Below are 57,671 nucleotides of genomic sequence, written 5' to 3'. Positions count from 1 at the left end.
GCTGTATGCCATGATTGAAAATATGGAGGGCGGTCAGCCGGTTCGAATTGAATCACTGATGCAGATGGGAAACGGAGAATTGCCCGAGTTTGATATTTTTCTGAACAGCTGGATTTCATTTCTTGGAAAACAGACGGGACGGCGGGCAGAACGTCTTCTGAACGAAGCACAGTCGTTGCTGTCTGATGATACTGCAATGCTGGAAAATGCCAGAACATATGCAAGGGAACATCCGTCCCTTTTCCTTCAGTATCTGGAATGCAAGGGAAAGACTGGAAATAATGGGAAATCGGACAGGGCAGATAAAAATGGGCAGGAACAAGCCAGAACCATGATAACAATTGGCCTGGAGGCACTGAAGCAGATTCCATCTGACTATAAGATCAGGAGTCAAATTGCGCTTCGGACTGCAGATTATGCCAATCGCCTGCAAAATGTGGAAACAGCAGAACAGTGCTGGCTGGAGGCCTTTCAATCGGATTCTTCCATTGTTAATTATATGCGGCTTCGATTTGAAGTCCGGGATTGGAGGCGATATCAGAACAAGGTTCGAACAACCATCGAAGAGCAGTTTCAGAAATCAAAACAGAAAAGAACAGAATTTATCGCGGGGGAGTGTCAGCGCAACGCGCTTTCATGGTATGATTACTGCGTACTGATGTTCTTTGAGCAGGACTTTGAACAGATGAGAAAAAACGGAATGGCTACCAGTGCAGCGCTTGGCTGGTCAGCAACCTTTATGAAACAAGGCATTGCGCTGATGCTGCTTTTATTATATCGTGGAAATGCGCTTCCGGTGGGTCTGCAGGAGATGCAGGACAGGGTAATTGCGAACTGTCAGTTCCGGGCGGAGGAGTATGTGCAGGGACTTGAAATGACGGAAGGGGATAATCAGCAATTGTTTTTCCTGTTGTTTTCAGACTGGAAGCAGCAGGTGTCCCTGACAGAAACGCAACAAAAACAATGGCTGAAACGGATTGATGTCTGGCTGGCAAAACGTGTGGAAGGAATTATGCAGGCCAATCGCAGAAACTATTATGAGGAGTGTGCCGCATTTCTGGCCGCATTATGTGAAGTATTGCAATCCAATGGAGAACAGAGGGCAAAAGAAAAATATTACGAGAGATACAGAAAACTGTATCCGAGACGTCGCTCTTTCCTGGAGGCCATGCGCAGTTATGGGATGCAATAGTGGCGCTTAAAAAGCAAAAGACTAAATAGATGAGGAGAACTTATGGAGAAAAATACAGTTGCGAACAGAACCGACAGCTTTGCGGAAACCTGTTCTTCTATTATCAGTGGAGTGATCAGTGTGTTTCTGGTATTTGCCGTGATTGCGGTGCCGTTGATTTATGACAAGTCTTATTTCAATATACTGGAAACAAAATACAAATGTTTTTACATGAATGCGCTGGTGATGCTGACCGTGCTTTTGCTTCTGGGCATTGTGATGCTGGTGATTGATTGGAAGGAGTTTCAGGGAGAACACGTGAAAAAGCTTTTCGCATCATTGAAACCGGCGAACTGGAAGCAGACATTCCGGTTTGCGGATACGGCAGTATTGATCTTCTGGCTGGCGTCGGCTATATCTACATTGCAGTCCGAATATCTCTACGAGTCGTTCTGGGGGAATGAGGGACGCTACAGCGGTCTGTTCCTTATGACACTCTATGTTGTGATGTATTTTGTAGTAAGCAGGCTTTGGCGCGGCAATAAACTTGTAATGCAGGCATTTTTTGCTGCAGGACTTATTGTCTGCTATGTTGGTATTACAGATTACTTCCAGCTTGATATCCTGCATTTCCGAGGGAAGATAAAGCCAGAGCAATCTACAATCTTTACTTCCACGATTGGCAATATTAACACCTATACGGCATATGTAGCACTGGTCATGGGCGCGGCCGCAGCAATGTTTGCCACTGCAAAGGGCTGGTTGAAAACATGCTGGTATTATCTGTGCATGGTGGTTGCATTTTTTGCGATTATTATGGGCTGCAGTGACAATGCTTATCTGGCCCTGGGTGCCCTGTTTGCGCTGCTTCCGCTGTTGGTATTTCGCAGCAGAAAGGGCGTGGTCCGGTATCTGGTTATGGCAGCAACATTCGCAACCGTGATCCAGTGCATTGATTTTATCAATCAGGCCTATGCGGATATGGTGATCGGGTTGGACAGCTTATTCCAGATTCTGGTTAATCTTCCCGGACTTCTTGCCATTGTGGTGTTATTGTGGTGTCTGACAGCAGCGGTTGCGCTTTACTTCCGCAAGCAGGAAAAGGCAGATGTAGCAGCATTGCTTGCCGGAAAAACACAGGAACAGAAAGAAAAATCCAAAGTTACACTGATTCGGATCTGGCTTGGCCTGATCCTTCTGGGGACAATCGTGCTTGTTATCATGCTGCTGGATGCAAATGCGCTCGGTAATGGCTCACGCTATGGAAGTCTCGGCAATTATCTGGTGTTTAATGATAACTGGGGAACCATGCGCGGATATATCTGGCGCAAGTCACTGGAACTGTATGCAGCATTCCCGTTTATGCATAAGCTGTTTGGTTTTGGACCGGATACTTTTGGAATCATGACAACCCAGTCCTTTATGAAGGATATGGTCGGAACGACCGGGCAGGTGTTTGATACTGCACATAATGAGTATCTGCAGTTCCTTCTGACAATCGGCCCAATTGGGCTGGCTGCATATCTGTGCTTCCTGTTTGGAAATGGCTGGAAGATGGCAAAGTACTGGATTCATCAGAATGCACACGGTCCGAAAATGACCGGAGCGGCAGGCCTGGCTGCTGAGAAGAGTGCCTGCGTAATAGGCTGCCTGTTTGCGGTGATCTGCTACTGCGCCCAAGCTCTGGTTAATTTAAACCTTCCGATTGCAACGCCAGTGATGTGGGTGCTTATGAGTGTAGGTGTGGCAAGCAGCAGGGATAAATGAAAAGTCTAATCCCCCAGCTATGCTGGAGAGAATGGAATAAGTGGAAACGGTGAGGATAACAAAACAAAGCCTCCTGTGATATGATGAGAATGGTGTCGCAAGCCAAACTCAAAATCAAAGGAGGCAGTCTAAACGGACAATAGAAGTTTATCACATACTCGATGGAAATGCCAGTATCACATAGTATTTATACCAAAATACAGAAAAACGGTATTGTATGAAAACAGTTTCCTTACTTCCTCTTCAGAATAAAAGGAAAGTATCCGGTCGCGTTTGTTTGTTACGATAACAGAAAAAAGTTCCTTGCCAGAATAAAGGATTGCTTTTCTGGCAGCAGCTTTTTTGATTATAGCATTTCTGGTGGTTGCTGCGAATGTTCTGGGACATGGGGAGTGCAGCGGTACGATCCAGCAGTACAGAAAAATAAAATTTTTAGCAGTTGTAATGTAAATATATCATAAAAACGATAATTCTGGATAAAAACGCCGGAAATTATCGTTTTTTTCTTTGAAAAACAAAAATAAATAGTGAAATAAAGTGAACGATTAAAAAGATCTCTTGAATTCCAGAAACTGGTATGATATAGTAATGATAGTATTCGAAAGAGAACGGATGTGATCAGGTGGGAGAATATACCGTGTTTAATTTACTGGCAGATATTATTTCATTGCTGCTGGCGGCGCAGGAAGGAATGCCGGGGCAAAAACTGATGAGCCCTGGATCAGGGCAGCTTTCGGCAGATATGGAACGGTTTGGTGGATATTTGCGAAAACTGGCAGAAGCGCTGAGCAGAGGGATTCAGTTACCGCCTCAGTTATACTGCCGTATTTGTGCAGATGCAGAACAGTGCATTCATCAGGGGGATTATGAAGGCGCTCGGATACTGGTGAAAGTACTGGAAACCGAGATTGGAGATTTCCGAAATTACTATAACAGAATGAAGTACAGTGGAGGTGCCTGGAAGAGTGTTATACAGATTCCACCACTGAATACAAATTATGAAAAAGTCAACATAAAAATATATCCGGCAGCGGCGGTTGACTGGCTGAGATGTTCTGGGAGGGAAACACTGCTGGAACGGTATGTGGCAGTAACGCCGGATATGGAAACCATGGAAAGTATTCGCTGTATTTATGTGAGAAAAGGAAGCATTCAAAACGTGTTGGAAGAGAAAAATGGACTGGACATAGCAGTATCACCTGTTTGTTCTTCCAGCACGATCAATGTTGTGGCAGATGCAGCCACAGAGATGACCTGGGCAGCAGATGAACAGAATGTTATGGAAAAGCGGATTGTGCGGATTGCAGAAGCAGCGTTGAAGCATGGATGTGACATTATCGCGTTTCCTCTGGCAACTGTGGAACCGAGGACGGTTATACAGCTTCAAAATCTATTAGAATCCTATGCGGAGAAGGCTGTTCTGCTGCTTTCACCGATGTATTATGAAGACTGTAGAAAGAAGGTTAAGGTTTTGGGAAAAAGTGGCCGCGTTCTCTACGAATCCGGACAGTATGGAGATGCGGGTGAACAGGCATTGCTGCTGGTTGACCGGTTATGTGGCCTGTTGGTGCCTGTACAGACACAAAAGCGCCAGTGCATGTGTTTAAACACTGGCGCTGGTGAATTTCTGGCAGAACTGTTTTCCAGACCGGAGGAATGGAAAAACTGTCCACAGGAGGCAGCGTGCAGCGGCATTTGTGAAGCATGTACCAGAGATCTTTGCTATTATGAGATTTCTGTGTTAAAAACGGAGGACAGTTTTCGGTATGAGTGTAACTACAGAACTGCATAGACGAGGACAAATGAGATGAGAAAAGAATATGAAATTACAAGATCAGCGTATCTGAATATAGACTGGGTGGAAAATAAGCGGGAGGAGATAAGCCACATCCTTTTGGAACAGGTTGGAAAATCGGATCTTGCAAGTTTAAAAAAGAGCCTGGAACAGAAAGAACAGTTTGATCAGGTCCTCCAGGCTTTTATGGAAAGCCTGGAGCCAGCCATGGAAGAACTGGCAAATCAAATCTTTGAATTAGGAACACTTTTTGAAATCTGGGAACAGTGTGAAGCCGTTTATAATATGCTTTTAAAGCTTCAAAAACTGGAAGCAGAATCATATGAAAATCAAACTCAGTACAAAGACCGTATTTTAAAAATTCTATGGGAAAAAGAGCCGATTCTTCACAGAGATTTGGCGGCAGAACTGCAAATGTCAGTCAGTAACCTGAGCAATGTTATGAAGCGAATGAGGAATATGGCAACCCCGCTGGTGGAGGAAAATGTAGTCGGCAGGAACAAGTTTTACCAGCTTAATCGGGACGGAAGGCGTTATATATTGGAAAGCTTGGGCGCGGGAGATGAGGAAGAAACTCTGATATATACACCACCGAAGAATTATGAAAATCTGGAGAAGCTTTGTTACGAAATAAAAGGAGAATACATAAAATTCGCAGAGTTATTTTCAATGGCGGAACGCGAAAAACAGTCGGAAGAAATTTGTTTATCTTATCAAACTGGTGGCAGCCAGAAGAAAAATACTTATTTACATAGAAAACAGAAAAGTTTATCAAAACGACAAAAAAATGATACGTTATATAGACAGATGAATCAAATCAAAAGAAAGGAAAGCTTACAAAGCCTGGGTGATCAGAATGAAAAAAATATTGAACGAGATGGATTCTTTTATAAAGGCAGCGGGAAAGAACTGGAAGATTATCATGTTGAAATGTATTCAGGAAGATGCCGGAGAGGTGGATTATGATGGGAATCTGTCGGATGAGATTGCAGAGAATTTTCTTAACGTTTGTGACTTTTTAAGAGATGTTTTGCCACAGGAAAAATTCGATGAAGTAGAGAAAGTTCGTTCTTATTTTGGAAGAGACGATGCAGTTTTTGAGGAATTGCTTGGTTATGTAAAGGAAAAAATGACTGGATATTATCGCATGACAGCAATCCGAAAACTGGAGACAACATCACCTGATAAGGTATTGTTTGCATTGGAACAGATTCTGGAGAACTTTGTATTTCGTTATCACCCTGAGTTCTGTAGAAAAAAATATAAGGAATTGGGTTTTGCTGAATTGCAGGATTTATATGATGTGGCAATTACGCTGGACAGTCTGGTTACGTTTATGGTGAAATGCAATTATACAAAGGAAGCAATTAAGGATGCATTTGCAGCAATCACTTATCTAAGTGATACAACCTGCAAGTATCTGGCAGATGAAATAGATCAGAATTTTGAACAGCAAAGGATGGTAGTCATTCTTAACCAGCTGGAGAAGAAATAAGCCGGTTCTATTGGCAATACGGAAACCTGGGGCGGCGTAAAAAGGAAGTGCAGGAATGGGCAAGCAAAAAAATCAGGCCGCCCGGGGAAGAAGCGGGAAGACACAGAATAATTCACAGCCGCAGGGCTTTCTGGAAGTTTTATCTGGATTGGTTGCTATTGTTAAAAATCTGATTTTAGATATTAAGTTCATTATAGGAACATTTATGGGCGCAATAGCCTATTTTAGAAAATCTCCATCCGTGGTGATTTCTCTGTTTTTTACCCTGCTTGTGATAGTTTGCTGTATATTTGTCAAAAAACATAAGAAGAATGGGGTTGTTCGTTTGGCATTTGTGGCGTGTGGAGGAATCTGTTTTGCAGGGGCGGGAATCTCTGCATTTGCAGCTACAGGTCTAATAGAAATTCGTCCTACGTTCATCGAAAAAGATGCAAAGGAAGGAGCAGAAAACAACAGGGATCTATCTTCTGGTCAATCCCTGTACACCTCTGCAGAGGAACGCGCTCTTCGTTCTACGGAAGCTCCGGATGCTGCATATGAGCCCATGGGGAATGAGGTACAGCCGAATGTGATGTCCTGCCGGGAACAGCTTCTGGAAGCAGGAAAAACAGCCGGATTAACTGGAAGCAGAGAAAGCTTCGCAAGCTTTCAGGGCCAAATCCTGCGTATGGCAGATCTTTGCGGTCAGGAGTCGAATTATGCGGCAAAAAATTCGAAAGACAGTTCCAGGGCTGCAAAAAATGCAGATGAGGCAGACCGGCTGACAAACGAGTCCTATTATAATACTGAGGAAGGCTTTGCATATGCAGTCCAAATATGTGAGCTTCGCAGGAAAAATTATGAAATGGCGCCGGCACTCAATACGGCTGGCCTGATGGGACATGCAGCCCTGGATTGCCTGTATTTTATGGGAATGGTCCGAGAGGATAATAAGAATTCCCATATGATGGATACTTCCATTTTCAATAAAGAAAATGCGATTTTGTATGGGGACATTGCTGTGGAAGGCTTTTTACAGGCAAGATCAAAAGCAATCCGGGCGCAAAATTATAGAAGCATGGAAGATGCCAATTATGGCCTGGCACAGCTGTTTCATCGTCTGGGCGATGCCAGCGAATTTTTTTCAGTGGAGGAGACTGTTGTTTGCCTTGGTATTGCGGCAGTGTTTTATAGCGAATGTGCTGTGGATGATGAGGAAAGTTACGAAGATGGTTCTATTTCCAGCGAACAGTACAGTGCTGCAGAATACGCTGCAATTGTATTTGAAAAAATGGATGCAAAGTTGAAACCGCAGGATTGTTTCTTTTTGGAGGAGGCCGAAAAATATTATACTTACGCACTGCGTAATGAAAGCCTGGGCGAGGCTGGCCGAAAACGGCTTGAGGGTTATATCAGGACCGTACAGGAGAAAAAGAAACAGAAGGGCTTGTAAAGCATGGATCATTAAGCACTAATTAAGGTTTTATGCAGGAAATACAAGTTGAAACAAATACCCGTCTTTGACAGTGATATTTGGAAAAACACCGCAGAAAGGCTTGTTCTATATAGCTTTTCTGGCGGTGCTTTTTCGTTTTACAATATAGTCTTTTTTGATGTGAATTAAGAATTGTGTTTTTTTTATTATTTTTTAAAGATATTAAAAAGTTCTCAGGTAGAGAATATGCAGAATTGGTGGATTCTGTGTACTTTCAGAACAATCGTCATAAAATAAGCTAGTATCAGTTGGATTTTGTCGCATTTGTATTAATAATTGCATTTTTGGTTATAGCATAGGATTTCCAGCACTTCCAGCGCTTTTCTCACCGCAAAAGTTGCGAAAAAAGCCCATAGGTGTTATACTGTACAAAGGCTAATTCTGCGTAAGTGTGCGCCATAGACCGATCCGGAAAGGAGAACCCTACGATGGACAAACGTTATTCCGTGCTGATGTCTGTATACAAGAAGGAACGTCCGGAATATCTGCATGCGGCCCTCAAAAGCATGAAAGGGCAGTCGTGGAGGCCTTCGGAAATTGTTCTGGTCTGTGATGGTCCTTTGACAACAGAGTTGGAAGCAGTTTTGAAAGATACAGAATTCCGTTCTCTTTTAAAAACGGTAAGGCTGGAGCAAAATGCTGGTCTTGGAGCAGCATTGGCGAAGGGACTGCCGGAGTGTACCTGTGAATGGGTAGCCCGCATGGACAGCGATGACATAGCAGCATCGGACCGCTGTGAAAAGCAGCTATGCTATCTGGAGACATATCCGGAAACGGATGTCCTGAGCGGCACCATAGCCGAATTTCAGGGAGAGGCTCAGACAGAGCGGGAAGCGAAGCAAAGCATTGTCTCCAGAAAATGTGTGCCTCGGACCCAGACAGAGGTTGCATCCTATATAAAAATGCGCAATCCAGTCAACCATCCCTGCGTGATGTTTCGCAAGTCAAAAGTACTGGCTGCAGGTGGATATCAGCCGTGTCCATTGTTTGAGGATTATGACCTCTGGGTGCGGATGTACCAGAATGGATGCCGGTTCGCGAATCTTCCGGATACGCTTCTTTATATGCGTGTAAACGATATGCACCGGCGGCGCGGCGGGATATCCTATATAAAACCACTGATTTATTTTTGGACAGGCATGTACCGCAGGCAAATGCTCAGTTTTTCGCAGTATATATTTGTGCTGCTATCCAGAGTGTTAGTCAGCCTGTTGCCAAATGGTATACGGAAAATGATTTACGACAAGAAATTAAGGAATCACAATGGCAATGAAAGATAAAAAGACAAACAACAGTTTTGAGCAGTACAAGCGCATGGTGAAATTTACCGGATCAGCTGTCATCGTACTTTTGGAACTGGCCATCTACTATTATGTGTGGATGAATTATTACAACAAAAATATGACAGTAGCCTTCTGGAGACGCGGAAACTGGCTGATCGCGGGAGAATACCTGGCACTATCGCTGGTGCTGCACAGGCTGTATGGAGGTCTGAAAGTAGGTATCTATAAGTACTGGACACTGGTATATTCCCATATGATCTCCATTGTGGGAGTCAATGCCTTTTCTTATGTACAGGTTGTTTTGTTTGATAAAAAGATGCATAACCCGGCAGCATTGCTGGCTTTGACAGCAGCAGATTTTGTACTGGTTTTAATCTGGGCACTTGCTTTTAAAAAGCTGTATGCAGTGATGTTCCCAAAACGGAAGCTTCTTCTGGTCTATGGAAGAACGCCGATGTTCCATCTGGTGAACCGCATTGATACGCGTGATGACAAATACGAAATTGCGGAAAACGTGTCGATCGATATGGGACTGGAACGAATCATCAAACAGGCAGAAGATTATGATGGTGTCATCATCGGCGATATCCCGGCAAGAGCCAGAAACCAGCTGATGAAGCTCTGCTATGCGAAGAATATCCGGAGTTATACCGTGCCGAAGATCAGCGACATTCTTCTGCGTACATCGGTAGAACTGAATATCTTCGATTCTCCACTTTATCTGTCGCGAAACGATGGCGGTCTGGCATGGGATCAGGCTGTGGTGAAGCGAATTGAGGATTTGGTTGTTGCCGGTCTGATGCTGCTTGTTACCAGTCCGTTTTTCTTGATCATCGCATTTCTGATCTGGAATACTGATAAGGGACCGGTGTTCTACACACAGGAACGTCTGACCCTGGACGGAAAGGTGTTCCGCATTTATAAATTCCGGACCATGATTGTGGATGCGGAGAAGAAAAGCGGTCCGGTAAAAGCCGGAGAAAAAGATCCTCGTATTCTTCCGGTTGGACGTTTCCTGCGTGCAACCCGTATGGACGAGCTTCCACAGCTGCTGAACATTATCAAAGGTGACATGAGCCTGGTGGGACCAAGACCAGAACGCCCGGAGCTTGCACGCATCATCACAAAAAATATCCCGGAATTCGAGTATCGGCTGAAAGTGAAAGCAGGACTCACGGGATATGCGCAGGTGCACGGACGTTACTGCACAACCAGTTATGATAAATTAAAGCTTGATCTGACTTATATACGGAATTATTCCATCTGGATGGACTTAAAGCTGATCCTTATGACACCCAAGGTGCTGCTCATGAAGGAATCGACAGATGGTTTTGAGGAAGGACTGTGGGAAGACCCGGCTTTAAAGGAATAGAATGGATGAAGTTATGGGAAAAATATTAACGATAGTCGTACCGACATACAATGCGGAAAAATACCTGCGGGACAATCTGGAATCCTTTGATATTCCGGAACTGTTGCAGGATATCGAAGTCCTGATCATCAACGATGGCTCGACGGATCATTCGGTGGATATCGCCAGGGAATACGAGGCGCGTTACCCGGATACTTACCGGGTCATCACTAAGGGAAACGGCGGTCATGGATCCGGCATCAACTGCGGGATCGCCCATGCACGCGGAACTTATTTTAAGGTGGTCGATGCCGATGACTGGGTAGGCAAAGATGCTTTTGTCAGTCTGGTTAAGACATTAAAGGCAACGGATGCAGATGTTGTATATTCCGGTTTCCTGTGGACTTACGACCATGGGGAAGCCGATAAAGCTGCATTTCAGACAAAAGCAGAGATTGCAATTCCGTTTGAGGGGGTAGCGTATCAGAAAATCTATCCGTTTGATGAGATTGCAGACAAGCTGTATATGAAGATGCACAACATGACCATCAAAACCGAGATTCTCCGCGGTCACCAGATCCAGATCGACGAGCATTGCTATTATGTAGATACGGAATACATTACCTATCCGATCCCCTATGTCAATACCATTTGTTTTGTAGACGCGTTTGTTTATTATTACCGTCTCGGGCGGGAAGGACAGAGCGTAGGAATGGATAAGATGCAGAAGAATGAGCAGAACTACGATAAAGTCCTGGCATCGCTTCTGCACTTCTATCAGCAGCTTGGACAGGAAATACCTTGCACACAGGCCAGAAAGCAGTATATTGCAAGAATAATCGCGCGTGTGATTGCCGGAAAATTCAAGATCATGTTGAGTTTTCCGCCGTCTGCAGAGAAAAAACAGCAGATGAAGCAATATGACAAACACTTAAAAGAGCAATACCGCGATATTTATGACAGCAATATCAACAAGGCGGTATTGCTTCTCAGAAAGACGCAATACCATACATATTATCTGGCAAACATGCTGGTCAGAAGAACGTATTGGTAGAGAAAAGAACAGAGAGGTTTTTATGGACAAGATCGTATCGTTTATCATCCCGTCCTACAATGTAGAAAAATATCTGAATAAGTGTCTTACCTCTTTCCTGAATCTGGAGGTACTGGATTTGATCGAGGTGATCGTTGTGGATGATGGATCAAAAGACCAGACGGCGCAGATTGCCCGAAACTATATAGAACAGTATCCGAATGTGTTCCGCCTGATTTCAAAAGAAAACGGCGGACACGGCTCGACCATCAATGTGGGAACAGCAGCGGCAGCAGGACGTTATCTGAAGGTGATTGATGCGGATGACTGGGTAATTACTGAGAATCTGAAAGAATTTGTGGACAAGCTGGCAGTATGCACGGCAGATGTTGTTTTAAATCCATATCACCAGGTAGATATGATGACCGGTGAAAAGACTGTCTGGAAGATGTTTCTGGATCAATATGAAACCATCTATACCCTGGAAGATGTCGTGCGAAACTGGAAGAATTTTGACCGCTGTTTTGCCTTTCACGGAATCTGTTACAACCGGGAATTCTACCAGAAACACCGCTATGAACTTCCGGAAAAGATCTTTTACGAAGACCACGAATACACCACAATTCCGTGCTCCTATGCAGCAAGTATTTATCCGATGGATTTATACTTGTATCAATATCTGGTTGGAAATGCAGAACAGAGCGTATCGGTGACAAACCGGCTGAAACGCATGAGTCATGTAGAAAAGGTGACCGAAGATCTGATTCGGCATTACAACGCACATCCAGAGTTTTCGGGCGCAGCCAAAGAATATATTTACAAAAAAACAGAGGGAGTCATCCTGAGCTATTATGTAGCAGGCTGTATTATGAATCCAGATAAAAAGGCGGGTCGTAGAGACTGCGTGCGCTACAATGAGATGATCCGTAGCCTGAATCCGGAAATTTTCTCCAGAGTCAGAAAAAAATATCAGATTTACGAATGGATGAACCGATTCCATGTTTCACTACACTTATATGAGCAGCTTCTGCATTCTGGATTATACAATAAAATAAGAAATAATCAAAAGATTGAAACAGATAGTTAAGAAAAACGAATAGCTCGAGAGGAGTAAAAACAGAGCAATGACAAAAATGAAGGAGCGTCTGGAAGTGTTTCAGCACTACCGGCCATTATTAGAGCAGCTGGTTGTAAAAGATATTAAATTAAAGTACCGGAGAAGTTTTCTTGGATATTTGTGGAGCATCCTTAATCCGCTGATGATCATGGGAATTATGGTATTGGTATTTTCGAATATGTTCCGGTTTGATATAGAAAATTATCCGGTATACTTGATCATTGGACAGACAATTTTCAACTTTGTTTCAGATGCAACCAATCAGGCTATGTGGTCAATTACAGGAAATGCAGCCTTGATGAAAAAGACGTATGTTCCCAAATATATTTTCACATTATCCAGAGTAACCAGTTCTTTTGTAAATATGGTTTTTGCCCTTGGAGCGATGCTTCTGGTTTTTGTTATATGCAGAATCCGGTTTAACTGGAATATGTTGTTTATACCGGTGATTCTTGTGCAGGTATACGTATTTGCGTTAGGACTTGGACTTTTCCTGGCTTCCGGCACTGTGTTTTTTCGTGATATTCAATATATCTACGGAGCTTTCCTGACAGCATGGACTTATGCAACACCGTTATTTTATCCGATCGGTCAGCTGCCGCTGAAACTGCAGTGGCTCATCAAACATTTCAACCCGCTGTATTCCTTTATTGCGCAGTTTAGAACCATTGTGCTGAATGGGATGCTTCCAGATGTACGCCTGATCATTTACGGCTTTTTTGTGTCCTTGCTGATGATGGGAATCGGTACTCTGGTCTTCTTAAAGAGCCAGGACAAGTTTATTTTGTATATTTAATGCGATGAAAGGAAAGAAACAATGGATCAGGAATACGCTGTGCGTGTAGATCACGCAGTGGTACGATTTAATATGGCCTCTGAGCGAATCGATAACCTGAAAGAATATTTTGTCAAGTTAGTCCGGAGAGAACTCATGTTTAAAGAATTCCTGGCACTGAAAGATGTCAGTTTTCAGGTAGGAAAAGGTGAAGCATGGGGAATCATTGGAACAAATGGTTCAGGAAAGTCAACGTTGTTAAAACTAATCTGTGGAATTCTCAAGCCATATAAGGGCTCCGTAAAGATTAATGGCTCCATTGCCCCGCTGATCGAGCTTGGAGCAGGATTTGACGGCGATCTGACAGCTAGAGAGAATATTTTCCTGAATGGAGCAGTTCTGGGTTATGACAAGCACTTTATGCAGGCGCACTTTGATGAGATTGTAGACTTCGCTGAATTATGGAACTTCCTTGATATGCCGATCAAAAATTACTCATCTGGTATGGCCGCCCGTCTGGGGTTTGCAATTGCCACTATCGTGCGACCGGATATTCTGATCTGCGATGAGGTCCTGGCTGTTGGAGATTTTGCTTTCCAGCAAAAATGCGAACGCCGTATGACAGAAATGCGGGAAAATGGAACGACATTACTTTATGTATCGCACTCTATTGATTCTGTGAAGAGCGTGTGTGATCATGCGTTGTGGTTGGATCATGGGAATGTGAAGATGCAGGGGGATGTAGAGACGGTAGGGAATGCTTATATGGAAGCATTGCGATGAAGGAATGATGAACACATACGAAAATACTCTCAAAACAAAATATGAAAATAAAACTGGGAATGTCAAAACAGAAATCCCTGTAGAAGCAATTGTTCCTACTGTGTTAGATAATTTCAACCGGAATGAGAAATATACGTTTTATTACGATGAGACGAATTATTTTGGTAAATTTTGGGTTGAAGAAAGACAGAATATCCAGCCTTGCTTTAATTTCGATATAGATAAGGATTTTGTTTTGGCGGGCATTGTGACAAGGAATGAACACCGGCCTGTGGACAAGGAACAGCTTTGGCAGCGTCTCCATTTATCACCACAAGTAAAAGAATTAAAATTTAAAAAACAGTTTTCTATGCCGGATTTTGTGCAAACATTGGGAAAAGGAAGGGTGAATCAGTTCCTTCATTACATTGACGAACAAGGATATTATATCCATGTCGCACATGTAAATGCTTTTTATTATTCTATCGTAGATATTGTGGACTCTGTTTTGAGTTTGGAGGATATTGAAGAATATAAAGGAACAAATAAGTTGGATTTCCAGTATGAATTAAACCGAATCAAGGCACAGCTGTTTGAATTATTATATCCTCAGCGCGCAGCAGTTGCAGCATTGTTTTCTGCATATGGATATCCAGACCTCAAAAAGGAGAATATGGATGAGTTTAGTCATAAACTCGTAAAATTATTTGGATTACGAAGAGAATTGAGTATGGATCTGAAATTTTTGTCTGGGATGATTCAGAAAGCCGGGAAACAGAAAGATCTGGTGTTTTTGGAGAAAAATATACCAAATGTATTAGTGGAGGATTTGGCATTTTTATATTTTCATTTTATAGCATTATTTCCGAATTCCAAACACATTTTTGACGATCAAAAAGAGATACGACGTAAACTGGATAACTATGTGATTGTGGATAGGGAAAAGAATAAACTGGAAAACTATGAATATGTTGATTCTAAGGATGAGATTATGATTCAGATTTCAGATGTAATATCTGGAATTTGGGGCATGTTGTATTCATTTCTGAATGGGCATGATAATAATGGAATACGAAAAATGGTGAGTGAATTAAATAAGGAACAGTTAGATAGCTTGTGGATGATGTGGAAATTGATGCGTGATGCGGAACAAGAGAATAAAGGTTTTATCTTTTCGTTTGCTTCAATTCAGTGTAGAGAAAAGTTACAGTTGTTGGGATGGTTGACGTGTGAACGAAAAATACAAAAGGAAAAAGAATATGGAAATAAAACCAATTAAAAAACAATTTGATATTGAGATACTATTGGAATTTATGTATCTGTTTATTCTGGCATTGTATCTAATTCGCCAGTTTTTTGATACAACCATGTTCAGTATTCCCTGGCCTTGGTACTATGAAAAATTGATCAGAGTTCTGGCTTTTTGCGTTGTCTTCTTGAAAACAGGGTATGGAGAACGTTGTAAAGATTGTCAGTGGTTCCTTTGTGTACTTACGGGAGTTGTATTCGCATTTTCCTGGATATCCACAGGATATGAGTTCTTGCTTGATATAGGAATATTAGTTATCGGAGCAAAAGATATTCCATATAAGAAAATTCTTAAGGTTTATATCTGGTGTGGAAGTGTAATATTGACAGTTGCAATACTGGGAGCACTTACCGGCTGCATTGAGGATTTGTTATATGAGGAATCGCCTGGGAAATACCGGCATGCGTTTGGAATTATTTATCCCACTGATTTTGCAGCACACATTGTATACTTGCTTTTGGCAGTTTGGGTTACTTATGAGCAGATCCCGACATGGGGCATGGCGCTAGCAGGAAGTGTGTTGACTGCTTTTCTTTATCGATATACTTATGCGAAATGTTCTACAATTGTGATGGCAATAGCAATTGTGGGATTAGTGTATGAATTTTTGGAAAGTAAAATGCGAAAAAGCAAGACTGCAGACTGCATAAGGAAAGCGTTAAATTGGTGCTTCGTGAGTGCTTTTTCGATTTTGGCGGCTGTGACATGCTGGGGGATGATTTGCTATAATGAGCAAAGTTCGACTCTTGAAAGAATCAATCGTGTATTAACAGGAAGGTTGGAATTGGCAAATCGAGCTTTCAATTCGTATGGAATTAAAATATTCGGAACGCCGTTTGATATGATTGGAGCAGGTGGAATTACTGTCTTTCGCCAGGGATATAATTTTGTGGATATCTCTTATTGTATGATTTTGCTTCGTTATGGATTGCTGTTGTTACTTGCGGTTATTGTTCTTCATACTGGAATTGCTATTAAGGCTCAAAAAGCGAAAAATGAAAAACTGTTAATTGCACTTGCACTTGTTGCATTGCACAGTGCGATTGAACATCATCTGACAGAGCTTGGATATAATATATTTTTGCTGTTAGCGTTTTCCTGTGTTGATGCGCCTGCTATGGTAAACGTTACAGAGCATCAACTAAAAGAAAAAAGAATCTGCGAAGGATATTATAGTGGACTGTTCTTATTGGGGACCTTTGTGTTCCCGTATGTAATATCGTATGGAAGAACTGTGGTTTCTATATTGGGTTTATATGAAAATTGGCGGCATAAATATTTTATAATTGCTGCGCTAATTGGAATCATAGGTGTGTTACTTGTAATCCAAACAATAAAATGCAGTATACTGACATGGGGACAAAAACAGAAATTGTCATTGAGAATAAAAAATCTTCTAGTGCTGGAAGTGATACTGTTGGCTGCGAGCATAAGTTCTGGGATGTATCTGGTCTCCAGATGCAAGAATAGAATTATGCACAGACTTGATGCTGGAATACGATTGATTACAGAATTAAAAAACACAGAATCTTTCCAAGGGGAAATTTACGTGGATGATTACCCTGAGATTTACATTCAAGAATCAGAAAACGTGAGCAGACGTATTTTACCTGGAGAAAGTGCATGGAATGAGGATAACGTAGTATTAATCACGCGCAGGGAACAGGAACTGCAGCATCTGATTCGGGAGGGCTATCAGTTTGCGGAGTTATCTGATACGGAAAGCGTTTATACTAACAGCGAAGAAGCTATACAGTTACTTAGGCAAAACGGTGCAGCGGTGAATGATTGCTACAGTGTAAAAACATCAGTTGACTTGCAGAATATAGCAAATGCAAATGGATTGCAGTATGAGCAAAATGAAGGTGTATTGATAGAAGGAGCCTCTCATTCTTTGCTCCATGGACCATGGATTACGCTGCATCAGGGAAGACTCAGAGTGACTTATCGGTTGCGTCTGCTAAGCAGTTCTATAGAACAAGGACCGGTAGCGACGGTTAGAATTTCGGCAAATTCAGGAAAAACTATATACAAAGAAGAAACGATTGATCGTTCTCTTTTTGATGAAAATGGAATTTGTGACTATAGTATCGAACAAGGTATTGGAGATGCGGAAGGATACGAATTTCTGCTGTTTGCGGAGAACGATACAACACTTTGGCTAGAGGACATTCTTTATGGAAAAGTGCCAGCGCAGTCGAATTGATGAGAAAAGCCTGTGTGCAGATTATTCCCTGGTCTGTATGCAGGCTACGGTTTTAGTTGCACAATGAAACAAAGAAGAATTGTGAGTGGTTAAAGAAAAGATAAGTAAATGGAGCATAACATGAAAATTGCAATGTTTGGCCAAAAAAGACTGAGTCGTGAAGGCGGAATAGAAGTTGTTGTAAAAGAACTCTGTATTAGGATGGCACAGAGGGGACATCAAGTCACCTGCTATAACAGGTCGGGACATCATACCAATGCTGCAGCGAATGGCATGGGACTTGAATATAAGGGAGTCTGCCAGAAATCCGTACCGACCATTGAAAGAAAAGGATTAGCGGCCGTGAGTTCTTCTGCTTTTGCTGCGCTCTACAGTGCATTTGGAAAATACGATGTAGTACATATCCATGCGGAAGGACCAGCTTTTTTTGCGTGGCTGCCAAAGTTGTTTGGGAAAAGAGTCATAGTTACGGTTCATGGGGAGTGTGAAATAATATGGACAACCAGAGAAAAGCCTGATTTCATGCGGGTTTGCGCGGCTTGACCTTTTCACCTCAACTTGTTTCTGCTTGTCATGGTGCGTTACGGCCAGCGTGCTTTCAGGGGTTAATGGCTTCTGGTTGCGCTCTATACTTAACCCACTACAGCGAAAGCTGATAGAGCAGAAAACAAAATAAGGAGGTACGAGGACAAGCCTGCGTATAGATTGTTACCACAATCTGTATACAGGCTTGTTGTTGTGCTTTGAAGTAAGTAAGGTGACTAGAGAAAGAACGAGCACGATAAACTAGGACAAGAATAGAAAGTATGGAATGACGGTTGGAGAGAAGTAATGGAAGAAAAAATCAGACTTGCGGTTTTTGGACAGAAACGTCTTTCTCGTGAAGGTGGAATAGAGATTGTTGTAAAAGAATTATGCACCCGAATGGCACAGAAGGGCTGTGATGTAACTTGCTACAATAGAGCAGGCCATCATGTGAGTGGTGCAGAGTATGACAAAACAATTGAATATGATGGTATCCGTCAAAAGGTTGTTCCGACTATTGAGAAGAAGGGATTTGCGGCGGTAAGCTCTTCCTTTTTCGCAACACTTTATAGTGCATTTGGAAGATACGATGTGGTGCATATCCATGCCGAAGGTCCGGCCTTTTTCTGCTGGATACCAAAACTTTTTGGCAAGCGTGTGATCAGCACTATTCACGGTTTGGACTGGGCTCGCGAGAAGTGGCGCGGAAGTGTTGCATCCAAGTTCATTCGTGGCGGTGAAAAAAACGCCGTGAAATATGCGGATGAAATCATCGTTCTAAGCAAAGGCGTTCAGAAGTACTTCATGGATACGTACGGGAGGGAGACGCATTTTATCCCTAATGGTGTCAATCGGCCAGAAGTTCGGGAAGCAAAGTTGATTACGGATAATTTTGGACTAGAAAAAGATTCCTACATATTGTTCCTCGGTCGTCTGGTACCGGAAAAGGGCATTCGATATCTGGTTGAGGCCTTCAAAAATGTCAAGACGGATAAAAAGCTGGTCATCGCAGGCGGTGCCAGTGATACGGATTCCTTTATGGAGGAATTGAAAGAACTGGCGAAGGGTGATGATCGGATTCTCTTTACCGGGTTTGTACAGGGAGCAATGCTGGATGAACTGTACAGTAACGCTTACATCTACACGCTGCCGTCAGATCTGGAAGGAATGCCATTAAGTCTTCTGGAGGCAATGAGCTATGGCAATTGCTGTCTGGTTTCCGATATTCCAGAGTGCGCAGAGGTTGTGGAAGATAAGGCGTTAATTTTCCAAAAGACGAATGTAGAGGATTTACAAGAAAAATTGCAAGATGCCTGTGACCATCCTGAAATGGTTATGAAGATGAAGAATCAGGCAGCCGACTTTATCTGTGCAAAATACAACTGGGATGAAGTGGTGGATAAGACACTTGCATTGTATGGGGAGAAGAGCCGATGAGAGTATTAATAATAAATAAATTTCTGCACCGAAACGGCGGATCAGAGACGTACATATTTAAATTGGGTGAGGCGATGGAGCAGCACGGACACGAGGTTCAGTACTTCGGAATGGAGCACGAAGGCCGCTGCGTTGGCAACCGGGTCAATGCTTATACGTCCGATATGGATTTCCACGGCGGGAGCAAGCTGTCGAAGCTGACCTACCCAATCAAGACGATTTACAGCAAAGAAGCAAGAGTGCAGCTGAGAAAAGTTCTGGACGACTTCAAGCCGGATGTCTGTCACCTGAACAACTTTAACTACCAGCTGACACCTTCCATCATTCTGGAAATCGTGAAGTGGCGTAAGGAGACCGGGAAGGATTGTAAGATCATCTTCACGGCGCATGACTACCAGCTTGTCTGTCCGAACCACATGCTGAACAATCCGAACACCCACCAGAACTGTGAGAAGTGCCTCGGCGGCCATTTCGTGAACTGCATGAAAGGCAAGTGCATCCACGGTTCCACGGCGAAGTCGGTCATCGGTATGATGGAGGCTGAGTTCTGGAAGTGGAAGGGAACCTATAAGTACATTGACACTATGATCTGCTGCTCTGAGTTTATGAAGAGAAAAATGGACAGCAATCCGCTGTTTGCTACCAAAACAGTAGCAATGCACAACTTCATCGACAAGGTGGAGTGGAAAGAGACTCCGAAGAAGGATTATGTCCTCTACTTTGGCCGCTTCTCGGAAGAAAAGGGCATCGGCACGCTCATCAAGGTCTGCAAGGAGCTGCCGAATGTGCAGTTTATCTTCGCTGGTACCGGTCCGCTGGAAGAGAGTATCAAGGGTGTAAGCAACATCAAGAACGTTGGATTCCAGAAAGGTGAAGCACTGGAAAAGCTGATCCGTGAGGCACGGTTCTCCATCTACCCGTCTGAGTGGTATGAGAACTGCCCGTTCTCCGTGATGGAATCCCAGATGTATGGCACACCGGTGCTGGGTGCTGATATTGGCGGCATCCCGGAACTGATCCAAGTCGGTAAGACCGGTGAGCTGTTTGAGAGCGGTAGTTCGGAAGAACTGAAGAGCAAGATTCAGAAGCTCTGGGGCAATAAGGAGCTGTGCGAGGAGTATAGCAAGAACTGCAAGGGCATCAGCTTCGATACCATCGATGAGTATTACGAGAAAATTATGAGAGTTTATCAGTGAGAGATTAACTGCTGATAACACATGAAGAGGAACAAATATGACGATTACAGTATTAACCCCCACATTTAATCGGGGGGGCACTGAATAGCTTATATGAATCATTACAGAAGCAAACTGTAAAAGATTTTGAGTGGCTTCTGGTTGATGATGGAAGTACAGATAATACAAAAAGCACCGTTGAGAAAATGAAACAAACAGCAGAATTTCCGATACGGTACATATATAAAGAAAACGGTGGCAAGCACACAGCACTTAATGTCGGTGTGCAGCAGATAATTTCAGAACTCACATTTATTGTTGATTCAGATGATGCTCTTGTGCCAAATGCAATTGAGACGGTCCTTGAATACCATAGAAAATATGGAATGCAGGATAGGCTGTGTGGATATTCTTTCCTTAGACAATATCCGGATGGAAAAATCAATGGAAAGCTATTTGTTCCGGATGAAAAGGTAGGAACTTATATTGAGTGCCGAATCAATGCAAATGATACACAGGCGGACAAGGCAGAGGTTTTCTACACGAGATGCTTAAAAGAGTTTCCGTTTCCAGAGTACAAAAATGAAAAGTTTCTGGGAGAAGACCTTGTGTGGATTCGGATGGCATTGAAGTATCAGATGGTACATATTAACAAAGCAATTTATGTGGGAAATTATTTAGATGACGGTCTGACAAAGAACAGGCGAAAGAACAATATCAAGTCTCCATACAGTTGTATGGAGCGAGCAAAAGAGTTCATGAGACCGGAGCTTAATTTGAAATATCGGCTGAAGGGCGCAATGCAATATCTTGTTTATGGAAGATTTGCAGGGGAAGAACATCTGATTGCAAAGGCTCCCAATAAAGGGCTGGCATTATGTGCAGTATTGCCAAGTATGATCCTTTACCAGAGATGGTCAAAGAACATTTGACAGCATGAGATGATAACAGGTCATGTCGTTTTCTTTTGAGAAAGAGGAACGATATGGCAATTTATATGTTATTTGATAATCCGGCAGATAAGCGGAATATGACATTTCTGGGTGAATATGAAACAGCATCAATTCAGCAAGTATATCCTGAGCATAAATGCAATTCCACCAAAGAAATGATGCAAGCCTGTAAAGAAATAATTAAACAGTCGGCAGATGGTGATACGATCATCTGCTGGTACGACTTTATGGCGGTCTTATGCTGGTGGCTGTGCAAGGTGCAATTCAAAAAACGCAAAATTATCGCTGTGAATATCCTGCTTAAGGATAAGAACACCGCCAAAAACAAGATGGCAAAAATGTTGTATAAGCCAATGTTGAAGTCAAAAGATGTCCAGGCAACAGTGACTTCCCGGAAATACGGTGAGCATCTGAATGAAATGCTTGGAATCCAGAAAAAGTATGATTTACTGCATGATATTTACCATGGTGGATATAGCATTGATTATAAAGGCAATGTGATTCCGAACACAGTGTTTTGCGGTGGATGGAATGGACGCGACTGGGATTTTCTGATTGAGATTGCAAAAGCAATGCCAGAGGTTACTTTCAACTGCGTTATGCCAAAGAACAAATGGGAGCAGCACAAGGATAGTTTCAGCGACAACATGGTTGTAAAATCAGACATTCCTGAAAAGGAGTTCCTTGAATTTATGTGCCAGTCACAGTTGGTTGTGATGCCATTGGATACAAAGGCTCCGGCCGGGCTGATTGCTTTTTATCAAGCTACTGCAAACGGCAAGATGTCGATTACATCAGATACGGTAACTACACAGGAGTATTTTGCAGACGGTAGAGGAGCTTTGTGTGGAGGAAATGTGGATGACTGGAAGAGCAAAATTCAGTTTTATCTGCAACATTCTGCTGATGCCGATGCTTGTGCGGTGAAATTTAAGAATTATCTTGAGAGTGAGTGCTCAGAAGAAAAGTATGCAAAAACACTATGGAGGATGCTTGCGGAATGAAAGAGAGATATGAGGGAATCGATGGATTAAAAGCATATGCCATTATCGGCATTGCTTTGATGCACATTCTCTCGAATGGAAACTATGAACTGGGAGGCTTTGTGTTTGGGAGACTTATTCCGAATTTCACAAACCTCGTGTTCCTTTTTATGATGGTCAGCGGTTTTGGTATGTGCTGTGGCTACTACCAGAAATTCAAGGATAAACAAATCAGCGTAGGAGATTTCTACGCAAAACGATATAGCAAAATCTGGCCATATTTTGCCTTGCTGTGTGCATTGGATTTTGCGATGTCTCCAAGCAAAAATGCGCTATATGAGGTCTTTGCAAATTTGACTCTGTGTCAGGGCCTTTTGCCGAATATGAATATTTCGGTTATTGGTGTGAGTTGGACATTAGCGGTGATTTTTGTTTTTTATCTACTATTCCCGTTTTTTTGCTTCCTTTTGGAAAACAAAAAAAGGGCGTGGATCTCACTTGGGTGTGCACTGATTTACAACTTTGTATGTGTCAGCTATTTCTTTGATGAGACTCATATTGCAGATAGAGCTTTGGTCAATTTTAGCGCACGAACAAATATTTTGTATTGCGCTGTTTACTTTGTCGCCGGCGGCTTGATATTTCTTTATAGGAAAGAGCTTGCTGAATTCGCACAGAAACACAAGGTAATTGCCGGTGCGATTCTGCTGGTCGCCACAATTGCTTATTTTGTGTTAGGTGGTTCCACGCTTACAATGTTGATCTTCTGCGTGGCAGCACTAGTCTATACCCTTGGTTGCAAAGTAGGGGGGGGACTGGTCAATCCAGTCGCCAAATTCCTCGGTGGAATCTGCTTCGAGATTTACCTGTGCCACATGGTAATTTATCGTATGCTTGAAAAATTGCACCTTGTTCATTTGTTTGGTAATGGCTTACTTGCATATATCTTCACAGCGGTTGCGGTCATCTGTGGATCGGCTGTGTTCTCGGTATGTGCGAAGTGGTTTTTGAATAAAATTGAAACTTTGATTGTTAATAGGAGAGTTAATCATGTCTGAAGAAAAGAAATTGAATGGTACGGTTATCGTCACTTACCGCTGCAACGCTCGTTGCTCCATGTGTAACCGTTATAAGGCACCTTCCAAGCCGGAAGAAGAAATCAGCATTGAGACCATCAAGAAGCTGCCGAAGATGTACTTCACGAATATCACGGGCGGCGAACCTTTTATCCGTACCGACCTGAAAGATATCGTGCGTGAACTGTACAAGAAGTCTGACCGTATCGTTATTTCGACGAACGGTTTCTTCACAGACCGCATTGTGGATCTGTGCAAGGAATTCCCGCAGATCGGTATCCGTATTTCCATCGAGGGTCTGGAGCAGACCAACAACGAGATCCGTGGTCTGCAGAACGGCTACCAGCGTGGCTACGGTACGCTGAAGAAGCTGCGTGAGATGGGCATGAAGGACGTTGGCTTCGGTATGACCGTCCAGGACAAGAATGCTCCGGATCTCGTACCTCTGTACAAGATTTCCGATGAGATGGGCATGGAGTTTGCGACTGCATCTCTGCACAATAGCTTCTATTTTGTTGAGGCAAAGAATATCATTCATGACCGTCCGATGGTTGCTAAGAACTTCGAGAATCTGGTCAACGAACTGCTCCGCAGTAACAGTCCGAAGAAATGGTTCCGTGCTTACTTCAACCACGGCCTGATCAACTACATTTATGGCCAGAAGCGTCTACTGCCTTGCGATATGAGTTTTGATACATTCTTTATCGACCCGTATGGTGATGTCATGCCTTGTAATGGCACCAAGGATAAAGAGGTCATGGGCAACCTGAATAACCAAACTTGGGATGAGCTGTGGAACAGCCCGGAAGCAGAGAAGGTTCGTGCAAAGGTTCGCTGCTGCGACCGTGACTGCTGGATGATTGGTTCTGTTTCCCCGGCTATGCACAAGTATATCTGGAAGCCTGCTACCTGGGTGCTGGTACATAAGTTCAAGGCACTGTTCACCAAGCATCCGTACTCCATGTATGAGTTGAAGGTCTGCCGCGACTACCGTGATGGTAAAGTCACCAAAGAGGAACTCGACAAGTGCAGCACCTGCGATATGAACTGTGTGATCAACAATGGTCTGAGTGAAGCGTCCAAAGAGCAGCTGAAGCATAAGACCGGCGAGGAAATCGTGGATGCGGATATCGCACAGCAGATGGAGAATAAGTAATGATAAAAACCATTGCAAAAACATTGGTAGGCATAGTTCGAGCTAAGCTTTTTCAGATAAGAACAGGAAAAAAAGTTTATATTGGAAAGCATTGTGCTTTGAAGGGAAAACAAAATATTGCTTTAGAGGATTCTGTAACTATACGTCCCTATGTCCAAATTTGGTCGGAGGGGGGTACAGTAAGAATCGGGCAAGGCTCTGAGATTGGGGAGCGTTGCCGGATTTCTATTGCGAATTCCTTGAATATGGGTAAAAAGGTGTTACTGTCACCTAATGTTTATATAACGGACTGCGACCATGAGTACCGCAATCTTGAAGTTCCAGTGATTGATCAGGGAATTGTTCAAAAAGGACAGGCGGTGTCAATTGGTGATGGTTCTTATATCGGTATCAATACGGTGATTGTAGGTAATGTAAAAATTGGGAAGCATTGTGTGATTGGAGCGAACTCGGTTGTCACTAAAGATGTTCCGGATTTCTGTGTGGCAGTGGGAACACCGGCAAGGGTGATAAAGAACATGAAAAACTGATGTAATGAGGACGATTTAATGGACGAAGGATTAGTAAGCGTTGTGCTGCCGATATATAACGTAGAAAAATACCTCGATAGATGCATTGAGAGCGTTGTAGGTCAGACGTACAGGAATCTGGAAATTATCCTTGTGGATGATGGATCTCCAGATGGATGCCCTGAAAAATGTGAAGATTGGGCAAAAAGAGACAAAAGAATAAAGGTTATACATAAGGAAAATGCAGGACTTGGCTATGCACGGAACACCGGTATAGAAAATGCTTCTGGAGAGTATATTTGCTTTTTCGATAGTGATGATTACATTGCCGCGGATACTATAGAAAAAACATATAGAGCTGCAAAAGAAAATTATGCCGATATTGTGATATTCGGTTTCTCAACAGTCGATAAATATGGAAAAGTCGGAAACACCATTGTTCCAGAAACTGAATCTCTGAAGTATGTTGGCGAAGAAGTACAGAAATTGTTCCTCCCAGATTTGATTAGCTGGAATCCAGACAACGGTAGAACAACAAATTTACGAATGAGTGCATGGACAGCTCTATATTCAATGAAACTAATTCGGGAGAGCGGATGGAAGTTTGTTTCGGAGAGAGATATCATCTCTGAAGATGTTTATTCATTACTTGATCTTTATCACAGTGTTAAAACTGCGGTAGTTGTTCCAGAAGCATTCTATTTCTATTGCGAAAACGAAACGTCATTGACACACTCGTACAAAAAAGATCGATATAAGCGGATAAAACAATTTTATCGGGCATGTATAGATAAATGTGATCGGCTTGGATATGACAATGAAATAAAAAGAAGAATTGCATATCCATTTACGGCAAATTCGATTGCGGCAATGAAGATGATTGTAACATCTGATTTATCCATAGAAGAAAAGAAAAAGATGATACATACAATAGTGTATGATGAAACAATGCAGCACGTTATTCATCAGATGAACTTAAAGACAGAATCGTTCGCGCGGAAAATTCTCTTCTTTGCAATAAAGAATAGAATGGACAAGCTGTGCTTTTGGTTAATAAAGAGCAAGGCATAAGGATAAAGATAATGATTAAAGAATTGCTAAAAAAGCTAGTGCTTGGGAAAAGGTATTCGTCAGAGACATATGTAAATTACCTTCGTGGCATTGGTGTGAAGGTTGGAGAAGACTGTGTTATATATGTACCTTCGAAGACATTGATTGACGAACAGTATCCATGGATGATAACAATCGGGAACCATGTGCGCATCACTGAAGGGGTGAAAGTATTAACACATGATTATTCATGGATGGTGCTCAAAAATGTTAATGGCCCTATATTGGGAGCAAGTGGAAAAGTTAATATCGGAAATAATGTGTTTATCGGAATGAACACGGTAATATGTCGAAATGTTAATATTGAAGATAATGTGATTATAGGCGCAGGTAGTATCGTGACACGGGATTGTGAGTCAAATGGAGTCTACGCGGGTGTACCTGCAAAGAAAATAATGAATTTGTCTGAGTATTTAGATAAGAGAAGTAAATCTCAAGTACAAGAGGCTGTTAATCTTGCGAGAGAATATTATAAAAGATATGGAAAAAAGCCAAATAAAGAAGTGTTCAGCGAGTATTTCATGATATTTGAAGAAAAAAATAGTGCGACTAAAAATTTTAAAAAGAAAATTCAATTAGGCGGTAGTGAGAAAACAACAATCGAATTTTTAGAAAACAACAAGCCTTTTTTTAAGGACTATGAAGACTTTATGAAATACTGCTTTGAAGAATGAAGGATAACAACATGAAAATATGTGTTTTGTCAATGCAACGAGTTCCAAATTTTGGGTCGGTGTTGCAAAGCTACGCTTTAAAAAAAATACTTAACAACATGGGACATGATGTTGAGTTCCTGGATATTCAATATAATAAGGCGGATGACGACCTAATACGAAATTTTAGAAGCGATTTTTCTGCCGAGTGTCAAAAGGGAGGATTTTGGTCAAAGTTAAAAAAAGTAGACCGCTATGCAATTAACAGAATACGAATTAAACGGAAAAGCAATATGCAAGACAAAGTATTTGATGACTTTGTTAATAATATTCTTGGAGTCGCAGATCCTAAAAAAAATTATGATTTGTGTATTATTGGAAGCGATGAGGTTTTTAACTGCACAGCTGATACGGCATGGGGATTTACTTCACAACTATTTGGAAATGTAGAACAAGCAGATTGCGTGGTAACTTATGCGGCATCATGTGGCTCGACAAAGATAGACGATTTACCGAATTCGGTAGTAAACAAAATAAAGGAAGCGTTTTCTAAGATATCGGCCTTTTCAGTTAGAGATGAAAATACCGAAGAGTTTGTTAAGCTGATAACAGGAAAAAAGCCGGAAAGACATCTCGATCCAGTCATTATAGGAGATTTTAGCTCTGAGATAAAAAGTGTGAATATCTCTACTAAGGTGCCAAAACGGTATTGTATAGTGTATTCGTACTACAATAGAATTAACAAACCAGAAGAGATAAAGCAGATTGAGAAATTTTGCAGAAAGCATTCTTTGGAAATCGTTTCAATTGGAGCACCTCAAATGTGGATAAAAAATCACTTGATTTTAACACCTTTTGAGATATTGACTGCATTCAAAAATGCAGAGTTTGTTGTGACAGATACGTTTCACGGCACTATTTTTTCGGCAAAGTATGCAAAGAGATTCGTTACAATATCGAGACCTAGTAACTACAATAAGATGAAATCGTTAATTAGTGATTTGAACATAGAGCAACATTATTCGACTGATTTTTCTTCGTTAGAGAAGGTATATCGGGTTATAGATGATAAAAAACAAATAGAAGATTTGGCAATACAAGGAAGGTATCATACGGTTGAATATTTAAGGCGTGTTTGCGCACAACCGTAGGAGACTTCTACAATAAGATAAGGTGGGAGAAAATGCAAGAATACAGTACTGTATGCAAAAGTGAATTATGTAATGGGTGCATGGCTTGTGTGAATGCATGCAGTAAGAATGCGATTTCCATTATGGATACGCTTAGTGCGTATAATGCAATAATAGATGAAAACAAGTGCATGCATTGTGGGAGATGCAAACAAATATGTCCCCGAAACACGGTGTTGGAATTCAAAAATCCAAAGTTATGGATGCAGGGATGGGCGAAGGAAGAGAGTGTAAGAGAAAATAGCTCTTCTGGCGGTTATGCAACTGCGATTATGAGGGCATTTGTAGAGAAAGATAATTGCTATGTCGTAAGTTGTGTTTTTGAGCAAGGAAAATTTGTTTTTGATGCTGCAAAATCAAAAGAAGAATGTGATCGTTTTACAGGATCAAAGTATATTAAGAGTAATCCTAATAATGCATATAGAATAATAAGAAATCTTTTACGAGAAAATAATAAAGTTTTGTTTTTGGGATTGCCTTGTCAAGTCGCTGGGATCAAAAATTATGTGGGAAAAAATTTAGAAGATAATCTGTATACGATAGATTTAATTTGTCATGGTACACCTTCGCCCAATTTGCTTGAGAGGTATCTAAGAGAAACATATAAAAAAGAATTGCAAGATATAAGTAGTATTGCATTTCGCGAAAAAAATGATTTTGACTTAAGAGAGCAGAGAATAAGACTGACACCAATATCGATACAAGACAGGTACACAATAGCGTTTCTGGATAGTCTCGATTATACAGAAAACTGTTATAGCTGCGATTATGCAAGAACAGATCGTATATCGGATTTGAGCCTAGGAGATTCATGGGCAACTCAATTACCGAACGAGGAAGCCCAAAAGGGGATTTCTTTGGCTCTGTGCCAAACAAAAAAAGGGCAGTATTTGTTGGATATAGCAAATATTGAAAAATTACCAGTTGATCTCGAAGCTTCTGTGCTTGCAAATAAACAGTTGCAGAAGCCATCCATTCCTCCCAAACAAAGAGCAGACTTTTTTAAGCGGTTAAAAAAGTCAATGAAATTTTCAGATGCGGTTTTACTTGCATATCCAACAAAATGTGTAAAGCAGGATATAAAATATATATTGTATCGTCTGAAATTATGGGGGGAATGAGTAATATGTATGCTATCACATATTGTGAAAGGAAACGCGTTCAATGATAATTAACATATATTCAATAATTAGTGTGTTGATATATATTACAACCTTTTTTAGCACAACTTATTTTAACTATAATATACTTCGTTATGTGTTGATAGCTATTATTGCTATTTTGTTGGCGGCAAAGATGCCTGTTGGGACTATTCTGCGTAATCTAAAATTAAATATTTTGGTGATGCTATTCTTATGCGCAACACTATGGAGTTCCTTTTCATCGAATTATGGTGTGGACCGAAATCTTAAATTGGCAAGTATTGTGTTTTGCGTGGCTTTTCTTGAATTTGTCCTATTTTTAGAAATTATTACAGATAAGAATTTGATGCTTCTGTGTTTGAAAAGTTGGTATAAATGTGCTGTGATAATTTCAATGATTACCGACATACTTGTGATGACGCAAGGCTCTGTAAATGGTAATTATCTTGTTGGAACAAAATTTGCAGTCGTTTATCAGCATTTGTTTTTATTGGCATTGTTCATGATTGTAAATGCAGGTGCATTGCAAAAATCAAACAGTCTAAAAAACTATAGAGTGCGACTTTCATTCTGCATTCTTTTAATATTTACTGGCTTTTTGTCGATACATATTGACTGCATGACAGGCGTGATTGGTGTGGTTTTGTTTTTCCTATTTGGTCTTCTGGTTAAGCAAAAGACTGTGGTAATGACGCACGGATTCGTTTTTTTAGGAGTGGTGTTGGTTAGCTTTGCGTTTATGTGGGGTGTACCATTTATTATGGGAAATAAAAATATAGCATCCTTTATTACAAATAATCTAAACAGAAGCCTCACACTTACTGGACGTACAGTGATTTTTGAACAAATTCCCCGGATAATGGACGGCAAATGGGTGCTAGGATTTGGCTATGGAAGTAGTTATGAAATTTGTTTTAAATATATAGGCTTTGCAGATACTCAAAATGCTTTGATGGAGTGGATTATGCAAGTTGGTATATTAGGTACCGGACTGTTCTGCTCAATTATATATTATTGCATTTCTAAGGTTCATAAGACTTTTACGTCATATACAGAATGGGTGTGGTTTTTGGCATTTGCATACACATATGTTGTGTTGGGAATGATAGAAATAACGTATGGCATGCAATTTATGGGGGCATTACTTGTTCTTTATTTTATGAGTACGACTGTGGATAAATAAACGATATAAATGAAAAATTAGACCGTCGCAATTGATTGTTGCGATGTAAGGTATATATGTATAAAAATATGGAGGGCTACTTTGGAAGATAATAAAGTGAAAAATTCAGCATTATCCAATTTAGCATGGCGTTTTGCAGAGAGATGTGGTGCTCAAGGAGTTGCTTTTATTGTATCAATTGTACTTGCAAGAATTCTATCCCCAGATGCGTATGGAACAATTGCGTTGATAACTGTCTTTACAAATATTTTAAATGTTTTTATTGACAGCGGATTAGGAAATGCACTAATTCAAAAAAAATCCGCTGATGACTTGGACTTTTCGACTGTTTTTTTCTTTAATATTTTAATGTGTTGTGTTTTATATATGGGCCTGTTTTTGACAGCACCAGTAATTGCACAGTTTTATAATGATGATTCTTTGACACCAGTAATTCGAGTTTTAGGTATTACGCTTATTATTTCTGGTGTTAAAAATGTTCAACAAGCATATGTTTCGAGAACACTTCAATTTAAAAAATTCTTTTTTGCAACACTTGGAGGAACTATTGGCGCGGCAATTCTTGGCATTGTTGTTGCATTAAACGGTGGTGGAGTATGGGCATTAGTGGTTCAGCAAATATTTAATGCCGCTGTCGATACAATTATTCTTTGGTTTACCGTTTCGTGGAAGCCAAGGCTGATTTTCTCATTAGAGCGTCTAAGGGGTCTGTTTTCATATGGGTGGAAACTACTTGTATCCTCGCTTTTAGATACAATTTATAATAATTTAGAGCAGCTAATCATTGGAAAGGTGTACTCAAATGCGGATTTGGCATACTACAATAGGGGTCGCCAATTTCCTAATTTTATGATTGCAAATATTAACAATTCAATAGATAGTGTACTCTTGCCGGTAATGTCGCGCGCGCAAGATGATAAATCTCATATAAAAGCAATGACGAGAAGATCAATAAAAACGAGTACATATGTTATGGCTCCAATGATGATGGGGCTTGCATTTTGCGCTGAGCCAATTATAAGACTTGTACTTACAGACAAATGGCTTCCATGTGTTCCATTTTTGAGAATTTTTTGCTGTACATTTATGTTCTATCCAATTCATACAGCAAATTTGAATGCAATAAAAGCGATGGGAAGAAGTGATTTGTTTCTTAAACTAGAAATTGAAAAAAAGATTGTTGGAATTATACTTTTATTCTCGACGATGTGGTTTGGCGTTTTAGTGATGGCATATGGATTGCTTATTAATAGCGTGATGTGTCAGATCATTAATTCATGGCCAAATAGAAAATTGTTGAACTATGGCTATTGGGAACAATTAAAAGATATTATGCCAGGCATATTATTAGCGCTTACAATGGGATTATGTGTTAACGGGGTAAACTATCTTGGCTTTTCAGATTTTGTTACATTAGTAATCCAGATTCCTCTTGGAGTGGTTATCTTTGTAGGATTATCTGCAGTGCTTAAACTTGAGTCATTTGAATATCTAAAAGATATAGTTATGTCTTCTAGAAAAAAGTGAGTTGTCAGTAGGAGAAAATACAGAATATGAAAAATATAAAAGTTAGCATCATCTGCATTACATACAATCAGGCAGAATATATAAAAGATGCCATAAACAGTTTCTTGATGCAGAAGACGAAGTTTGATTACGAAATTATCGTTCATGACGATGCATCTACCGATCAAACGATACAAATCATTAAACAATACGAAAGTAAGTACCCAGAAAAGATTCGTGCAATTTATGAAGAAGAAAATCAATATTCAAAAGGCGTGAACATATCAGACGTGCTGTTCAAAATTGCAAAGGGAAAATATCTTGCATTTTGTGAGGGCGACGATTTTTGGACAGATCAATACAAGTTACAAAAACAGTATGACTATATGGAACAACATGATGACTGTATGGCATATGTCCACAATGGTTGGAAAATTGAGAAGGATAAAAGAGTTGTTTATAACTCAAGAGCACTTTCTGTTGAAGCGAAAAAATATGGAATCGAAGATGCCATTTGTGGCTTAGGAATCCAAACTTACACAAATTCTTTTTTTATGAGAGCAAAAGTATTTGAGAACCGCCCTAATTTTTTGCAATATGCACCAACAAGGGATTATGTAATGCTAGTTGAGTGCGCAATGCATGGGTACATCTATTATTCACCCGAAAAGATGTCGGCGCAACGGGTTACAGCAAATAGTTCATTGAGTCAAATATGGGGACAAAATCCGGCTTTAAGAAAAGAGTACATTGATAAGCAGATGATTCTGTTGGATAAAATCAATGAAGATACAGCATATAAATATGCGAGAGTTATTGAAAAAGAAAAAACAAATCAGATGTTTTCAAATATTCTTGCAAGAAAAGACAAAAGTGAATTAAAACAAGAACCGTACCGAACACTACTAAGAAATATGTCAGTCAAGAGAAAGCTACAGTATTATTCGCCAGTATTGTTTAGGGCATTGTCGAAAATATCTAGAGTTATCAGGAATGAAAAAAGAAATTTCGAGATGAATGTTCATTATGAGGAGTTTTGATAGAACTGGTCAAGTGCATTGTTCACGCATTAATTGATTGAATAGTGTTCCTTATCAACGGAAACGATTCAAATGCCATTGGGCACAACGATTTATAATGGATAGTTATATATTTTGAAAATCGAATCGCTTGAATGCTTTTCTTGGTATGGCGAAAGGATTTATAGGAAAAAGTATTTAATGATTTATGCAATAAAATGGAGGAATAAACATGAGCAACATACTGGTTACAAGATCATCGATGCCTTCTTTTGAAGAGTACTGTGATGAAATTAAAGATATCTGGGATAGCCATTGGCTGACCAACATGGGAAGCAAACACAAAGAATTACAGAAAGAGCTGGCGGAATATCTGGGGATTTCGCACGTGGCATTATATACAAACGGTCATCTGGCGTTGGAGAATGCAATTGCAGCTTTGAATCTCCCGAAGGGTGGAGAAGTGATTACAACTCCGTTTACCTTTGCATCAACGACACACGCAATTGTAAGAAATGGTTTGGTTCCTGTTTTTTGTGACATTAAAGAAGACGACTATACCATTGACACACAGAAGCTTGAAAAGTTGATTACGGATAATACTGTTGCAATTGTTCCGGTACATGTCTATGGCAATATGTGTGATGTCGAAGAAATCGACCGTATTGCTAAGAAATATGGTTTGAGGGTCATCTACGATGCCGCCCACGCTTTTGCAGTAAAGTATAAAGAAGTATCCTCCGCTTGTTTCGGTGATGCCTCTATGTTTAGTTTTCATGCAACAAAAGTATTTAATACCATTGAGGGTGGCTGCGTGTGCTTCAAGAATGATGCGTGGGTGCAGCTCTTGGATGATATGAAAAACTTTGGTATTCGAGGACCGGAGTCAGTAGATTTTGTCGGTGGAAATGCAAAGATGAACGAATTTCAGGCTGCAATGGGAATCTGCAATTTGAAACATCTGAGCACCGAAATTGAGAAGCGAAAAAAAGTTGTAGAACATTATAGAAGCCGACTGGAGGGAGTGGAAGGTATCAAACTTTCTGCCATCCAAAAGAATGTGGAAAGCAATTATGCCTACTTCCCGGTTGTCTTTGATGGTTATAAGTATACCAGAAATGAAGTGTTTGGAAAACTCGCTGAAGTTGGTATTGGAGCAAGAAAATACTTCTATCCGCTGACGAATAGTTTTGGGTGCTATCGCAATTATCCGACTGCAGGCACGGAAAAGACACCGGTTGCGCAGCACATGGCACTGAGAGTCTTGACGCTTCCTTTGTATGCGGATTTGGCATTGGAAGATGTTGATAGAATCTGTGATGTAATTCTGGGGTAAGAAAGAGGAAAAAATATGAAAACAGCACTTATAACGTCGACAGGATCTGTTGCTGCCGATATTGTTTTGAAAAGTTTGAAGCGCATGGGATTTAGAGTGATCGGGTGTAACATCTACCCAAGAGAGTGGATTGTAGAATCTTGCGAGGTATATGCTTTCTATCAGTCGCCGCCAGTGTCTGAAATCGAGCACTATCTTTCTTTTATAAAAGAACTCTGTGTAAAAGAAAAGATAGAATTTGTTCTGCCGATGATTGACTATGAAATCGATATCTTAAATAGAAATAGGCAATGGTTTGAAGACCAAAAGATAACTTTGTGTATATCTCCTTGGAAATCCTTGAATATTATTAGAGATAAAAAAAAGCTGGCGGATTTTATAGACGAAAAGTGTCCAGAAACGCTCTCGATTCCGACACAAATAATGTCCGAAATAAGCAAATTGGATTGGGATTTTCCGATAGTTTGTAAACCCATTAACGGTCGAAGCAGTCAAGGACTGAAGTATGTTCATAATCTAGTCGAATGGAATCAAATTTGTACGGAAGTGAATCAAGATAATTATATTGTACAGCCGTATATTGCAGGACCGAGAATCGTAGTTGAAGTAGTTCGCCAAGAGAATCCGCATAGGACAGTAGCAATGGTAAGGAGAGAGTTAATATCTACGCCCCATGGATGCTCGTTAACAGTGCTTGTATACCAAGATAAACAGCTTGAAGAAAGTGCATGTAGGTTGGCGGATGAATTAGGTATACTTGGTGATGTTAACTTTGAATATATTCTAGATGATACAGGAAAGTATCATTTTATTGAATGTAATCCTCGATTCTCTGCGGGGTGTGAATTTGCTTGTATGGGTGGATATGATTGTATAGAAAATCACATGAAGTGTTTTATGGGACAGGAGATAGAAGAATATCACTTCAAACATAATATAATTATCGCTCGAAAATATGAAGAATATATTACATCGACAAGCACAGATGTCCCGTACGGAAAAACATGTAGTTGAGTCGAAAATAGTACATAGGGTATATACGCTGGCATGTTGAATATAGTTGAGGATTGTATAAATGGAAACAACTGTGACAAATAGAAAAATTTTAGGGGGGGGGTAAGAAACTCTAGTATCGAACTATTTCGTATTGCCTTGATGCTGATGATTATAGCTCATCATTATGTGGTGAATTCCGGGTTGTTGGATTGTATTAATGAGCAGAGTAGTTTGCAACTTAAAGATTGTTTTCTGCTATTGTTTGGCTGGGGTGGAAAGACTGGAATAAATTGTTTTGTACTGATTACAGGGTATTTTATGTGCACATCCAATATTACGAAAAAGAAGTTTATCAAATTGCTAGGTGAGGTTCTTTTTTACAATGTTGCCATATGGGGAGTTTTCTTGTTTTCTGGGTATGAATCATTTTCAGTAAAAGTATTTTTCTGAATATTACGGTGCGGCAGGTTCTTCCGCAATTATCCGTTTTTTCCTTTTTATATTATCGGAAATATAGTATAATTAACATATCAAAAGATATGAGGGAGGCAGTCAAATGCCAGGTTCACACGGTGCATTATGTATAAATAGTTTTTATCCTGAAACCGAATTAAATATAACGGAGATTCAGGAATATGAAAAACAGATTTTAATACGAATGAAATCGATCTCCAAGGATTGCAGGTGCCCGAAATGTGGCTGTATAACAGATAAATATCATGGAACTTATATTCGTAAAGTACAGGATCTTCCTATTTTAGGGAAGAGGGTTCAACTTGAGATTTGCTCTCATGAATATGAATGTATAAACGATGGCTGTGAAGTAACAACGTTTGCTGAAACATTTGATGGTTTTCTTAATACTTATAGTCGTATGACAGAACGATGTGCTGATTTTATCTGTACACTAGCAATGGAATCTAGCTGCGAAGGTTGCGCGCGTATTTGTAAGGCACTTGGTATTAAAATCAGCGGGGATACTGTTATAAGACTGCTTTTGAGAAAGTATGAAGTTCTTCCCGGACCAGAGGTGGGCGATGAGATCGGCGTGGATGATTTTGCATATAAAAAACGACATACATATGGAACTATTATCGTAAACGAAGAAAATCATGAACCAATTGCGTTGTTAGATGGAAGAAATGGAGATACACTAAGAGATTGGCTTAGAAATAATAAACATATAAAAGTAGTCACTCGTGATCGAGCGAGTGCATATGCAAAAGTAATATCAGAAGAATTACCCGATGCCATGCAGGTAGCAGACCGGTTTCATTTACATCAGAATTTATTAGAGGCAATCAAAAAGGCACTGAATCATGAAATTCCAGCAACAGTAAACATTCCTCATGCTGAACAGTCGGCAGTTATAGAAGAAACATGTAAAAAAAATCGAATCTGATGTGGATAACTCTTCTGTTTTTTCAGAAAAACGGTATAAAATGATCTGCCAAATACAGGAATTTTTAAGTGAAGGTTGTAGCTATCGTGAGATAGCAAAGCGGATGGGAGTAGGGCGAAATACGATTGCAAAATATCGAGAAGGCGATCCGAAAAAATTAAGTATGTGCGGAATCCAGCAGAGTAAATTAGACATATTTTACGACTTCATTATTCAATGTCTGGATTCCAAATGGAGTAAAAGCAAAACAATAAAAGAAATATATGCAAAAGGATATACAGGTTCAAAGAGTAACGCCTTTGAATACTTGTGCAAAATGGAGCAAAAAGAAAACAAGTATTTTGAGGTGCAACCATATATCCGAACAATGACAGAAGGATTAAAATATAGAACAGGTAGTATCGGAAAAGAAAAGGATTATATTACACGTGAAGGGATATTCCGATATATGTGGATGAATACAGAATTAACAGTAGCACACAAAAACTATATTTATGCTCAGTATCCTGCGGTCTGGGAACTTCATTGTTGCATAAAAGAGTTTCGAAATATTTTTAAAAAGCGAAATGTTCCACTACTATGCTTATTCATAGAAAAATATTGCAAAAGCACGATTAAAGCAGTGAAGAGTTTTGCCGAAGGACTAAAAAGAGATATAGTTGCGGTCGAAAATGCCGTAGCCTACGACTATAGTAATGGTTTTGTAGAAGGGACAAACAGTCGGTTAAAAATGATAAAACGAACAATGTATGGACGTTGTAGAAAACAATTATTAGAGGCAAAACTTAGATATGTTGGGAAATCTAAAAACGGGTAATTGCGGAAGAACCCCATACGCCGGACAGGTGATGGATTTCACCCCGGATTATTCAAACGGCGAACAGAAGCTGACAACGGAGTGTATCGAGAACGTGATCATGATGGTGACGTTCTCAGCAATAGTGCTATGGACATTCGAAGAAAAGATAGGAAACGGATGGAAGAAGATCTTGTGGAAAAGCGGGAAGATAACATTTGTCTTTTCTGTAAGCATTGAGATGCTGCAATTATTGCTTCGTTTAGGAACATTTCAGCTATCAGATATCTTCTATGCTTATTTTACTAATGGAAATCCAGTTGCTGTTGAGTTTATAAATTTTGTTGTCGATGGCTTGGTTGCAATGCTTCTGGCTCGTACTTTAAGAAAGAGCAGAGGGAAATGGTTGATTAGATATTGAGAAATCATTAACCTGAATTATTCACAGAAAATCATCAAGTGTCTGATGTTACATTGTGGTAGATGCAAATCACGTACTATTTTTTATAAATAGTTTATTCGATTGGTCTTATGAAATAATTAACGTTTATAAAACAAATCTGTATTTAAAATTGAACAACAGAAATTTGTCTGTATATACTGTATTTGCTGATTTGTTTTATGATCTATGTTACAATTGAGATACGAAAAGCAGAGCTCATTCTGGCATATATATTTTTTATTGAATTTAAAAGACATAGATAATAGTATGTGATTAAAAAGTTTTTGTAATTAAGTTTCGATAATGCTTGTAAGGTTAAAGTTGGGAGAATCAAAGTTATGTACCAGAAACGACAAATGATGGATAACGGGATAATCCTGTTTGTGGATTTAATCGGAGTAGTGATTAGTGTGGGCATGGCATATTGGCTGCGTTATCATTATATTTTAGGAAGTTATAAACACTTGGATCAGACATGGCAGATTTCAATTATGCTGCTGGTTTCAGTGGCGGCTTTCTTCTTAAACAATTCTGGCTATCATTTTTTTCGACGTGGCTATTTCGATGAGTTTGTGGTAGTGCTGAAGGAAAAACTGCTGTTTTCCGTTATATGGATCTTGATTTTGTACCTTTCTCATCGATCTTCCGATTTATCCAGACTGGTATTTACATATTTTATTGGAATCGATGCAGTTTTTACGTATTTGATTCACATTGGGTTAAAGCAGATTTTACTACGTTTTTATCAAAGAAGTAAATACAGCAACAGACTTTTATTGGTTACGGTAAAGGATCGGGTGGATGATGCAATTCAGAATATTGTATCCTATAACGAATGGAGCAGAATCCTGTGTGGGATTGTTCTTCTGGATGAAGAACCTTCTGAAGTAAGTGAGATAGAAGGAATTCCGGTGGTTTCAGACGCGGATGGTTTCATGGATTATGTTATTCACCATGACGTGGATGAGGTATTCCTCATGGATGATGGTCGTCAGCATGAGGCGTTGATAAAGTCCTGGATTCAGGAATTAGAGACAATGGGAATTGTGGTGGATGTTAATATCGATGTATTTGACCTCGACATTCATGGAAAAAAGGATTTGAACCGTGTTGGAAAATATGCAGTGGTGACATTTGCAAGAAATATTTTTTCTGTACGTCAGATGCTTGCAAAGCGATTACTGGATATTGTGGGAAGTCTGGTGGGAATGGTGATTTTAGCATTGGCCACGGTGGTTGTGGCCCCTGCAATCAAGCTGGAGTCACCGGGACCAGTCTTTTTTGGTCAGACGCGAATTGGGAAAAATGGAAGGAAATTCACGTTTTATAAATTTCGTTCAATGTATCAGGATGCGGAACAACGGAAGAAAGAATTGATGGAGAAAAATGAAGTCCAGGGACTGATGTTCAAGATGAAAGACGATCCACGTATTACAAGGGTTGGAAAGTTTATTCGAAAGACAAGTATTGATGAACTGCCTCAGTTCTGGAATGTGCTGCGAGGTGATATGAGTCTGGTAGGCACCAGACCGCCGACAGTCGATGAGTTTGAGAAATACGAGGCAAAGCATAAGTGCCGTCTGAGTATGACGCCTGGACTGACTGGTTTGTGGCAGATCAGTGGACGCAGTGATATCAAGGATTTCGATGAAGTTGTGAAATTGGATATGCAGTATATCGATAACTGGAGTATTCGAAAAGACATTAAGATATTATTGAAAACAGTTCTTGTTGTTTTGACAGGAAAAGGATCCAGATAAGAAGGGAGAATGATATGAATTCAGTGAATAGCAACAACTACATAAATTATGAGGAGGAAATTGATTTAATTGATTTACTATTTTATCTGCTGCGCAGGTGGCGGCCGATCATATTGGCAGCGCTTTTGTTAGCAGTAATTTTAGGCGCATATAAAGTGACGACTGGTGCTCGGGAACAGCAGAATACGGAGCTGGTTCAAGAGGCAAAAGACCGATATGAGGCAGATAAAGCAGCTTACGAGCAGACGAAAGATGGATATGAGCGTGACATCGCAAGTTTATTGAAATCGATGGCAGCTCAGGATATATATCTGGAAAATTCGGTTTTGATGAAGATTGATCCATTTGCAAAAAGTGTAGCAAGAGCAGATATCGCAGTGAATGTGAATACTACATTGACAGAACCGGAAATATTGATTTCAGATCCTGCAGATGCTTATGTGAAAGCATATGCATCTGCCTTAAAGGCTGGAAGAGATATGAAACAGATTGGAGAAGAACTGGGAATAGAAGCAAATTATATTGATGAATTAATTACTGTGGATTCAGATTATGCAAGCAATACGGTGAGCGTGTCTGTATCGGCAATCGATTCTGGAACAGCAGATAGAATTCTGGAACAGTTGCTGAAGCGGATTCCGGAACAGCAGGCAGAAATCAATGAAAAAATGGGTTCGCATGAGATACAGGTGCTGAACAGAACTACGGATGTTGTGATGGATATGGACCTTGCGGATACTCAGAAAGCGGAGAGTGATCGTTATACCAGTTATCAGAAAGCACTTACAGATAAGGAAAAAACATTGAAGGATTTATCAGAGCCGTCTATGCCGGAATCTATTTCTAAAAAAGTGTTAGTGAAGAATGGAATCAAGTATGCATTGATTGGTGCTATTGCAGGTGTTGTTCTTGTATCAGGATGTTTTGTATTATGTTATATAGTTGGAGGAAAACTGCATACAGCGGAGGAACTGGAACGAAGATATGACATGAAGGTTTTGGGCGTGATTCCATCTGCAGATAAAAAACGTCTGGGTTCCGTAGTAGATCAGTTGATTCGAAAATTGTCAGGGGAAGACAGACGAAAGAGCGAGTCTGAACTTGTAATAAGAAGTTCACTGAGCATCCGAAACCGGATAGAGACTGGAAAGACTGTTTTGATTACCGGAACTGTAGAAAAGGAATATCTGGACGGATTACGAAAACAGTTTGAACAGCAGCTTCCGGAATTACACTGGATATCTGGCGAAGATATGACAGAGTGCGTTGAGACCGTGAAAACATTGAAAGAAAAGGCCGATGGCGTACTTTTAGTAGAGGCAAGAGAAAAAACAAAATGTGTGAAACTGGAGGAAGAAGTGAAAACAGTTCGCGAATTTGGCTGTGAAATTTTGGGAAGTATACTTTTATAAAATAAGCAAGTCTTGTATTATTTAAGTGCCAGAACCTAAGAATGAGAAAGGGCAAACAGAACGAGGTATTAAGGAAATGAATTTAAAATTACAGAACCTATTATTCCCAACAGGAGATAAATTTGAAACACAGTGGAATTTGTTTTATCGTGGAGAGAGAATGCGGTATGATGCAGAACATCATATTCTGTGTATACCGAAGTACCGTGTGGCAGATTTTATGTCTTATTTGAATGCGTTTTCTCTGCATAAGTGGGAGAAATATACAAATCTGCAGGCTGTAAAATTGCACCTTTTGATTCAGGGATCATGTTTAGTGCGTCTTGTGGGCTATACATTAGATGTACACAGCCCTGTAAAACAGGTATTATTTGAACAAAACTATTGCTTGAATGAATGTGCGGAAATTGTTTTGGATTATCCGGAAACAGAGGCTGCTTTACTGGCGTTTGAAATAGAAACAGATTCCGATTGTAAGTTGTTTGGCGGTTGGTATGAGGGAGAATTTTTAGAGAACACTCGAAAAAATGTGAATCTTTCGATTGCCACGACAACATTCAAAAAAGAAGAGTTTATTCAATCAAACTTACAATTGCTGCAAAAAGAATTATTGGACAGCGATGATGAGATAAAAGACCATTTGTGGATTCATGTGATTGATAATGGAAGAACTCTAAAACCAGAACAATGGAATTCTGATAAAATTACGGTTCATCCCAATAAAAATGTGGGTGGTGCCGGTGGATTTACGCGCGGCATGATTGAGTCTATGGAGCAGCCGGAAAACATTACTCATGTTTTATTGATGGACGACGACGTAATAATTTTACCGGAAAGCATACGGAGAATGTATTATTTGCTCCGTATGTTAAAACCTGAATTTGATGAATATTTTGTCAGCGGAGCTATGCTTTGCTATGAAGAGATGAATATTCAGCATGAGGATGTTGGATTTGTTCATGCGAATGGTTCTTATGGACCTCAAAAGGATTTATTAGATCATACGTTGCTGAAAGATATATTGGAATGTGATCAGGAATGGTTGGATCGGCAGCATATGTATGCGGGATGGTGGTTCTGCTGTATTCCAATGCAGATGATTCAAAAAAATGGATTGCCGCTTCCATTATTTATTCGTGGAGATGACGTGGAATTTAGCCTACGAAATCAGGCAAAGTTTATTACCATGAATGGCATTTGCATTTGGCATATGGGATTCACCTATAAGTTTAATGCGTACATGGAGCTATATCAGGTGCATAGAAATAGTCTTATTTTACGGGCTACAAGTGGTGTATGCCAAAACGTGGATTTTATGAATCGTATGACTAAGTTATTCCGTGCGCGGATGTTATCATTAGATTACAATGGGGCAGAGTTGATTTTGGATGCAATCGAGGACTTCTTAAAAGGACCGGAATTTATCATGCAGGATCTCGGTGAACAGATTATGCGGGAAAAGAGTAAGAAGAACGAGAAAATGGTTGATTTGCGGGAATTCTCAGATTTAGATATTGATCTGGATGAAGTATATCAGGATCCGCCAAGAAATTTTTTACGTAAATGGTTGTATCGCATTACTTATAATGGGCATCGTTTTTGTTCGGAAAGCCGCTTGAAAGAAGGTCCGGGAATTGTAGCGTATGACTGGTTCTATTCACCAGAGCATAATTTCTGGTTTAAAAAGCTTTTAGCGGTGAATCCGCATTTAAAAACTGGAAGCATGCGAGTATTTAATAAAGAAAAGTATCGAGAATTGCGAGATAGAAGTAAACTCTTATTTGGCAGATATCAGAAAGAACGAGTAACGATAGAACAAAAATATCGTGATAAGAAAGACGAAATGACTTCTATTTCATTTTGGAAAAATTATTTGGCAACGAAATAAAGATAAACGGGGGAAATATAAATGGATAAAATTGCTGTGTTAATACCTTGCTATAACGAGAGTAAAACAGTAGCAAAAGTAGTTACTGACTGGAAACAGGAATTGCCGGAAGCAGTTATTTATGTGTATGATAACAATTCAAGTGATAATACAGCGGAGTTGGCAGAAGCAGCAGGCGCAGTTGTTCGACATGAGTATCAGCAGGGAAAAGGCAATGTAATCCGTCGAATGTTTCGGGAAATTGATGCAGAGTGTTACATTATGATTGATGGGGATGACACTTACCCGGCAGAGTATGGGCGCCAGATGGCGGATCTTGTATTGCAGAAAAAAACAGATATGGTTGTGGGAGATCGTCTGTCTTCTACATATTTTGAAGAAAACAAGCGACCGTTTCACAATTTTGGAAACAGCCTTGTGAGAGGATCCATCAACCGTTTATTCAGAACAAATATTCGTGACATTATGACTGGCTATAGAGCATTCAGTTATCTGTTTGTAAAAAGTTTTCCGGTTTTATCAAAAGGTTTTGAGATAGAAACGGAAATGAGCATTCATGCAGTAGAAAAGAATATGCGTATTGAAAATGTCATTATTGAATATCGTGATCGTCCAGAAGGAAGCGAGTCAAAATTAAATACCTATTCGGATGGATTAAAGGTGCTGAAGACTATTTTTCGGTTATACAAAAACTATAGACCAATGGGATTCTTTGGCGGTATGGCAGCGATTATGACGGTTGTTGCAGTAGGATTATTTATCCCAATTTTAATGAAATATATTCATACAGGATTGGTACCTAATTTCCCAACATTGATTGTTTGCGGTTTTATTGAGATGGCAGCAATTATATCATTCTTTGCTGGTTTGATTTTAGCAACGATTGTAGAAAAAGATCGTCAGCAGTTTGAGTTTAGGTTGAACATGATCGACGCACAGTTTAAACAATTTTTAAAATAATTTGGAGTTATGGTTAATTATGGTAGGAAAAAACATACTTAAGGTGCTAATTAAGATATTTTTGATTACTGTTATATTAGAGATAATAGTATTTAATTTCCGGCATTGGGAATCTATATCTTTTCCGCAACTTAAAAAGCCGCTCGTACGTGTGGAACAGGGAATAGAGCCAATCGGGAAGAATCAATATAAGGTGGTAAATACTGACGAAGCGTATCTGGATTTGGTTGGTGTACGTGGAAACTTTAAAAATTTATATTTTAATTGCCAACCAGAAACCGGAATTATAACAAATGTAACCATTATGGCAGATGATGCAGCGAATAGCGCGGGTTTGAATCTTGGTGACGAAGTGATTGTTTCCACTGTGTCGAGAAGTAATTTTTTGAGATTACACTTAAATGGAGTTTCGAATTATATCCGAATCAAGATTAATGAACAAAATGGTTTTTCTTTTTTTCTGGATGATCCAGAAATTAATATAGTTGTACCAATGTCCATTTCATGGATTCGCATGTGTGTGGTATTTTTATTACTAGTATTAATTAAAACTTTTTCACCAAATTCAGTTGTTTATGCTGAGCGTATGACGATAGATAAAATATGGAAAAAATGTGGATTAATCATTTTTATCGGATTGCATATAGTTTCTATATTGTTCATAAGTCAGTTGATATTACCTAATAAAACAATGCAGGATACAATAGATAATGGTAGTTGGCCAGCATATGGTCAATATAATGAGCTTGCAGATGCGTTGGAAAAAGGTCAGGTCTTTCTTGATCGGAAGCCGCCAAAGTCGTTAGAAAATGCAACCAATCCATATGATGGAGCTATTCGCTGGAATTGTGTGGTAACTGAAGGAAATGAACATTTTGATATAGATTATGCGTATTTTGAGGGACGTTATTATAGTTATTTTGGTCCGGTTCCTGCAATACTTTTCTTTATTCCATATAAACTTATTACGGGGTCTCAATGTCGCACATGGGATGTAGTGACGTTGTGTACGATATTGTTTTGTTTGGCTTCTTTTGGTTTGATTTATGTTATTGGAAAAAGATATTTTAGTAATCTTAGTTATGGAATATATTTATTGATGTCGTCTTTCTATTTTTGGGGAGGAGCTGTAGTTTATTTAGTGTATACAGGGAATGTGTATTCTCTTCCTATCATAAGTAGTTTATTGTTTGGAACATTAGGATTGACAATGTGGATCGCGGCTAGAAAAGATGGATATTTACGAAAGCGATATTTATTAATAGGATCTTTTTTGATTGCTTTGATTATAGGAAGCAGACCGCAGCTTGCAATAATATTATTTTTGGCATTTCCAATCTTTGGAAAGGAAATTATAGAAGAACGAGAGTTTTTTTCAAAAAAAGGTGTTATAAACACTTTGCTGGTCATTATCCCATTTCTTATAATTGGTTGTTCGATGATGTGGTATAATTATGCAAGATTTCATTCACCATTTGATTTTGGTGCAAACTATAACTTAACAAGCAACGATATGACTCATCGAGGATTTATATTTGATCGTTTCTTTTTAGGTGTATTTTGTTATTTATTGCAGCCGTTAAATATTTCACCCAAATATCCGTTTATGCACATTGTTAATACTTCGAATGATTATTTAGGATTCACGAATATTGAATTTCTATTCGGAGGTTTTTTTGCAATAAATACACTTGCTTTGTGCTGTTTGTTGGTTTTTAAAATGAAAAAAAAATTGAAAGAACATGGAATTTATGCAATAAGTGTAGCTAGTATGGTTATGGCTATCGTGATTATGCTATTAGATATTCAAATGGCTGGGCTAACGCAACGATATATGAGTGATTTTGGCTGGCTAATCATTTTGAGCGCGATAATTCCGATTTTTATGTTGGAAGAAATTGCTAAAGAGCATAAATTACAGAAAGCGTTTTGGCAGATATTAAGCATGCTGACTGGAGTGTGCGTGTGCTTAAATTTGTGGACACTTTTAATACCAGAACGGTATTTTAGTTTGCTTAGTATCCGTCCGACGTTGTTTTATGTTATAAAATATCTCTTATTTTTTTGAGTAAGGTAAATGAAATTTATGAACCACGAAATTAAAGAAAAATATAAGGAAATTATTCGTTATTTAATTGTTGGTGTATTAACAACAGTTGTAAGTCTTGGTGTTTACTATATGTGTGTATCAACTTTTTTAACACCAAAAAGTGCGGTACAATTACAGCTGGCGAATATTTTTTCATGGGTCGCAGCAGTAACATTCGCATATATTATGAGTCGCTTTTTTGTGTTTCAGAGTAAAAGGAAAAATTGGATACGAGAAGCATTGTCATTTTATTCATCAAGAGTTTTGACATTATTTATGGATATGTCAATTATGTTTGTTATGGTAACGCTATGTGGTTTGAATGATAAACTGGCAAAGTTAGTGGTTCAAGTGGTAGTAACTGTGGTGAACTATATATTTAGCAAATTATTTGTATTTCGGAATTATTAAAGTTTATTGTTCATATAAGAGGAAAAGAAAAATGTCTATTCAAACGAAAAAATCTAAAAGAGATAGTTCGGTTGAAGTTTACCGAATGGTGGGATGTTTGATTGTAGTTGCATTGCATGCATGGACGTGTATTTTTGGTACAGGAATAAGAAATATAAGCGGTGCTTACATTTCAAGTTGTCTGGCAGATGGAGTTGCAATTTTTTGGTTAATTGCCGGTTTTTTCCTGTATAGAAACTTCAGTTATAGAAGGGTTCTAAAAAGGACGCTGAAGACAATTATCGTACCTATGTTTATTGTGAGTTTTCTAAGTTTCTTTTTAATTAACAATTACTTGTTAAATGATGTTTTTTCGGTACAGATTCATAAAAAAGAAGATTTCGCAATTCTCGCTAGGGGGGTATTGGGGTGGAATAATGCAATTAATGGATTGGGTCATTTTTGGTATTTGTATGTATATATTTTAGTGATGATACTTTCACCAGTGATATACGCTTTTATTTCGTATTTGGAAGAAAGTAAACAAAGAGAAATACATTTTTGTATAATATCATTGTTGCTTCTTGTTTGGAATGATTGTTCTAATAATCAGTTCGGCATGTTTGGACATCATGCATTTGCTGCTCTGTTTCCTGCTGCAATAGAAATAGTGTGGGGGCATTTGATATATAAATATAAAGAAAAAATTGTGAAAAAAAGTTATATAGTACTTTCATTAGTGGCTTTTTTATTTGTAAATGGTATTAGAATGTTGATTCAGCTGTCTAGATATAATACCATAGATGATTCAGCATGTAATATTTTATATTGGTACAGTTCTATTGGGGTAATAAGTGCAAGTATGATGGCAATATTTTGCTTTTCGTTAGCATCTAATTATCTTAGAAAATGGGATAGAGCATTATGTAAAGTGGCATCGTATTCATTTGGAATTTACCTTATACATCCGATAGTTATTTCTTTTTTGGAGAAATTCACAATTCTTGATCAGTTAGCAGAGTTGACATTACGTTTATTTCCGCATATTACAGGAAAATTGGCTTACGTTATGAGTGCGACGTTAATTGTAACCATATCAAGCATAATAGTATGTGCTGTAGGCACTTTTGGGAAAAATATGTTGGATAATGGATGTGGATTTTTTATAAGACGTTTCAGAACGAAAATTTAACTGTACGGAAATTAAAAGGTTATATTTCATTTTATAAGAATGGAGAAGACAAAGCACCGAATGTTATAATGAGCTAGACGCTCCATCGAACTGTCATTTTCGATGGAGCGTCTACATACTGCCAGATAGACTATGCAGGGAGTTTATCGTAAATTTCCTTGGTTTGTCTAAAAATGAGTATCATGACTTTATTTGAGAAGCAGAGTGGCTGTTTTTGAAACAAAACCATGATAGGGAAAGAAGATTGCTAAGAAAAATATTTCGTAAAGTAATACAATACAGAGGAAAAGAGGACTTTTTTATTGGAACGTAGCAGTTATTTAAGATTGGCATTGATGTTTGGGGAAAATAAAGCAAGTACATTCAATAAAAACTTGGAAAAAATGATAGCACTTGTTTTGTTTGATAAATACAATACGGGGTTGACAATTACCGATATTATTGCGGATATCAGGGATAAATATGCACTTGATTTTTCGGATTCCGAAATAATTGGGACTATTTATAATAAAAATCAGAATAGGATTATTCAGATCAATGAAACGAGAGATGAAGTGCTTAAGGCATATTCTATAACCCCCGAAGAATATGAAAAAATCAGAAAGAAAACAGATGACTCCTCGATTAGAAAAATCGTGGAACTGTTTTTAAAGGAGCATGAAGAACTTGATATTTCGGAAAAGGCATTTTGTGATTTGCTGGTAAAATATCTTTATGATGTGTTCAATTCCAATGCCGAAACAATACAGGCCCTGATGAATGGCGAACATCTGGGGATGAAAGCGGCAAATTGTGATTATTCTACGGATGAGAAGAAGATTTTAAATGCATTTATTTACTGGGATAATCTGGACAAGAACCGTTGTGTTTATCAGTTGATTTCGTGTTGTTTTGATTATTGTATGATGACAGTACGCAAAGATAAGACTGTTTATCAAACCATTTTTAATCAGAAGAAATTTTATCTTGACACAAATATTGTATTCCGGCTGATAGGATTAAATAATGAAAAACGGAAACTGGTAATTGATGCGTTTATTTTGAAATGCAAGGAAACTGGAGTTGAGATATTATATTCAAATCACACAAGAAGTGAATTAAACGATACCATTCGTTATTATGTTGGTCAGATCAAAGCATTGTTGGCAGATTCAGCGCCGCTTTCGGTTCGTGCGATATCGTGTCTGGATGATAGAATGAGCAACAGTGCTTTTTACGAACAGTATGTGGAATGGACGAAAGATCCTGTTAACAGAACCAGCGATTACAGTTCCTTTGAACGGGATTTACGAATGCGGACATCCAAAATTTTATCCCGATTCAAACAAGTCACATTCGATGATTATTCCGGTCGGAACAAAAAGGAATACGCGGAACAGTTCGAATCGTTAAAGCAGTACAAAATTGAACATAGAAGAAATACCTATGATCCTTCCATAAAGGCGGATATTAATAATTATCTGTACATACAGGAACGGAACAGAGAAAAAAAGGGAGAAAACTTCTTTGCGACAGATCACTATCTGATCACAGCGGATCACGCTTTCTCTGGATGGGAAAGAGAAAAACGACCGGGAGCAATTCCTACCGTTGTTCTGCCGAGTGTATGGTATTCGATTATTCTTCAGTATGCGGGCAGAACAACAGCAGATGATTACTCTGCTTTTACAAGATTTCTGAATTTTAGTTTTTCAGAGAATGAGCCTGCCGATGCAAGAAAAATGGAAATATTGAAGTCGGTTATTGCATTACAGGAACCGGTTGATATGAAAGAAACGATTATTTTTGATATAGCGGAGAAACTGCAGCATGACTATAAAGATTTAAATTCCGAACAAATCGTGGAAATTTCACATCAGTATGTGATCAATCAGATTTTAGCTGAGGAAAATGAAAAAGCAAAACGGGAAACTGCAGCTGCAGTAGAGGCGGAAAAGGATAAGGCAGACGCGCAGGTAAATGCCTTAATGAATGAAAATGCATACCTTGAGCAACAATTAAAAGAAAGCATTGAAAAAACGAAGGCGGAACAAAGGCAGAAATATATCGATTCAGAAACAGATATAAGAACAAAACGCCGACTAAAAATATATGGTGTGGTTACGGGCGGTTTGGTCATAGGATTTCTGGCACTGATATTGATAACAGGGAAATGGGTGTTTTCAGTCAATGAGGTTACAGAGAAAGTGCAAATACGCTATGATTATATTAAGTATCTGTTGGATGTGTTATATGTAGTCGTTTCTGTTGTGATTGTATCATTTTGCTTTAAAGGACTCAATGAGGATAAGATTAGAGCTTCTGTTCGAAAGAAACTGGAGAAAGAATGGAAAGAATAAGTGATGCCTACAGTGTATAGAGGCTGTCATGAGCAGAAAGGAATAAGTGTGAAACTATCATTAAAAAATATTGCAAAAGTGGAGCAGGCTGACATTGAAATCAATGGAATCACGGTAATTGCCGGTGAAAATAATACAGGAAAGAGCACTGTGGGAAGAGCTTTGTTTGCAGTGTTCAATAGCTTTTACGATATTGAAAATCAGGTAAAACAGCAGCGCGCGGATAGTGTTGAAAATTTACTGGATCGGTTATATTTCATTTATAATTCGGGAATAAATGGCATGCAGAGATGGAATACGGCCGATATGGCGTTGGATATCCTTCTGCATCATACGAACGATGTGAAAGACTATTTGCTTTCATACCTGGGTGACATGGATTTTTCAGAACAAACTCTGGAAAAAACGGTTGCATCGATAGAACGTGTGTTGAAAGTGAAGGATTCTGATTTTTACAGTGCGGTCTTGGACAAACGAATTACAGCGGAGTTTGATGACCAGGTGTGTAATCTTTATTCGGAACAGACCGGAGAAATATGCTTGAACATAAAAGGGGAAAAGATAACCGTACATTTAACGCCAGATGCGGAAACAAAAGTTAAGCTATCTGATGAATTATCATTGAATACGGAAGCAATTTATCTGGATGATCCGTTTGTTTTGGACGAACCGAGAGCTGTTTTGGGTATTTTTTCATCCCGTTATTCAGACCATAGAAATCATCTGCGCAGAAAACTTTTTTCTCCTGCTAAAAAGGAAAATCTTGTAGATGAGATTATCGCAAAAGATAAATTGAATGAGATTTATAATAAATTGTCATCCGTTTTTGTGGGGGAAATCGTCAGGGGTAAACGTTCTGAGGTAGGTTATAGGAAACCTGATTCTGATAAAGTTCTCAGTGTTCATAACTTGTCGATGGGATTGAAAACGTTTGTTATTTTAAAACTGCTCCTGGAAAAGGGCGTGATAGAACAGAATGGAGTTGTGATTCTGGATGAGCCGGAGATTCATTTACATCCGGAATGGCAGCTGTTGTTTGCAGAATTGATCGTGCTAATTCAGAGAGAGTTTGAAATTCATGTTTTATTGAATACGCATAGTCCATATTTTTTGAATGCAATTGAAGTTTATTCTGCAAAGTACGGGATTGCGGCTCAATGTAAATACTATCTTTCTTCTTCGGACGGAGTGGCGGCCAGAATAGAAGACGTTACAAACTGTATCGAGAAAATTTACGGCAAATTGGCGAAGCCGTTGCAGACGTTGGAAAACGAGAGAGGTCGCCTGTGATGAATTTAAACGATTATACACTTTTTCGGGATAACAAGACAACATTGAAGGAGACATCGAAGGACGATAGTGATAAAATGAATGTGCAATATCTAACAGAATCCAATTTGAGTGTGGTTGATTTTGACAGAGTGAAAACATGCTATGCGAATCATTATGGATGCTCTGAAGAGGCTGTGGCTTCGGTAGATGCACTGACAGTGTGGAAAAATAAGATTGCGTTTGTTGAATTTAAGAATGGAACAGTGAATAATCGTAAGATCAAAGACAAGCTTCGGGACAGTCTCTTGATTTTTGGAGATATTACCGGAAGTACGGTGCTTACAGCAAGAGAAAATGCTGTGTTTATTGTAGTGTATAATCAGGAAAAGAACCCGCTTCCAAATCAGCAGAAAAAAGAAAAAACACAGGATTCTGTTTCCAGAAATAAAATTGGAGATTATATAGCAGGCAAAGCGAACAAAGAACTGATTTTATTTGATTTGGAACGCTATATGGGATTGTATTTTCGGGAAGTCCATACATATACACAGGAACAGTTCGCGGATTATTTGCGTTTATAAAATAATACTGTCCTGTGGCAGACTGTGGTAGGCGTACATTGCATGCTATTTTTCCGTGAATTGTTTGATTGAAACGATAAAGGGCTAGTAGATAAGATGATATAAATAAAATATTGGTGGAGGAGAACACAAATGAAGAACGTAACACTGGTTGTCATGGCAGCAGGAATTGGCAGCCGTTTTGGCGGCGGCATCAAGCAGCTGGAGCCGGTCGGCCCGAATGGTGAGATCATCATGGATTATTCTATCCATGATGCCTTAGAGGCAGGCTGCAACAAAGTGGTTTTCATTATCCGCAAGGATATCGAAGAGGATTTTAAGGAGATTATTGGAAAGCGGATTGAGAAACTGGTGTCGGTAGAATATGCATACCAGTCAGTAGATGAGCTTCCGGGAGGCCGCAGGAATACCTGGGGCAGAACGAAGCCGTGGGGAACTGGGCAGGCGGTTCTGTGTGTCAGGGATCTGTTGAAGGAACCGTTTATTGTGATCAATGCGGATGACTATTACGGAAAAGAGGCCTTCGTAAAGCTCTATAATTATATGACCACGGAAATGGATACAGAAAATCCGGTTTATGATATCTGCATGGCCGGGTTCATCCTTTCCAATACGTTGAGTGATAATGGCGGTGTGACCCGTGGCGTCTGCTCTGTGGACGCAAATGGCTATTTACAGCGTGTAACAGAGACTTACGAGATTCAGATGAAGGCTGGTGTGCTGACAGCCTGTGATGAGCAGAAACAGCCGGTTTCCGTGAGTGAAGACCAGCATGTATCCATGAACATGTGGGGGCTGCCGCCGAGATTTCTGGAGATGCTGGAGGATGGGTTTGCCGGATTTCTGGATAGCCTTGGGGACGATGCCATGAAGGCAGAGTATCTGCTTCCGAAGATCATTGATAAGCTTCTGGCAGAACAGAAAGCCCGTGTGAAGGTTCTGGAGACCGGAGACCGCTGGTTTGGTGTTACCTATAAAGAGGACAAGCAGGTTGTGGTGGATTCCATTCAGGCGCTGATTCAGCAAGGCGTTTATAAGGAAAAATTATTTTAAGCAGGAGGATATGACAATGTACGATTATCTGGTAGTAGGAGCCGGCCTTTACGGCGCGGTATTTGCGCATGAGGCAAAGAAACATGGAAAGTCTGTTCTGGTGATTGATAAGCGCCCAAATATTGCAGGCAATGTTTATACCGAGGATGTGGAAAAAATCCACGTGCACAAGTATGGCGCACATATTTTCCATACCAATAACCGCAAGGTCTGGGAGTATGTGAACCAGTTTGCAGAGTTCAACCGTTTTACAAACTCTCCGGTAGCAAATTATCATGGGGAGTTATATTCTCTGCCGTTCAATATGTATACCTTCAATAAGATGTGGGGCGTTGTGACGCCGGAAGAGGCTGCTGCGAAGATTGAGGAGCAGAAAAAGGCTGCAGGCATTACCGAGCCGAAGAACCTGGAAGAGCAGGCTATCAGTCTGATTGGTACCGATATTTATGAGAAGCTGGTAAAAGGCTACACGGAGAAGCAGTGGGGCAGACCATGTTCCGAGCTTCCGGCATTTATCATCAAGCGTCTGCCGGTTCGCCTTACCTTTGATAACAACTATTTTAATGCGTTATATCAGGGTATTCCGATGGGGGGCTACACGAAGATGGTTGCCAATATGCTGGAGGGCATTGAGGTGAAGCTTGGTGTGGATTATCTGGCCGAAAAGGAAGCTTACGACAAGCTGGCTGAGAAGGTCATCTATACCGGAGCAATTGACGCATACTTTGATTTTAAGCTTGGCGCATTGGAGTACCGCTCCGTACGCTTTGAGACAGAACTTTTGGACAAGCCGAATTTCCAGGGAAATGCGGCTGTAAACTATACCGACGCAGAGACGCCGTGGACCCGTATCATTGAGCATAAGTGGTTTGAGTTCGGCAAGGATGACGAGGGCAATGAGATTCCGAAGACGGTGATCAGTCGTGAGTACAGCTCCGAGTGGAAGCCGGGAGATGAGCCGTATTATCCGGTCAATGATGAGAAGAACGGAAATCTCTATGCAGAATACAAAAAGCTGGCAGAGCAGGAAAAGAAGATCGTATTCGGCGGTCGCCTGGGTGAGTATAAGTATTATGATATGGATGCAGTGATTGCCTCCGCATTGGATATGTGCGATAAGGAACTGGCCTGATTACAGCTGTTTTTTCAAGGTATATTACATTTTTTTAACATTTATCTTAGTGTAAAGTCATAAAATCTTCACTTTTCAGATAGTTGTAGAGAACTTTGATTTATGGTATGCTTCTATATGTTAAGAAAAGTATATGACGAAAAGTTTCATTGACGATCATGAAAAGGAAAATTACATTGGAGGTAAATTCAATATGAGAAAGAAAGCACTTGGTATTGCGGCAGTTGCAGCTGCTATGACCTTATCTACCGGTATCACCGCATTTGCAGCAGGCTGGGTAACAGAGAGCACCCCATACGGTGACAAGCAGAAATATGTATACGATAATGGCAACTGGCCGTCTGGCAACTGGTTTACCGATCCGGATACCCAGCTGGTTTATCACCTGGATCCGGATGGCTACCGCATGACAGATACTACGGTAGATGGCTACTGGCTGAATTCCGAGGGAGTGCGTCAGGAAAAGTCCCAGGAAGATATCGATCGTGAGAACAGAGAAGCGGCAAAGAAGGCAAGCAAGCCGAATCCGGGTAAGACCGTTGCAGCAGCAAAGGTTGCAGCATCTGAAGCAAAAGATAAGAATGCGGCAGTCAGCACAACCCGCAGAAGCTACATTTCTGAGTTAAAGGTGATCATCAACAAGATTACGAAGACACTTGCTGCAGCACGTACAGATAACTCTGTGCAGATTCTGACCACTGAGGATAATCTGGAAGTATCCCGTACCTTCCACGACAGCAATTCCGGAGATTTTTATAAATTCAGCATGTGGAACAGTGCGAAAGATAAGGCAAACGCAGTAGATCTTGTTTATGTCTATGATGCAGCTCCGGAGGCAGACCGTAACCTCTATAACACTGCATATGAGCAGAGCGTAGTTGCAGCATTGGGCGACACGGAAGGTAAGGCAGTGACCGATTATGTACAGGGACAGCGCGAACAGGGCGTTACCAATCTGACCCGTGAAGGCAAGACCGACAGCGGCAACAGCTATTCTCTGACCTATAAGAACAATAAGATTCAGATCAGCGTAACCTGCAGCGAGGTAACGGAGGATGATCAGACAGAGGAAGCATCTACTGAAACCGCAGCAAAAGAAGAAGCAGCTCCGGTAGTAACCTCTAAGACTATTACCGTGGGTGCAGCTGCGACAACAGCAGAGGAGAATACAGAGGCAGCAGCTGAGTAGTAATTGAAAAGAATAATTGAAAATGAAAAATCTGGCCGACAGAGTTCATGCTCTGTCGGCCAGATTTTTAGTAAACGCACTATAGTAAGTACATGTTTTTCTGATTCATTTTCTGTAATAATTTACCACGGATTTCTGTTATACTTCTTCTATGAAGAAAGGCGGATATCATGTGTAAAAAATTCACTCCAGATGAACGGAACAAGATGGATCATGAAACCAAGAATGATGTCATCTACCAGATGCAGGACCGGATTGACTGGTTGGAACAGAACTATGAAAACCTCGTAGAGCAGGTCCGGCTAGCAAATCAGCAACGTTTTGGCCGTCATACGGAAAAACTGGATGATATCGCCGGACAGCTTTCTTTTTTTAATGAGGCTGAAGCTAACTACGATGAAAAAGTCAAAGAGCCAACTGTGGAAGAGGTTATTGACTCAACCAGAAAAATGCCGCGAAAGCCTAAGAAAAAAGGTCAGCGCGAAGAAGAGCGTGAAGAAGATCTGAAGGATTTTTCACAGGAAGTAATTCCTCATGATATACTGGAACAGGAACTGAATGAAGCTTTCGGTGAAGGAAACTGGAAAAGTATGCCGGATGAGATTTTCTGGCAGCTTCGTTTCGAACCGGCCAAATGGACTGCGGAAAAACATATCATAAAAGTGTATGTTGGAACAGATGGTGCCCATCAGGATGAATTTCTCCGTGGCGATCATCCGAAACGATGTTCCGGAGAAGTATTGCAACTCCTTCTCTTGAAGCCGCAATCATCAATGCCAAGTATGTAAACAGCAATCCGCTTGACTGCATTTCCAGAGACTTCCAGGCAAACGGCCTGAATCTGTCCAAACAGACGATGTCAAACTGGATGGTGTGGACGGCTGAACGCTATTTATTACCAATCTATATGTGGGTTCACATCACCGGAGAGTTAAGTCCGGTACCGCCGATTATTGTGTATGAATACCAGAAGATGCGGCACAGTGATCATCCGAAAGCGTACTATAAGGACTTTGACGGTGTTCTTATGACAGATGGCCTGGAACAGTATCATAAGCTGGAACGGGATCTGACCGGTGTAAAAAATGCGAACTGCATGGCTCACGCAAGATGTCACTTTGCAAATGCGATTAAGGCGATTGGAAAAAGCAATCCGAAAGCAGTCGAGTCATCTGTTGCGTATAAAGCACTTGTAAGAATCGGCGCTATTTATGATCTGGAAGGAGCTTTGAAGGAGCTGACTCCAGAAGAGCGCTTAAAAGAGCGGCAGGCTTCCATCAAGCCTCTGGTTGAAGAATTCTTTTTCTGGCTCCGAAAGATACAGGCAGACCGCTCGGGCAAATGGCCTGAATGTTTACTACTACATGAAGCATTTGCTGACAGAACTGACGCAGGTTGTTCGTGCCGATGGAAGCATAGATGAAAAAGATTTAGAACCACTCATGCCGTGGTCAAAAGACCTTCCGGCTGAATGTTACAAGCGCCGCAAATAAGCGGCGCTGTATTTGGCGTGGAGCGAAGGATTTGACTTTACTTAGTGAGCGCTGATTGGCATATTCTTAACATCCAAGGAGTGAGTGTATAGTTGTTTCAAGCAATTTAATATCTTCAGGGATAGATTTTTTAATTGTTCGAATAACATCTATTCGTACTTGCGCCTCATTAAGATTCAATTGCTTGGCAAGATAGTGAAATTCATTATGCTTACCTGCACTGAGTGCTTGCTCAATAGAATTTTCAAATTCAAAATCTGTTTGCCAGAGTAGCGCCAATTCATGCTGTGAATTTTTGTTATCTCTTAGAAGCTCAAGCAAATATTGTTCAGGCCGAGTATCCCCTGGTAAATAATTTAATCGTTTTTGAATCCATTCGTTAAAATTATCGTTGATACGTCCTTCGAGCCTATGAAACTTTTTCTGTAAAATAACCTAAGTAAGGTCCTTCTATGATACAATAAATATCATTAGGAGGGCCTTTTACTATGGCAAAAGAAAAGAAACCAGTTCACAGAGTTGAAATGACTGAAGGAAAAAGGAACATCATCCGCCAGCTTCTCGAAGAATACGATATCGAGACCGCAGAAGATATCCAGGATGCACTCAAAGATCTTCTGGGCGGCACCATTAAAGAAATGATGGAGGCTGAAATGGATGACCATCTTGGATATGAGAAATCCCAGCGTTCTGACAATGACGATTATCGTAACGGTTATAAACGCAAGCAGGTAAACAGCCGATATGGCTCTATGGAAATCGAGGTCCCACAGGATCGGAAATCGACCTTTGAA

General features: G+C 40.0%; 52 protein-coding genes and 1 pseudogene (1 of these 53 running past the window's edge). 52 read left to right on the top strand and 1 reads right to left on the bottom strand.

Going from position 1 to position 57,671, the window contains the following annotated elements; translation table 11 throughout:
- The 51 genes and pseudogenes from WMO41_RS12050 to WMO41_RS15920 form a co-directional block, all read left to right on the top strand.
- A protein-coding gene (locus WMO41_RS12050) for a hypothetical protein (protein WP_349229959.1) crosses the window boundary here: on the top strand, positions 1 to 1,192 show its 3' portion. Its footprint begins 638 nt before the window's first position; only the last 1,192 of its 1,830 coding nucleotides appear in the window; its start codon lies off the left edge, out of view; its stop codon occupies positions 1,190 to 1,192.
- Positions 1,193 to 1,234: 42 nt separating this feature from the next.
- Positions 1,235 to 2,938 (top strand): O-antigen ligase family protein, encoded by a 1,704-nt coding sequence (locus WMO41_RS12045; protein WP_349229958.1) that lies wholly within the window; start codon positions 1,235 to 1,237, stop codon positions 2,936 to 2,938.
- Between the two features lie 135 nt (positions 2,939 to 3,073).
- Positions 3,074 to 3,157 (top strand): annotated as a pseudogene (locus tag WMO41_RS12040) (IS200/IS605 family transposase); the annotation flags it as partial.
- Positions 3,158 to 3,575: 418 nt separating this feature from the next.
- The gene (locus tag WMO41_RS12035; protein WP_349229957.1) at positions 3,576 to 4,730 is read left to right on the top strand and encodes a hypothetical protein; all 1,155 of its coding nucleotides are present in this window, start codon (positions 3,576 to 3,578) and stop codon (positions 4,728 to 4,730) included.
- Between the two features lie 15 nt (positions 4,731 to 4,745).
- A complete protein-coding gene (locus WMO41_RS12030; protein ID WP_349229956.1) occupies positions 4,746 to 5,699 on the top strand; it encodes a helix-turn-helix domain-containing protein in 954 nt (317 codons plus the stop codon).
- On the top strand, positions 5,689 to 6,228 hold the full coding sequence (locus WMO41_RS12025; RefSeq protein WP_349229955.1) for a hypothetical protein: 540 nt from the start codon (positions 5,689 to 5,691) through the stop codon (positions 6,226 to 6,228). Before WMO41_RS12030 ends, WMO41_RS12025 begins: the two co-directional genes overlap by 11 nt.
- 544 nt (positions 6,229 to 6,772) lie before the next feature.
- On the top strand, positions 6,773 to 7,660 hold the full coding sequence (locus WMO41_RS12020) for a hypothetical protein (RefSeq protein WP_349229954.1): 888 nt from the start codon (positions 6,773 to 6,775) through the stop codon (positions 7,658 to 7,660).
- A gap of 470 nt (positions 7,661 to 8,130) precedes the next feature.
- Positions 8,131 to 8,982, top strand: a complete 852-nt coding sequence (locus tag WMO41_RS12015; RefSeq protein ID WP_349229953.1) for a glycosyltransferase — start codon at positions 8,131 to 8,133, stop codon at positions 8,980 to 8,982.
- The gene (locus tag WMO41_RS12010; protein WP_494338460.1) at positions 8,972 to 10,357 is read left to right on the top strand and encodes a sugar transferase; all 1,386 of its coding nucleotides are present in this window, start codon (positions 8,972 to 8,974) and stop codon (positions 10,355 to 10,357) included. Before WMO41_RS12015 ends, WMO41_RS12010 begins: the two co-directional genes overlap by 11 nt.
- A 13-nt stretch (positions 10,358 to 10,370) precedes the next feature.
- Positions 10,371 to 11,390, top strand: coding sequence for a glycosyltransferase family 2 protein (locus WMO41_RS12005; RefSeq protein WP_349229951.1), 1,020 nt, complete (start codon positions 10,371 to 10,373; stop codon positions 11,388 to 11,390).
- Between the two features lie 22 nt (positions 11,391 to 11,412).
- On the top strand, positions 11,413 to 12,456 hold the full coding sequence (locus WMO41_RS12000; RefSeq protein WP_349229950.1) for a glycosyltransferase family 2 protein: 1,044 nt from the start codon (positions 11,413 to 11,415) through the stop codon (positions 12,454 to 12,456).
- Positions 12,457 to 12,493: 37 nt separating this feature from the next.
- The gene (locus WMO41_RS11995; protein WP_349229949.1) at positions 12,494 to 13,282 is read left to right on the top strand and encodes an ABC transporter permease; all 789 of its coding nucleotides are present in this window, start codon (positions 12,494 to 12,496) and stop codon (positions 13,280 to 13,282) included.
- Positions 13,283 to 13,303: 21 nt separating this feature from the next.
- Positions 13,304 to 14,044: an ABC transporter ATP-binding protein gene (locus WMO41_RS11990; protein ID WP_349229948.1), complete on the top strand. Its 741-nt coding sequence runs from the start codon at positions 13,304 to 13,306 to the stop codon at positions 14,042 to 14,044.
- Positions 14,019 to 15,302 (top strand): DUF3800 domain-containing protein, encoded by a 1,284-nt coding sequence (locus WMO41_RS11985; RefSeq protein ID WP_349229947.1) that lies wholly within the window; start codon positions 14,019 to 14,021, stop codon positions 15,300 to 15,302. The genes WMO41_RS11990 and WMO41_RS11985 overlap by 26 nt, the downstream gene beginning before the upstream one ends.
- Positions 15,283 to 17,538: a hypothetical protein gene (locus WMO41_RS11980; protein WP_349229946.1), complete on the top strand. Its 2,256-nt coding sequence runs from the start codon at positions 15,283 to 15,285 to the stop codon at positions 17,536 to 17,538. Before WMO41_RS11985 ends, WMO41_RS11980 begins: the two co-directional genes overlap by 20 nt.
- Positions 17,539 to 17,658: 120 nt before the next feature.
- A complete protein-coding gene (locus WMO41_RS11975) occupies positions 17,659 to 18,081 on the top strand; it encodes a glycosyltransferase family 4 protein (protein WP_349229945.1) in 423 nt (140 codons plus the stop codon).
- A gap of 288 nt (positions 18,082 to 18,369) precedes the next feature.
- A complete protein-coding gene (locus tag WMO41_RS11970) occupies positions 18,370 to 19,500 on the top strand; it encodes a glycosyltransferase family 4 protein (RefSeq protein ID WP_349229944.1) in 1,131 nt (376 codons plus the stop codon).
- Entirely contained in the window at positions 19,497 to 20,696 is a 1,200-nt protein-coding gene (locus tag WMO41_RS11965; RefSeq protein ID WP_349229943.1) for a glycosyltransferase family 4 protein, read from the top strand. The genes WMO41_RS11970 and WMO41_RS11965 overlap by 4 nt, the downstream gene beginning before the upstream one ends.
- A 68-nt stretch (positions 20,697 to 20,764) precedes the next feature.
- On the top strand, positions 20,765 to 21,607 hold the full coding sequence (locus WMO41_RS11960; RefSeq protein ID WP_349229961.1) for a glycosyltransferase family 2 protein: 843 nt from the start codon (positions 20,765 to 20,767) through the stop codon (positions 21,605 to 21,607).
- A 53-nt stretch (positions 21,608 to 21,660) separates the two neighbouring features.
- Positions 21,661 to 22,632, top strand: a complete 972-nt coding sequence (locus tag WMO41_RS11955; protein WP_349229942.1) for a glycosyltransferase — start codon at positions 21,661 to 21,663, stop codon at positions 22,630 to 22,632.
- Positions 22,629 to 23,669 carry an acyltransferase family protein gene (locus WMO41_RS11950; RefSeq protein ID WP_349229941.1) on the top strand — a complete coding sequence of 347 codons (1,041 nt, stop codon included), beginning with the start codon at positions 22,629 to 22,631 and terminating at the stop codon, positions 23,667 to 23,669. Before WMO41_RS11955 ends, WMO41_RS11950 begins: the two co-directional genes overlap by 4 nt.
- Complete coding sequence (locus tag WMO41_RS11945) at positions 23,662 to 24,843, top strand: radical SAM protein (protein WP_349229940.1); 1,182 nt, start codon at positions 23,662 to 23,664, stop codon at positions 24,841 to 24,843. The genes WMO41_RS11950 and WMO41_RS11945 overlap by 8 nt, the downstream gene beginning before the upstream one ends.
- Entirely contained in the window at positions 24,843 to 25,373 is a 531-nt protein-coding gene (locus WMO41_RS11940) for an acyltransferase (RefSeq protein WP_349229939.1), read from the top strand. The genes WMO41_RS11945 and WMO41_RS11940 overlap by 1 nt, the downstream gene beginning before the upstream one ends.
- Positions 25,374 to 25,391: 18 nt before the next feature.
- Positions 25,392 to 26,423 carry a glycosyltransferase family 2 protein gene (locus WMO41_RS11935; protein WP_349229938.1) on the top strand — a complete coding sequence of 344 codons (1,032 nt, stop codon included), beginning with the start codon at positions 25,392 to 25,394 and terminating at the stop codon, positions 26,421 to 26,423.
- An 11-nt stretch (positions 26,424 to 26,434) separates the two neighbouring features.
- Positions 26,435 to 27,136: an acyltransferase gene (locus tag WMO41_RS11930; RefSeq protein ID WP_349229937.1), complete on the top strand. Its 702-nt coding sequence runs from the start codon at positions 26,435 to 26,437 to the stop codon at positions 27,134 to 27,136.
- Entirely contained in the window at positions 27,133 to 28,266 is a 1,134-nt protein-coding gene (locus tag WMO41_RS11925; protein ID WP_349229936.1) for a polysaccharide pyruvyl transferase family protein, read from the top strand. The genes WMO41_RS11930 and WMO41_RS11925 overlap by 4 nt, the downstream gene beginning before the upstream one ends.
- Positions 28,267 to 28,298: 32 nt before the next feature.
- Positions 28,299 to 29,426 (top strand): Coenzyme F420 hydrogenase/dehydrogenase, beta subunit C-terminal domain, encoded by a 1,128-nt coding sequence (locus tag WMO41_RS11920; protein WP_494338459.1) that lies wholly within the window; start codon positions 28,299 to 28,301, stop codon positions 29,424 to 29,426.
- A gap of 43 nt (positions 29,427 to 29,469) precedes the next feature.
- Positions 29,470 to 30,630: a hypothetical protein gene (locus WMO41_RS11915; protein WP_349229934.1), complete on the top strand. Its 1,161-nt coding sequence runs from the start codon at positions 29,470 to 29,472 to the stop codon at positions 30,628 to 30,630.
- Between the two features lie 81 nt (positions 30,631 to 30,711).
- A complete protein-coding gene (locus tag WMO41_RS11910; RefSeq protein ID WP_349229933.1) occupies positions 30,712 to 32,157 on the top strand; it encodes a lipopolysaccharide biosynthesis protein in 1,446 nt (481 codons plus the stop codon).
- A 26-nt stretch (positions 32,158 to 32,183) separates the two neighbouring features.
- The gene (locus WMO41_RS11905) at positions 32,184 to 33,176 is read left to right on the top strand and encodes a glycosyltransferase family 2 protein (protein ID WP_349229932.1); all 993 of its coding nucleotides are present in this window, start codon (positions 32,184 to 32,186) and stop codon (positions 33,174 to 33,176) included.
- A 211-nt stretch (positions 33,177 to 33,387) separates the two neighbouring features.
- Positions 33,388 to 34,491: a DegT/DnrJ/EryC1/StrS family aminotransferase gene (locus WMO41_RS11900; RefSeq protein ID WP_349229931.1), complete on the top strand. Its 1,104-nt coding sequence runs from the start codon at positions 33,388 to 33,390 to the stop codon at positions 34,489 to 34,491.
- Positions 34,492 to 34,506: 15 nt separating this feature from the next.
- Positions 34,507 to 35,505, top strand: coding sequence for an ATP-grasp domain-containing protein (locus WMO41_RS11895; RefSeq protein ID WP_349229930.1), 999 nt, complete (start codon positions 34,507 to 34,509; stop codon positions 35,503 to 35,505).
- A 538-nt stretch (positions 35,506 to 36,043) separates the two neighbouring features.
- Complete coding sequence (locus tag WMO41_RS11890) at positions 36,044 to 36,889, top strand: ISL3 family transposase (protein ID WP_349229929.1); 846 nt, start codon at positions 36,044 to 36,046, stop codon at positions 36,887 to 36,889.
- A 1-nt stretch (position 36,890) separates the two neighbouring features.
- Entirely contained in the window at positions 36,891 to 37,706 is an 816-nt protein-coding gene (locus WMO41_RS11885; protein ID WP_349229928.1) for a transposase, read from the top strand.
- Positions 37,681 to 38,106, top strand: a complete 426-nt coding sequence (locus WMO41_RS11880) for a VanZ family protein (RefSeq protein WP_349229927.1) — start codon at positions 37,681 to 37,683, stop codon at positions 38,104 to 38,106. The genes WMO41_RS11885 and WMO41_RS11880 overlap by 26 nt, the downstream gene beginning before the upstream one ends.
- Before the next feature lie 359 nt (positions 38,107 to 38,465).
- Positions 38,466 to 39,887, top strand: coding sequence for a sugar transferase (locus WMO41_RS11875; RefSeq protein WP_349229926.1), 1,422 nt, complete (start codon positions 38,466 to 38,468; stop codon positions 39,885 to 39,887).
- Positions 39,888 to 39,901: 14 nt separating this feature from the next.
- Complete coding sequence (locus tag WMO41_RS11870) at positions 39,902 to 41,299, top strand: hypothetical protein (RefSeq protein ID WP_349229925.1); 1,398 nt, start codon at positions 39,902 to 39,904, stop codon at positions 41,297 to 41,299.
- A 76-nt stretch (positions 41,300 to 41,375) separates the two neighbouring features.
- Entirely contained in the window at positions 41,376 to 43,187 is a 1,812-nt protein-coding gene (locus WMO41_RS11865; protein WP_349229924.1) for a glycosyltransferase family protein, read from the top strand.
- A gap of 21 nt (positions 43,188 to 43,208) precedes the next feature.
- Positions 43,209 to 44,147: a glycosyltransferase family 2 protein gene (locus WMO41_RS11860; RefSeq protein WP_118721265.1), complete on the top strand. Its 939-nt coding sequence runs from the start codon at positions 43,209 to 43,211 to the stop codon at positions 44,145 to 44,147.
- 19 nt (positions 44,148 to 44,166) lie between these two features.
- Positions 44,167 to 46,215 (top strand): hypothetical protein, encoded by a 2,049-nt coding sequence (locus WMO41_RS11855; protein ID WP_349229923.1) that lies wholly within the window; start codon positions 44,167 to 44,169, stop codon positions 46,213 to 46,215.
- Positions 46,216 to 46,233: 18 nt separating this feature from the next.
- Complete coding sequence (locus WMO41_RS11850; RefSeq protein ID WP_349229922.1) at positions 46,234 to 46,647, top strand: GtrA family protein; 414 nt, start codon at positions 46,234 to 46,236, stop codon at positions 46,645 to 46,647.
- Between the two features lie 31 nt (positions 46,648 to 46,678).
- Positions 46,679 to 47,818: an acyltransferase family protein gene (locus WMO41_RS11845; RefSeq protein ID WP_349229921.1), complete on the top strand. Its 1,140-nt coding sequence runs from the start codon at positions 46,679 to 46,681 to the stop codon at positions 47,816 to 47,818.
- Positions 47,819 to 48,120: 302 nt separating this feature from the next.
- Complete coding sequence (locus tag WMO41_RS11840) at positions 48,121 to 50,157, top strand: hypothetical protein (protein ID WP_349229920.1); 2,037 nt, start codon at positions 48,121 to 48,123, stop codon at positions 50,155 to 50,157.
- A gap of 3 nt (positions 50,158 to 50,160) precedes the next feature.
- Complete coding sequence (locus tag WMO41_RS11835; protein WP_349229919.1) at positions 50,161 to 51,447, top strand: ATP-binding protein; 1,287 nt, start codon at positions 50,161 to 50,163, stop codon at positions 51,445 to 51,447.
- On the top strand, positions 51,447 to 52,010 hold the full coding sequence (locus WMO41_RS11830) for a hypothetical protein (RefSeq protein ID WP_349229918.1): 564 nt from the start codon (positions 51,447 to 51,449) through the stop codon (positions 52,008 to 52,010). Before WMO41_RS11835 ends, WMO41_RS11830 begins: the two co-directional genes overlap by 1 nt.
- 132 nt (positions 52,011 to 52,142) lie before the next feature.
- A complete protein-coding gene (locus tag WMO41_RS11825) occupies positions 52,143 to 53,063 on the top strand; it encodes a nucleotidyltransferase family protein (RefSeq protein WP_349229917.1) in 921 nt (306 codons plus the stop codon).
- Positions 53,064 to 53,079: 16 nt separating this feature from the next.
- A complete protein-coding gene (gene glf / locus WMO41_RS11820) occupies positions 53,080 to 54,195 on the top strand; it encodes a UDP-galactopyranose mutase (protein WP_349229916.1) in 1,116 nt (371 codons plus the stop codon).
- A 193-nt stretch (positions 54,196 to 54,388) separates the two neighbouring features.
- Positions 54,389 to 55,384: a hypothetical protein gene (locus tag WMO41_RS11815; protein ID WP_349229915.1), complete on the top strand. Its 996-nt coding sequence runs from the start codon at positions 54,389 to 54,391 to the stop codon at positions 55,382 to 55,384.
- 170 nt (positions 55,385 to 55,554) lie between these two features.
- On the top strand, positions 55,555 to 56,172 hold the full coding sequence (locus WMO41_RS11810) for an IS66 family transposase (RefSeq protein ID WP_349229914.1): 618 nt from the start codon (positions 55,555 to 55,557) through the stop codon (positions 56,170 to 56,172).
- Entirely contained in the window at positions 56,109 to 56,807 is a 699-nt protein-coding gene (locus tag WMO41_RS11805; RefSeq protein ID WP_349229913.1) for an IS66 family transposase, read from the top strand. Before WMO41_RS11810 ends, WMO41_RS11805 begins: the two co-directional genes overlap by 64 nt.
- Complete coding sequence (locus tag WMO41_RS15920) at positions 56,749 to 56,877, top strand: hypothetical protein (protein WP_350340424.1); 129 nt, start codon at positions 56,749 to 56,751, stop codon at positions 56,875 to 56,877. Before WMO41_RS11805 ends, WMO41_RS15920 begins: the two co-directional genes overlap by 59 nt.
- 66 nt (positions 56,878 to 56,943) lie before the next feature.
- On the opposite strand, the gene WMO41_RS11800 is transcribed toward WMO41_RS15920, so the two are convergent.
- Positions 56,944 to 57,198 (bottom strand): hypothetical protein, encoded by a 255-nt coding sequence (locus tag WMO41_RS11800; RefSeq protein WP_349229912.1) that lies wholly within the window; start codon positions 57,196 to 57,198, stop codon positions 56,944 to 56,946.
- A 167-nt stretch (positions 57,199 to 57,365) separates the two neighbouring features.
- Here WMO41_RS11800 and WMO41_RS11795 point away from each other — a divergent pair.
- Positions 57,366 to 57,671: transposase (locus WMO41_RS11795; protein WP_349229911.1), on the top strand; the 306-nt coding region annotated here is incomplete at its 3' end.

The sequence above is a fragment of the Ventrimonas faecis genome (assembly GCF_040096075.1).
Taxonomy (GTDB): Bacteria; Bacillota; Clostridia; order Lachnospirales; family Lachnospiraceae; genus Brotaphodocola; species Brotaphodocola faecis.
The sequence above is the reverse complement of the archived record's forward strand: the minus strand, read 5'-3'. Positions and strand labels throughout refer to the sequence as shown.

Excerpts from the sequence above, each read along its gene's own strand:
- WMO41_RS12045 (WP_349229958.1), top strand. The coding sequence starts at position 1,235 with ATGGAGAAAAATACAGTTGCGAACAGAACCGACAGCTTTGCGGAAACC.
- WMO41_RS12030 (WP_349229956.1), top strand. The coding sequence starts at position 4,746 with ATGAGAAAAGAATATGAAATTACAAGATCAGCGTATCTGAATATAGAC.
- WMO41_RS12020 (WP_349229954.1), top strand. The coding sequence starts at position 6,773 with ATGGGGAATGAGGTACAGCCGAATGTGATGTCCTGCCGGGAACAGCTT.
- WMO41_RS12015 (WP_349229953.1), top strand. The coding sequence starts at position 8,131 with ATGGACAAACGTTATTCCGTGCTGATGTCTGTATACAAGAAGGAACGT.
- WMO41_RS12010 (WP_494338460.1), top strand. The coding sequence starts at position 8,972 with ATGAAAGATAAAAAGACAAACAACAGTTTTGAGCAGTACAAGCGCATG.
- WMO41_RS12005 (WP_349229951.1), top strand. The coding sequence starts at position 10,371 with ATGGGAAAAATATTAACGATAGTCGTACCGACATACAATGCGGAAAAA.
- WMO41_RS12000 (WP_349229950.1), top strand. The coding sequence starts at position 11,413 with ATGGACAAGATCGTATCGTTTATCATCCCGTCCTACAATGTAGAAAAA.
- WMO41_RS11995 (WP_349229949.1), top strand. The coding sequence starts at position 12,494 with ATGACAAAAATGAAGGAGCGTCTGGAAGTGTTTCAGCACTACCGGCCA.
- WMO41_RS11990 (WP_349229948.1), top strand. The coding sequence starts at position 13,304 with ATGGATCAGGAATACGCTGTGCGTGTAGATCACGCAGTGGTACGATTT.
- WMO41_RS11985 (WP_349229947.1), top strand. The coding sequence starts at position 14,019 with ATGCTTATATGGAAGCATTGCGATGAAGGAATGATGAACACATACGAA.
- WMO41_RS11980 (WP_349229946.1), top strand. The coding sequence starts at position 15,283 with ATGGAAATAAAACCAATTAAAAAACAATTTGATATTGAGATACTATTG.
- WMO41_RS11975 (WP_349229945.1), top strand. The coding sequence starts at position 17,659 with ATGAAAATTGCAATGTTTGGCCAAAAAAGACTGAGTCGTGAAGGCGGA.
- WMO41_RS11970 (WP_349229944.1), top strand. The coding sequence starts at position 18,370 with ATGGAAGAAAAAATCAGACTTGCGGTTTTTGGACAGAAACGTCTTTCT.
- WMO41_RS11965 (WP_349229943.1), top strand. The coding sequence starts at position 19,497 with ATGAGAGTATTAATAATAAATAAATTTCTGCACCGAAACGGCGGATCA.
- WMO41_RS11955 (WP_349229942.1), top strand. The coding sequence starts at position 21,661 with ATGGCAATTTATATGTTATTTGATAATCCGGCAGATAAGCGGAATATG.
- WMO41_RS11950 (WP_349229941.1), top strand. The coding sequence starts at position 22,629 with ATGAAAGAGAGATATGAGGGAATCGATGGATTAAAAGCATATGCCATT.
- WMO41_RS11945 (WP_349229940.1), top strand. The coding sequence starts at position 23,662 with ATGTCTGAAGAAAAGAAATTGAATGGTACGGTTATCGTCACTTACCGC.
- WMO41_RS11940 (WP_349229939.1), top strand. The coding sequence starts at position 24,843 with ATGATAAAAACCATTGCAAAAACATTGGTAGGCATAGTTCGAGCTAAG.
- WMO41_RS11935 (WP_349229938.1), top strand. The coding sequence starts at position 25,392 with ATGGACGAAGGATTAGTAAGCGTTGTGCTGCCGATATATAACGTAGAA.
- WMO41_RS11930 (WP_349229937.1), top strand. The coding sequence starts at position 26,435 with ATGATTAAAGAATTGCTAAAAAAGCTAGTGCTTGGGAAAAGGTATTCG.
- WMO41_RS11925 (WP_349229936.1), top strand. The coding sequence starts at position 27,133 with ATGAAGGATAACAACATGAAAATATGTGTTTTGTCAATGCAACGAGTT.
- WMO41_RS11920 (WP_494338459.1), top strand. The coding sequence starts at position 28,299 with ATGCAAGAATACAGTACTGTATGCAAAAGTGAATTATGTAATGGGTGC.
- WMO41_RS11915 (WP_349229934.1), top strand. The coding sequence starts at position 29,470 with ATGATAATTAACATATATTCAATAATTAGTGTGTTGATATATATTACA.
- WMO41_RS11905 (WP_349229932.1), top strand. The coding sequence starts at position 32,184 with ATGAAAAATATAAAAGTTAGCATCATCTGCATTACATACAATCAGGCA.
- WMO41_RS11900 (WP_349229931.1), top strand. The coding sequence starts at position 33,388 with ATGAGCAACATACTGGTTACAAGATCATCGATGCCTTCTTTTGAAGAG.
- WMO41_RS11895 (WP_349229930.1), top strand. The coding sequence starts at position 34,507 with ATGAAAACAGCACTTATAACGTCGACAGGATCTGTTGCTGCCGATATT.
- WMO41_RS11890 (WP_349229929.1), top strand. The coding sequence starts at position 36,044 with ATGCCAGGTTCACACGGTGCATTATGTATAAATAGTTTTTATCCTGAA.
- WMO41_RS11880 (WP_349229927.1), top strand. The coding sequence starts at position 37,681 with ATGTTGGGAAATCTAAAAACGGGTAATTGCGGAAGAACCCCATACGCC.
- WMO41_RS11875 (WP_349229926.1), top strand. The coding sequence starts at position 38,466 with ATGTACCAGAAACGACAAATGATGGATAACGGGATAATCCTGTTTGTG.
- WMO41_RS11870 (WP_349229925.1), top strand. The coding sequence starts at position 39,902 with ATGAATTCAGTGAATAGCAACAACTACATAAATTATGAGGAGGAAATT.
- WMO41_RS11865 (WP_349229924.1), top strand. The coding sequence starts at position 41,376 with ATGAATTTAAAATTACAGAACCTATTATTCCCAACAGGAGATAAATTT.
- WMO41_RS11860 (WP_118721265.1), top strand. The coding sequence starts at position 43,209 with ATGGATAAAATTGCTGTGTTAATACCTTGCTATAACGAGAGTAAAACA.
- WMO41_RS11855 (WP_349229923.1), top strand. The coding sequence starts at position 44,167 with ATGGTAGGAAAAAACATACTTAAGGTGCTAATTAAGATATTTTTGATT.
- WMO41_RS11850 (WP_349229922.1), top strand. The coding sequence starts at position 46,234 with ATGAACCACGAAATTAAAGAAAAATATAAGGAAATTATTCGTTATTTA.
- WMO41_RS11845 (WP_349229921.1), top strand. The coding sequence starts at position 46,679 with ATGTCTATTCAAACGAAAAAATCTAAAAGAGATAGTTCGGTTGAAGTT.
- WMO41_RS11835 (WP_349229919.1), top strand. The coding sequence starts at position 50,161 with ATGCCTACAGTGTATAGAGGCTGTCATGAGCAGAAAGGAATAAGTGTG.
- WMO41_RS11830 (WP_349229918.1), top strand. The coding sequence starts at position 51,447 with ATGAATTTAAACGATTATACACTTTTTCGGGATAACAAGACAACATTG.
- WMO41_RS11825 (WP_349229917.1), top strand. The coding sequence starts at position 52,143 with ATGAAGAACGTAACACTGGTTGTCATGGCAGCAGGAATTGGCAGCCGT.
- glf (WP_349229916.1), top strand. The coding sequence starts at position 53,080 with ATGTACGATTATCTGGTAGTAGGAGCCGGCCTTTACGGCGCGGTATTT.
- WMO41_RS11815 (WP_349229915.1), top strand. The coding sequence starts at position 54,389 with ATGAGAAAGAAAGCACTTGGTATTGCGGCAGTTGCAGCTGCTATGACC.
- WMO41_RS11810 (WP_349229914.1), top strand. The coding sequence starts at position 55,555 with ATGTGTAAAAAATTCACTCCAGATGAACGGAACAAGATGGATCATGAA.
- WMO41_RS11805 (WP_349229913.1), top strand. The coding sequence starts at position 56,109 with ATGTTCCGGAGAAGTATTGCAACTCCTTCTCTTGAAGCCGCAATCATC.
- WMO41_RS15920 (WP_350340424.1), top strand. The coding sequence starts at position 56,749 with ATGAAGCATTTGCTGACAGAACTGACGCAGGTTGTTCGTGCCGATGGA.